This is a genomic window from Paenibacillus camerounensis (genome assembly GCF_000723885.1).
Taxonomy (GTDB): domain Bacteria; phylum Bacillota; class Bacilli; order Paenibacillales; family Paenibacillaceae; genus Paenibacillus_AQ; species Paenibacillus_AQ camerounensis.
In genome coordinates this window covers 57,672-113,868 of sequence record NZ_CCDG010000005.1, presented here as the reverse complement: position 1 = coordinate 113,868, position 56,197 = coordinate 57,672, and the positions used below count along the sequence as shown (strand labels likewise).

General features: G+C 54.0%; 48 protein-coding genes, 1 riboswitch and 1 other annotated feature (1 of these 50 running past the window's edge). Of the genes, 13 read left to right on the top strand and 35 right to left on the bottom strand.

The window, feature by feature from the left end; all coding sequences use genetic code 11:
- Positions 1-1,439: 1,439 nt before the first annotated feature.
- From BN3772_RS01750 to deoC, 4 genes are all read right to left on the bottom strand, one after another.
- Positions 1,440-2,525 (bottom strand): hypothetical protein, encoded by a 1,086-nt coding sequence (locus BN3772_RS01750; RefSeq protein ID WP_157643526.1) that lies wholly within the window; start codon positions 2,523-2,525, stop codon positions 1,440-1,442.
- A gap of 444 nt (positions 2,526-2,969) precedes the next feature.
- On the bottom strand, positions 2,970-4,262 hold the full coding sequence (locus tag BN3772_RS01745; protein ID WP_042196004.1) for a homocysteine synthase: 1,293 nt from the start codon (positions 4,260-4,262) through the stop codon (positions 2,970-2,972).
- 316 nt (positions 4,263-4,578) lie between these two features.
- The gene (locus BN3772_RS01740; protein ID WP_042196002.1) at positions 4,579-5,097 is read right to left on the bottom strand and encodes a GNAT family N-acetyltransferase; all 519 of its coding nucleotides are present in this window, start codon (positions 5,095-5,097) and stop codon (positions 4,579-4,581) included.
- Between the two features lie 108 nt (positions 5,098-5,205).
- Positions 5,206-5,883, bottom strand: coding sequence for a deoxyribose-phosphate aldolase (deoC, locus tag BN3772_RS01735; RefSeq protein WP_042196001.1), 678 nt, complete (start codon positions 5,881-5,883; stop codon positions 5,206-5,208).
- Between the two features lie 293 nt (positions 5,884-6,176).
- Here deoC and BN3772_RS01730 point away from each other — a divergent pair, with 293 nt between their 5' ends.
- Positions 6,177-6,518 (top strand): hypothetical protein, encoded by a 342-nt coding sequence (locus BN3772_RS01730; protein WP_042195998.1) that lies wholly within the window; start codon positions 6,177-6,179, stop codon positions 6,516-6,518.
- 9 nt (positions 6,519-6,527) lie between these two features.
- On the top strand, positions 6,528-7,544 hold the full coding sequence (locus BN3772_RS01725) for a ketoacyl-ACP synthase III (protein ID WP_042195996.1): 1,017 nt from the start codon (positions 6,528-6,530) through the stop codon (positions 7,542-7,544).
- Between the two features lie 92 nt (positions 7,545-7,636).
- Here the strand turns inward: BN3772_RS01725 and BN3772_RS01720 are convergent, their stop codons facing one another.
- The 6 genes from BN3772_RS01720 to BN3772_RS01690 form a co-directional block, all read right to left on the bottom strand.
- Positions 7,637-8,515, bottom strand: a complete 879-nt coding sequence (locus BN3772_RS01720; RefSeq protein ID WP_157643525.1) for a hypothetical protein — start codon at positions 8,513-8,515, stop codon at positions 7,637-7,639.
- A gap of 188 nt (positions 8,516-8,703) precedes the next feature.
- Positions 8,704-10,161: a SulP family inorganic anion transporter gene (locus tag BN3772_RS01710; protein WP_042196033.1), complete on the bottom strand. Its 1,458-nt coding sequence runs from the start codon at positions 10,159-10,161 to the stop codon at positions 8,704-8,706.
- A gap of 190 nt (positions 10,162-10,351) precedes the next feature.
- The gene (locus BN3772_RS01705) at positions 10,352-11,428 is read right to left on the bottom strand and encodes a bifunctional 3-deoxy-7-phosphoheptulonate synthase/chorismate mutase (protein WP_042195989.1); all 1,077 of its coding nucleotides are present in this window, start codon (positions 11,426-11,428) and stop codon (positions 10,352-10,354) included.
- 485 nt (positions 11,429-11,913) lie between these two features.
- The gene (locus BN3772_RS01700; protein ID WP_052380330.1) at positions 11,914-14,214 is read right to left on the bottom strand and encodes a PAS domain-containing hybrid sensor histidine kinase/response regulator; all 2,301 of its coding nucleotides are present in this window, start codon (positions 14,212-14,214) and stop codon (positions 11,914-11,916) included.
- A gap of 232 nt (positions 14,215-14,446) precedes the next feature.
- Complete coding sequence (locus BN3772_RS01695) at positions 14,447-14,845, bottom strand: response regulator (RefSeq protein ID WP_042195986.1); 399 nt, start codon at positions 14,843-14,845, stop codon at positions 14,447-14,449.
- A 137-nt stretch (positions 14,846-14,982) separates the two neighbouring features.
- Entirely contained in the window at positions 14,983-15,657 is a 675-nt protein-coding gene (locus BN3772_RS01690; protein ID WP_042180913.1) for a Na-translocating system protein MpsC family protein, read from the bottom strand.
- A gap of 204 nt (positions 15,658-15,861) precedes the next feature.
- Between BN3772_RS01690 and BN3772_RS01685 the strand changes: the two genes are divergently transcribed.
- Positions 15,862-16,410, top strand: a complete 549-nt coding sequence (locus BN3772_RS01685) for a glutathione peroxidase (RefSeq protein WP_042195983.1) — start codon at positions 15,862-15,864, stop codon at positions 16,408-16,410.
- Positions 16,411-16,644: 234 nt separating this feature from the next.
- Here the strand turns inward: BN3772_RS01685 and BN3772_RS01680 are convergent, their stop codons facing one another.
- The 10 genes from BN3772_RS01680 to BN3772_RS01640 form a co-directional block, all read right to left on the bottom strand.
- A complete protein-coding gene (locus BN3772_RS01680) occupies positions 16,645-16,989 on the bottom strand; it encodes a 4Fe-4S dicluster domain-containing protein (protein WP_042195981.1) in 345 nt (114 codons plus the stop codon).
- Positions 16,986-18,590 (bottom strand): FAD-binding protein, encoded by a 1,605-nt coding sequence (locus BN3772_RS01675; protein ID WP_042195979.1) that lies wholly within the window; start codon positions 18,588-18,590, stop codon positions 16,986-16,988. Before BN3772_RS01675 ends, BN3772_RS01680 begins: the two co-directional genes overlap by 4 nt.
- A gap of 557 nt (positions 18,591-19,147) precedes the next feature.
- Positions 19,148-19,315, bottom strand: coding sequence for a hypothetical protein (locus BN3772_RS30485; RefSeq protein WP_157643524.1), 168 nt, complete (start codon positions 19,313-19,315; stop codon positions 19,148-19,150).
- 53 nt (positions 19,316-19,368) lie between these two features.
- A complete protein-coding gene (locus BN3772_RS01670) occupies positions 19,369-20,433 on the bottom strand; it encodes an ABC transporter substrate-binding protein (RefSeq protein ID WP_042195977.1) in 1,065 nt (354 codons plus the stop codon).
- Between the two features lie 53 nt (positions 20,434-20,486).
- Entirely contained in the window at positions 20,487-20,819 is a 333-nt protein-coding gene (locus BN3772_RS01665; RefSeq protein WP_042195974.1) for a 4Fe-4S binding protein, read from the bottom strand.
- Entirely contained in the window at positions 20,816-22,426 is a 1,611-nt protein-coding gene (locus BN3772_RS01660; RefSeq protein WP_042195972.1) for an FAD-dependent oxidoreductase, read from the bottom strand. Before BN3772_RS01660 ends, BN3772_RS01665 begins: the two co-directional genes overlap by 4 nt.
- Before the next feature lie 24 nt (positions 22,427-22,450).
- Positions 22,451-23,338 (bottom strand): ABC transporter permease, encoded by an 888-nt coding sequence (locus tag BN3772_RS01655; protein WP_052380329.1) that lies wholly within the window; start codon positions 23,336-23,338, stop codon positions 22,451-22,453.
- Between the two features lie 14 nt (positions 23,339-23,352).
- Positions 23,353-24,165, bottom strand: a complete 813-nt coding sequence (locus BN3772_RS01650) for an ABC transporter permease (RefSeq protein WP_042195970.1) — start codon at positions 24,163-24,165, stop codon at positions 23,353-23,355.
- 115 nt (positions 24,166-24,280) lie between these two features.
- On the bottom strand, positions 24,281-25,057 hold the full coding sequence (locus BN3772_RS01645) for an ABC transporter ATP-binding protein (protein WP_042195968.1): 777 nt from the start codon (positions 25,055-25,057) through the stop codon (positions 24,281-24,283).
- Positions 25,058-25,264: 207 nt separating this feature from the next.
- Complete coding sequence (locus tag BN3772_RS01640; protein ID WP_042195966.1) at positions 25,265-26,584, bottom strand: PQQ-binding-like beta-propeller repeat protein; 1,320 nt, start codon at positions 26,582-26,584, stop codon at positions 25,265-25,267.
- Positions 26,585-26,854: 270 nt separating this feature from the next.
- On the opposite strand from BN3772_RS01640, the gene BN3772_RS01635 reads away from it, so the two are divergent.
- Positions 26,855-27,967 carry an LLM class flavin-dependent oxidoreductase gene (locus BN3772_RS01635; RefSeq protein ID WP_042195963.1) on the top strand — a complete coding sequence of 371 codons (1,113 nt, stop codon included), beginning with the start codon at positions 26,855-26,857 and terminating at the stop codon, positions 27,965-27,967.
- A gap of 103 nt (positions 27,968-28,070) precedes the next feature.
- Here BN3772_RS01635 and BN3772_RS01630 read toward each other — a convergent pair whose 3' ends face one another.
- Complete coding sequence (locus tag BN3772_RS01630; protein ID WP_052380328.1) at positions 28,071-28,937, bottom strand: helix-turn-helix domain-containing protein; 867 nt, start codon at positions 28,935-28,937, stop codon at positions 28,071-28,073.
- Positions 28,938-29,049: 112 nt separating this feature from the next.
- Between BN3772_RS01630 and BN3772_RS01625 the strand changes: the two genes are divergently transcribed.
- Complete coding sequence (locus tag BN3772_RS01625; RefSeq protein ID WP_042195961.1) at positions 29,050-30,306, top strand: MFS transporter; 1,257 nt, start codon at positions 29,050-29,052, stop codon at positions 30,304-30,306.
- A complete protein-coding gene (locus BN3772_RS01620; RefSeq protein ID WP_042195959.1) occupies positions 30,275-30,952 on the top strand; it encodes a hypothetical protein in 678 nt (225 codons plus the stop codon). Before BN3772_RS01625 ends, BN3772_RS01620 begins: the two co-directional genes overlap by 32 nt.
- A 28-nt stretch (positions 30,953-30,980) precedes the next feature.
- Here the strand turns inward: BN3772_RS01620 and BN3772_RS01615 are convergent, their stop codons facing one another.
- Positions 30,981-31,208: a hypothetical protein gene (locus tag BN3772_RS01615; RefSeq protein ID WP_042195957.1), complete on the bottom strand. Its 228-nt coding sequence runs from the start codon at positions 31,206-31,208 to the stop codon at positions 30,981-30,983.
- A gap of 3 nt (positions 31,209-31,211) precedes the next feature.
- The gene (locus BN3772_RS01610) at positions 31,212-32,216 is read right to left on the bottom strand and encodes a TIR domain-containing protein (RefSeq protein ID WP_042195955.1); all 1,005 of its coding nucleotides are present in this window, start codon (positions 32,214-32,216) and stop codon (positions 31,212-31,214) included.
- Between the two features lie 159 nt (positions 32,217-32,375).
- On the opposite strand from BN3772_RS01610, the gene BN3772_RS01605 reads away from it, so the two are divergent.
- A complete protein-coding gene (locus tag BN3772_RS01605) occupies positions 32,376-33,503 on the top strand; it encodes an N-acetylmuramoyl-L-alanine amidase family protein (RefSeq protein ID WP_042195952.1) in 1,128 nt (375 codons plus the stop codon).
- A gap of 29 nt (positions 33,504-33,532) precedes the next feature.
- Here BN3772_RS01605 and BN3772_RS01600 read toward each other — a convergent pair whose 3' ends face one another.
- Entirely contained in the window at positions 33,533-35,101 is a 1,569-nt protein-coding gene (locus BN3772_RS01600) for a response regulator (RefSeq protein ID WP_042195950.1), read from the bottom strand.
- On the bottom strand, positions 35,079-36,941 hold the full coding sequence (locus BN3772_RS01595) for a sensor histidine kinase (RefSeq protein WP_244444652.1): 1,863 nt from the start codon (positions 36,939-36,941) through the stop codon (positions 35,079-35,081). Before BN3772_RS01595 ends, BN3772_RS01600 begins: the two co-directional genes overlap by 23 nt.
- Positions 36,942-37,291: 350 nt before the next feature.
- Here BN3772_RS01595 and BN3772_RS01590 point away from each other — a divergent pair, with 350 nt between their 5' ends.
- The 3 genes from BN3772_RS01590 (at position 37,292) to BN3772_RS01580 (ending at position 40,444) form a co-directional block, all read left to right on the top strand.
- Positions 37,292-38,182 carry a carbohydrate ABC transporter permease gene (locus tag BN3772_RS01590; protein ID WP_042195947.1) on the top strand — a complete coding sequence of 297 codons (891 nt, stop codon included), beginning with the start codon at positions 37,292-37,294 and terminating at the stop codon, positions 38,180-38,182.
- On the top strand, positions 38,182-39,018 hold the full coding sequence (locus tag BN3772_RS01585) for a carbohydrate ABC transporter permease (RefSeq protein ID WP_042195945.1): 837 nt from the start codon (positions 38,182-38,184) through the stop codon (positions 39,016-39,018). Before BN3772_RS01590 ends, BN3772_RS01585 begins: the two co-directional genes overlap by 1 nt.
- Positions 39,019-39,139: 121 nt before the next feature.
- A complete protein-coding gene (locus tag BN3772_RS01580) occupies positions 39,140-40,444 on the top strand; it encodes an ABC transporter substrate-binding protein (RefSeq protein WP_042195944.1) in 1,305 nt (434 codons plus the stop codon).
- A gap of 75 nt (positions 40,445-40,519) precedes the next feature.
- Here the strand turns inward: BN3772_RS01580 and BN3772_RS01575 are convergent, their stop codons facing one another.
- From BN3772_RS01575 to BN3772_RS01560, 4 genes are all read right to left on the bottom strand, one after another.
- Complete coding sequence (locus BN3772_RS01575) at positions 40,520-41,815, bottom strand: Nramp family divalent metal transporter (RefSeq protein WP_042195942.1); 1,296 nt, start codon at positions 41,813-41,815, stop codon at positions 40,520-40,522.
- A 357-nt stretch (positions 41,816-42,172) separates the two neighbouring features.
- Positions 42,173-42,397, bottom strand: coding sequence for a DUF2933 domain-containing protein (locus BN3772_RS01570; protein ID WP_244444651.1), 225 nt, complete (start codon positions 42,395-42,397; stop codon positions 42,173-42,175).
- A gap of 94 nt (positions 42,398-42,491) precedes the next feature.
- Positions 42,492-44,204 (bottom strand): glutamine--tRNA ligase/YqeY domain fusion protein, encoded by a 1,713-nt coding sequence (locus BN3772_RS01565; RefSeq protein WP_042195938.1) that lies wholly within the window; start codon positions 44,202-44,204, stop codon positions 42,492-42,494.
- 87 nt (positions 44,205-44,291) lie between these two features.
- Positions 44,292-44,562 (bottom strand) — a binding site (T-box leader).
- A gap of 47 nt (positions 44,563-44,609) precedes the next feature.
- Entirely contained in the window at positions 44,610-46,166 is a 1,557-nt protein-coding gene (locus tag BN3772_RS01560; protein ID WP_042195936.1) for a tetratricopeptide repeat protein, read from the bottom strand.
- 200 nt (positions 46,167-46,366) lie between these two features.
- Between BN3772_RS01560 and BN3772_RS01555 the strand changes: the two genes are divergently transcribed.
- Complete coding sequence (locus BN3772_RS01555) at positions 46,367-47,572, top strand: oxalate decarboxylase family bicupin (RefSeq protein ID WP_042195934.1); 1,206 nt, start codon at positions 46,367-46,369, stop codon at positions 47,570-47,572.
- Positions 47,573-47,655: 83 nt separating this feature from the next.
- Here BN3772_RS01555 and BN3772_RS01550 read toward each other — a convergent pair whose 3' ends face one another.
- From BN3772_RS01550 to BN3772_RS01545, 3 genes are all read right to left on the bottom strand, one after another.
- Positions 47,656-48,948, bottom strand: coding sequence for an arsenic transporter (locus BN3772_RS01550; protein ID WP_425280405.1), 1,293 nt, complete (start codon positions 48,946-48,948; stop codon positions 47,656-47,658).
- A 214-nt stretch (positions 48,949-49,162) separates the two neighbouring features.
- The gene (locus BN3772_RS30480; protein ID WP_157643523.1) at positions 49,163-49,510 is read right to left on the bottom strand and encodes a hypothetical protein; all 348 of its coding nucleotides are present in this window, start codon (positions 49,508-49,510) and stop codon (positions 49,163-49,165) included.
- A 299-nt stretch (positions 49,511-49,809) separates the two neighbouring features.
- The gene (locus BN3772_RS01545) at positions 49,810-51,426 is read right to left on the bottom strand and encodes a peptidase G2 autoproteolytic cleavage domain-containing protein (protein WP_042195930.1); all 1,617 of its coding nucleotides are present in this window, start codon (positions 51,424-51,426) and stop codon (positions 49,810-49,812) included.
- A 205-nt stretch (positions 51,427-51,631) separates the two neighbouring features.
- On the opposite strand from BN3772_RS01545, the gene BN3772_RS01540 reads away from it, so the two are divergent.
- Complete coding sequence (locus BN3772_RS01540; protein ID WP_042195928.1) at positions 51,632-52,672, top strand: LLM class flavin-dependent oxidoreductase; 1,041 nt, start codon at positions 51,632-51,634, stop codon at positions 52,670-52,672.
- Between the two features lie 89 nt (positions 52,673-52,761).
- Here the strand turns inward: BN3772_RS01540 and BN3772_RS01535 are convergent, their stop codons facing one another.
- The 3 genes from BN3772_RS01535 to BN3772_RS01525 form a co-directional block, all read right to left on the bottom strand.
- Positions 52,762-53,202, bottom strand: coding sequence for a hypothetical protein (locus BN3772_RS01535; protein WP_042195926.1), 441 nt, complete (start codon positions 53,200-53,202; stop codon positions 52,762-52,764).
- A 27-nt stretch (positions 53,203-53,229) separates the two neighbouring features.
- The gene (locus tag BN3772_RS01530; protein WP_042195923.1) at positions 53,230-54,366 is read right to left on the bottom strand and encodes a copper amine oxidase N-terminal domain-containing protein; all 1,137 of its coding nucleotides are present in this window, start codon (positions 54,364-54,366) and stop codon (positions 53,230-53,232) included.
- 157 nt (positions 54,367-54,523) lie between these two features.
- Positions 54,524-55,015 (bottom strand): cysteine hydrolase family protein, encoded by a 492-nt coding sequence (locus BN3772_RS01525; RefSeq protein WP_042195922.1) that lies wholly within the window; start codon positions 55,013-55,015, stop codon positions 54,524-54,526.
- A gap of 146 nt (positions 55,016-55,161) precedes the next feature.
- A riboswitch (cyclic di-AMP (ydaO/yuaA leader) is annotated at positions 55,162-55,305 on the top strand.
- Between the two features lie 142 nt (positions 55,306-55,447).
- Between BN3772_RS01525 and BN3772_RS01520 the strand changes: the two genes are divergently transcribed.
- On the top strand, positions 55,448-56,197 hold the 5' portion of the coding sequence (locus BN3772_RS01520) for a KamA family radical SAM protein (protein WP_042195919.1). It continues 414 nt past the right edge of the window; only the first 750 of its 1,164 coding nucleotides appear in the window; it begins with the start codon at positions 55,448-55,450; its stop codon lies beyond the right edge, outside the window.

Here is a 56,197-nt window from a genome sequence, read left to right as displayed (position 1 = left end):
TTAGTGTGGTAATTGAAGAGGTGCTGGAGAAGTGATTGGAGCGCTGTTTGGCGAGCTGCCGGGGAGCGGAGGATTGGATTGCGACTCGGCAGCGGAATAGTGAGAGGATTGGATTGCGGCTTGCGAGCGGATTCGAGGGAGTATTAGAGCGGTAATTGAAGAGATGCTGGAGAAGTGATTGGAGCGCTGTTTGGCGAGCTGCCGGGGAGCGGAGGATTGGATTGCGACTCGGCAGCGGAATAGTGAGAGGATTGGATTGCGGCTTGCGAGCGGATTCGAGGAAGTATTAGAGCGGTAATTGAAGAGATGCTGGAGAAGTGATTGGAGCGCTGTTTGGCGTGCTGCCGGGGAGCAGATTAGTGTATTAATTGAAGAGCTACAAATGAGGTGATTGGCGCACCGTTTGGCGAGCTGCCGGGGAGCGGATGATTGGATAGCGGCTCGGGATCAGATTCGCAGGAAGATCGGATAGAGACTTGCGAGCGGATTCGTGAGAAAGTTGGGCGTTGCAGTACTGAGGATGTTTTCTTAGCGAATGGAGCGGGCATTTATTTGGATTTTCGCCACCTAATTCCACCATTTCTCAGCTTCTGTGATCATTAATTGGATAAACTCCGCCTAATCATACTTAATTACTTACTAGTAGGTGATAATTAGTAAATCAAGTGGAGTTTTTCCCACTAATAGCCTTTTCTCAGGAAAAAGACAAGAAATAGGTGGCGTTTTTCAACTTAATAAGCTCAGTCCCCCTGCAGAAACGTTGCTGCCACATAAATAATCAGGGATGTTCTACTCCATGCATTTAATTCCTGCTGCTTCCCCTGTTCTCCTGCTCTCCTGTTCTTCTGCTCTCCTGCTCTCCTGCTTCCCTGCTTCCCTGCTTCGACACAATAGCTGCATTCTCTGCAACTACAAAAGGCGATATCCGCTCTTAAGCAGGATAACGCCTGAATCACTATACTGAAAGTACAGCAGGTAACAGCTGCTCCCCGAGTTAGCTGGAGACAATCCCTTGTTCCCCAGCAACGCCAAAGGACTCATAAAGAAGTGCAGAGCCGCCTGCCGGAGCCAGCCCTGCACTTCCTGGTACCTGTATCTCGTAACTCGCAACTCGTATCTCTGCGTGTATACAGGCTGTTCAAAGTAGATGTTAGGCGGGGCACGCAGGATACGATAGACGGCATAATAGACGGCATAATAAACGGCGTAGCAGTTTAGATCCAATAATGATGTTACCGTAACAGCTTGACGAACACAGAAGTAACCTTAAGTTGTGTACGTTAGCAAACGGACTATATATAACATTACTTGGACGACGATTCAAGAAAAAGCGGATAATACACCGGTGCTGCAATTGATGCCTAATCAATGCGCAGTGTTACCTATGGCGGTTCAGGTTAGTGCACGACGGTACTCAGGTGCGCTACAAGGGTTCAAGCCTACAGCCATCCTTCGGCGGCTGTATCAGTGCTGCTGTCCTGCCGGGCTATCCAGGTCAGGCAGGCCGCCCGCAGCAGCGCTTCGGTCCGCTGGCCGGCGCTGCAAAAGATCCCGCTCATGCCGATCCGGTACAGATCGGCAAGCGCTCCCGCCGCCGCAGGACCGGCGGCGAGCACAACCGCCGCCGGCTTCACGCGCCGCACGGCGGCAAGCGCGGCTTCCGCCGCCAGGACGAAGTCCGCGGCGGCGGACTCCTCCGGCGCGGCCAGGTCCGCCGCGCTGTCAAGCACCAGGAAATCGGCGATGCGCGCGATTTCCCCCGCGGCGGCGGGCGGCACACCGGGGGCGATTAGCGCCCCGATGCTGCACGCCGCCGCGTAAGCGTGGCCGAGGGTCTGCTCGGCCACGTCCTCGATGAATTCGCGCTGCGCCGCGAATTCAGCCACGCTGGCGGGGTACGCCGCCAGCAGATCAATGCGGCTGTCGCTGCCCAGCCGCTGGTTCGCCGCCACGGCGGCGAACAGGGCTTCGAGCTGCACATCCTGCAGCTCCGCCAGCTTGGCAGGCCGGGCCGCCAGCTCCGGCGTGTGCAGCAGTGTGACAGCGGCCCAAATGCGGTCCGCTGATTCCAGCAGGGCGGCGGAGGCGGCCCGCAGCCGGTAATAGATGCGCTGCAGGGAACGCTCAGCCTGGAGCGCATCTTCGCTGTTCAGCCAGCATTCATATAAGCCGCCCAGCTCCGGGGTCTGCAGCCATTCCTCACTCCGGATCAGACAGGGCCCGGCCGGGAATGAGCCGGATTCATCCCGCTGCAAAGACCGGTCTGCGTTTCCCTCACGCAGCACCAGGAAGGCAGAACGGTCTGCGGTCCGCTTCAGATAAGAGCGGCCGGGAGGCTCCGCGCCTCTGCCCCGCCTGTCTCCGGTGATAAACTCCGCTGCAGCGGAAGCCACAGATGCAGCCTGGCTCATCTCCACTCCCAGCGCCCGGTCAGCAGCACTATACTTGAACGGGCGCTCCCCAATATCACGATTGTAATCCTGCTGTTGTTCACCCTTCATCCCCGCACCCACCTTTATTGGCATTGGATTGCTGCCGGCCTTGATGTACATACAGGCGGTTACCGGCATGTTGCGCTTCTACCTCTTATAGATACGGGAGTATTTCCTGAAATATGCAAGCGGTATCAGAACGATAACAGATCTTCGTTACACATCCAGTAAAACGCTTTAAGCAGGGAGAATCCCGATGCTAAGAGCGCTCTGTAGGTACCAGCTGTCACACAGACGCGTACAGCCCAAAAAAGCCCCTGCCCGCATCCTCCTCCTGTCCGGCCTATTAGGCTGAACGGAGTCAAATGCGGTAGAGGCTTATTCCCCGAAAAACGGAAAATCTCCTTATAACGACAGCAGCCGTTAGAACCAGCAGAGATGCAGATGCTTCTAACGCGTTACACGCCTTACACGCTTTCAGACGCCGCCCATGTAGAACAGGAGCAGGGTCATGTCATCGCATAGTGGCTGTTGTGTTTATTGCTGGCTTGCGGCAATCGCCTGCTGCAGATCAAACAGGATATCATCGATTGATTCGGTACCGATGGACAGGCGCAAAAGCTCAGGCTTAACGCCTGCAGCCGCCTGCTCTTCAGCCGATAACTGCTGGTGTGTAGTACTCGCCGGATGAATAATCAGCGACTTCGAATCGCCGACATTGGCCAGATGGGAGAACAGCTTCACATTCTCGATCAGCTTAACCCCGGCTTCAGCCCCGCCCTTAATGCCGAAGGTTAGGATGGCTCCCTGGCCTTTTGACAGATATTTCTGCGCAAGCTTATAAGAAGGGTGACTCGGCAGGCCGGCATAGCTGACCCACTCTACATCTTCATGGCTCTCCAGGAACTGCGCCACCTTGAGCGCATTCTGGCTATGGCGTTCCAGCCGCAGATGCAGCGTTTCCAGTCCCTGCAGCAGCAGCCAGGAGTTGAACGGCGAAATCGCTGCCCCCAGGTCGCGCAGCAGCTGAACGCGGGCTTTGATAATATAAGCAATCGGTCCAAGCGCTTCCGAGTAGACCAGACCGTGATAGCTCGGGTCCGGCTCGGTCAGGCCAGGGAACTTACCGCTTGCCTTCCAGTCAAACTTACCCCCGTCAACGATAATTCCCCCGATAGACGTGCCGTGTCCGCCGATAAATTTGGTAGCCGAATGGACTACGATATCCGCTCCGTGCTCAATTGGACGCAGCAGGTACGGGCTAGGGAAGGTATTGTCGACAATCAGCGGAATACCATGCTCATGGGCAATCGCTGCCACAGCCTCAATATCCAGTACATTTCCCTGCGGATTGCCGATAGTTTCAGCATAAAGAGCCTTCGTCTTATCCGTAATAGCGGCGCGGAAATTCTCCGGGTTATCCGAATCTACAAAATTCACTTTAATTCCCAGCTTAGGCAGAGTGGTTGAGAACAGATTATACGTCCCGCCGTACAGGCTTGCCGAGGATACAACCTCATCGCCTGCACCCGCAATATTCAATATAGAGAAGGAAATAGCCGCCTGGCCGGAAGCTGTCGCCAATGCCCCTGCCCCGCCTTCAAGTGCCGCAATCCGCTGCTCGAATACATCGGTAGTCGGATTCATCAGACGCGTATAAATATTGCCGAATTCCTTCAGCGCAAACAGGTTCGCAGCATGCTCGGCATCCCGGAAGCCATAAGAGGTAGTCTGATACAGCGGTACAGCACGTGATAATGTGGTAGGGTCAATCTCCTGGCCGGCATGAACAGCCAAAGTTTCGAATGACAGCTTGCGGTCTTCTGACATTGGTATTTCCTCCCCTGTGATCATCAATGGAAAACATTCTCATTTAAGAATTGTAACTATTCTCTCACAAATGATGTCATTTGGGAAGCAAAAAATCGCATTAATCCGGTGTGTTTTATTATATTTATAAAAGATGACCTTCTAGCGGTTCTCTTCACTCCAGATTAGCCTAAACCCGCACAAAAGTACACGCTTACATTCCATTTCAAATCCACTCCTTCTGCCAGCCTCCCCGCTCACTCCACTGCCTGCCTCCAGCTTACCTCCCTGCTATACAGCCCCATACCGTCCAGGCAATCCGCCAGTAACAATCCTGCTACTCTCCAGCCCGCGGCTTCGGCAAAAAATAATATACCAGGCCGTCCACCAGCTCCTCCTTATGCTGAAACCCGAGCCGCTCCAGCAGCCTGGCAGAGCGTTCATTAGCCGGATCAGCGGTTGCTTCTATCAGCTCCAGCCCCATATCACCGAAGCCAAACCGGATAACCGGAGAGATAGCCTCAGTCATAAGCCCACGGCCCCACCAGCTGCTGGACAGATCATAGCCGATTTCCGCCCTGGACTGTTCTCCGGTTACCCAGCAGTGGTACCCCAGGGTTCCCGCCAGCTGTCCGGTAGCTTTGTCAAAAATCCCCCAGCGGCAGCCGGAATCCTCTGTGTGGAACCGGATAATCTCTGACGCCTCTGCGAGTTCTTTACAAGGGGGAATGTCCATGTACCGCGTAACCTCTTCATCCGCAAAATGCCGGAATACCGCTGTGCTGTCGCTTTCTTGTAACACCCGTATGTACAAACGCTCTGTCTCCATATCCGGAAAAGCAAACTTCTCCTCCATCCTTCTTCCTCCTGCCCTACCCTAATTTACCGTCCACAATATACAAAAAAGCAGAAGAACACAATCATTCAATGTTCTCCTGCTTGTCCTGCCGCTAAAAACGGCCTGTTAGTAGCTGCTCTGGCTCTGCTCGCCTTTGGCAATGGCTACGCCGCCGCTGGTACCGATCCGGGTTGCTCCTGCACCGATCATGATCAGCGCGTCTTCGCTGCTGCGTACGCCGCCGGAAGCTTTAACGCCGATGTCAGGGCCGACGGTAGCACGCATCAATGCGATATCTTCCTTCGTTGCTCCGCCTGTGGAGAAGCCGGTCGAAGTCTTCACAAAGTCTGCACCGGCTTCTACAGCAAGCTTGCAGGCGCGTACCTTTTCTTCTTCGCTCAAAAGACAGGTCTCGATAATAACCTTGGTCAGCGCTTTACCGCGTGCCGCCTCAACCACAGCTGCGATATCACGGCGCACCAGCTCGTTGTCCCCGTCTTTTAACGCACCAATGTTAATAACCATGTCCACTTCTCCGGCACCATTAGAAATAGCATTGGTTGTTTCAAAGGCTTTGGCCTCCGGAGTTGAAGCGCCCAGCGGGAAGCCGATAACGGTACATACCTTGACCTCCGGGGTGTCCTTCAGCACTTCATGGGCCGCTGCCACCCATGCCGGGTTAACGCAGACAGATGCAAATTTGTAGGTTTTGGCTTCTTCCGCCAGCTTAATAATATCATCCTTACGGGCATCCGCTTTAAGAAGCGTATGATCTATGATCCGGGATATTGTGTTGTCACTCATTATTAATTCCTCCATGGCTGCAGATATTTATAGACGTTCTCATCCCTTGTAATCATACCAATAGTCGCCTGCTTTGGAAAGCTTAACGGCTGCGGCTCCTTATAAATACGCTTACCTGCTTACCTTGGCCGGGATAACAATCCCTATTTATAAATATAAAAAAGTGAATAGGTTAAATATGAAAAATATCCCTTTTAAAAACATCAACAATCGTTATAATGGATTCGTATCCTTATTAAGACAAAGATTTGCTTTTATTAACATTTTTCGAGGAGAAGGAGAGGTTCAGAAAGATGGGAAGCTTTAATTTTGCCAACAATGCCGCAGAATCCATTCTAAACGTTCAGGTCGAAGGAACCATGTCAGAGGAGGATGCCGGAAGGTTTATCCAGGAATACAATGAGATTGTGAGCAGGTTCGATCCAGCCAAATACGATATTGTACTGGATTGCACTGGCCTGAATGTCTCCACTTCCGATGTGCTGCCTATGCTGGAGCAGTGCTATCTTTTGTATCAGCAGTCCGGCTTTAAGAAAGTGGTCTTTACCATCACCAAGAGCCCTATTCTCAAAATGCAGCTCAGCCGGGTAGCCCGCAGTACCAAACTCGAAAATTACGAAATTATCGAAGTATAGGTGACGCTCATGGAACATACCGGAGACAATATCAGAATTCGCACTGCCGCTTATTATCATCCGCAGCATGTGGTAGACAATGATTATTACTTGGAGCACTTTGCCGCCCTCGGCAAGGATATCAAGAGGTTTCTACAAGTCATGGGCCGTGAGCAACGATACATTATTAATAACAGCCATGAGAATGCGCTGACCATGGGGTATGAGGCTGCGGCCAAGGCGCTTGCGGATGCCGGACTGCAGGGTGAGGATCTCGATATGATCGTATTCGCCTCACAGACACCGGAATATACCTATCCGACGAATGCCCTGCTGCTGCATCACCGGCTCGGCGGCAAGCACCGCACGGTTACGCTGGATTCCAATGCCAACTGCGCCGGAATGGTAACCGCCGTGGAGCAGGCCAGCCGGTACATGCAGGCTAACCGCAGCGTCCGCTATGCGCTGATTGTCGGCAGTGACTACAGCTCCATTAACTGCAGGACAGACGATGAGATTACATACGCCAACTTCGGGGATGCCGCAGCTGCCGTTATTCTGGAGCGGACCCCTGAGGCTCCCGGCTTCAGGGATTCGCTGTATTATACAGATTCTGCGATTTGGGAGGGTATTACGTTCCCGGCATGCGGGCTGTCGGGCATCTATCGTGACGGCCTGACGCCCGAGGATTTCAAGCTGCGCTGGATTCCTTTTGACGGCTCGGTATGTGTAGATGCAGCCATTCATGATATCAAGGAGCTGCTGGACCGCAACGGCCTGACAGCTGAAGATATTTCCGCATTCTGCCTGTCCCAGTTTTCATTGAAGAATATAGAGCTGATCCGTGAAGGACTTGACCTGGAAGCAGAGGAAAACGACGGAAGGTTCGTTTACGTGGGCGGTGAGTTCGGCTATACGGCAACGAGCAGCCCGTTTATCGCCTTTTGGCGCGGAGTGGAAGAAGGCAGGATTCAGCGCGGAGATTATATTATCTTCTGGTCTGTTGGAGCAGGCTGGCAGATTCCTACCATGCTCTATCAATACTAGTACAGCCTCGCTAACGAGCCTGTGCAGTGAAGTCCGGCATCATCGAGAGCCTTCCCCCGGTTAAGGACCGGCGGGTAAGGCTCTCTTGTTATCTAAGGGTGCTGCCGTATTAAGCCTTCCGGGGTAAACCGGTATTCCGTCACCTCTGATTCACCGAGATCAGAGGCTTCAAAGATCAGATCCTCTCTCAGTACCACGGAATCCGCCTGCAGAGCATCATTTAGATACGCCTCCTCTGCGTACCCGTCATGCCAGCGGTACACATAGGCAGTCATCGGCGTACCGTGGGCTGATATCACTTCAGCGGTTCCGTCACGGTCAATATCTGCTTCACGGGTATGTCCGGTGTCCACCAGCAATATCCCCGCCGGTACTCCCGCTTCATCTATCATGTAGTAACTGCTAAGCGCTAAATTGGCACCCAGTCCTCCGGTAATTTTTAGTATCCGGCTGTTAAAAACAGATACTCCAGCTGCCTTCAGATCCTCCGGCTTGCGGTAATTGTAGGTGCCGACTGAGCCAAGGCTGTAATGGGCTGTGGCTGTTCCTAGGTCAGCATACACGTAATCCTCATCTCCCGGAAGCGTATAAAAGGTAATGGCAATGCCGGCTGTGAAATCCTCCAGCCGCTGCACTGAAACTGTCTCTGCATCTGCAGGAATGCCTGACCATCCCTCAGCCTGCGGCAGCCGCTTCACTACCTGCCAGTCCGGCATGATTACGCCCGCCTGACCGGAAGCTGCTATGCTTCCTGCTGAAGATGGCGGTGCGGGTGCATCAGACGGTGCAGCAGCAGGAACGGACGGTGTGCCGGGAGCAGCCGGAGCGGTTAATGCAGCAGCGGCTGCGGATGAAGCAATAGAAGCGTCTTCCGTGTTAGTACCGCTGCCGGAGAAGCCGCAGCCTGCCGTGAGCAGAAGCAGTGAAGCGGCAAACAGTACCGACGGTTTGGTAGTCAGCATAACTTTCATCGGTTAGCACCTCAGCTTTTCTGGAAACTCATACCTGAAAGTATAGTCAGTTCCTGGCGTTTAGAGGTAACTTTATAGACGCCAGCCGATTAAAATGTTGTTGCATTTCCGGCTGTCACAATCACCGCGCATAAAAAAACAGCCTTCTCCGCAGAGAAAGCTGTCATTTCTTCTTGAGATTAACTCCGTTAAGCATGTCCGCCGGATAAGCCAAGCCCGATCCGGTCAATGAGCTGTGTGCTTTGCTCATTTAATCCGGTGACGGTTACTTTTTTACCGAGCGCCTTGTATTTACTGATTACCTTAGCAATGGCACCGGCGCCGGACTGATCCCATACATGGGAATGGGCGAAGTCGATGATAATCTGCTGAGGGTCATCCTCATAGTTGAATTCCTGGACAAAATGGCTTGTGGTTCCAAAGAACAGCTGCCCCGCCACTGTATACGTAACGGCCTCCCCGGAGGTATGGGTATTCAGGCTGATCGAAGCCATTTTCCAGGCAAAGGATACTGCGCTGAGCAGCACGCCGAACAGAACGCCGATTGACAAATTATCTGTAGCTACCACCGTTACTACCGTCACAATCATAACCAGGGCATCCGCACGCGGAACCCGGATCAGCGCTGTTAAGGAGCTCCATTCAAAGGTGCTGATACAGACCATGATCATGACACCTACCAGCGCCCCCATCGGAATCTGCTTCACCACATCCCCGAGCACAAGAATCAGGATCAGCAGGAACACGCCGGATACAAAGGTGGACAGGCGGGTCCGCCCGCCGGATTTCATGTTGACCATAGACTGGCCGATCATTGCACAGCCTGCCATCCCGCCGAAGAAGCCGGTGACGATATTGGCCAGGCCCTGGCCTTTAGCTTCACGGTTCTTGTCACTCGGAGTGCCCGTAATATCGTCGATCAGTGTTGCTGTCATGAGCGACTCCAGCAGCCCGACTACGGCAAGCGATAAGGAATACGGCAGAATAGTCAGCAGCATGTCCAGCGTAAACGGCAGCTGCGGGAGATGGAACAACGGCAGAGCCGATGTAATCTCACCCATATCCCCGACCCGGTTCACATCAAGGTCAAGCACGATGCTCAGCACAGATACGATAATAATGGCGACAAGTGCCGAAGGTACAGCCTTCGTGAAGCGCGGAATCGTGTATATAATGACCAGGGTAAGGGCCACCAGGGCATACATGATCCAGCCCTGTCCCTTGAAGTGCACCAGCTGCGCCATAAAGATCAGAATAGCCAGCGCATTGACGAAGCCGGTCATGACCGGCTGCGGCAGGAAGGTGATAAATCTGCCGAGCTTCAGCAGGCCCATCAGAATCTGAAAGATTCCGCAGAGGATCGTTGCTGCGAACAGATACTCGATGCCGTGATTCAGCACCAGGCTGCCGACCAGCAGCGCCATCGCCCCGGTCGCCGCTGAGATCATTCCCGGACGGCCTCCGGCAATGGCGGTAATTACCGCAATGCAAAAGGAGGCGTATAAGCCGACCATCGGGCTGACTCCGGCCAGAATGGAAAAAGCGATCGCTTCCGGAATCAGCGCAATCGCCACCGTCATACCGGACAGAATATCACTGCGGGTGTTGGAGAACCAACCGTTATTCAATTGTATGTGCTTCAAAATGCAGCTTCCTCCTGTGTCTGATAAGGTATAGGAGCATCCCGAAGATGCTCCTGTCCGGTGCAACGCCAATGCTATTCATTGTACCCGACAGCCTTAACAGCCACAAAAGCCACGCCTGCACTTGTAAGCGCTTATTTCAATTTATTTCTCTACATTTCTTCTGTTTACTCAAAAATCCGGTTTATTTAAATTAACGGAACAGGCCGGAAGCCTTAACCTCACTGAAGAAGGTATTGAACTCCTCAATATTCAGCTGCTGTGCTGCATCGGAGAGCGCAGTAGCCGGGTCGGGATGCACTTCAACCATGATACCGTCGGCCCCGGCAGCAAGCGCAGCCTTCGCACAGGGGATCAGGATATCCTTGCGTCCGGTGGAGTGGGTAACATCCACCAGTACCGGCAGGTGGCTCTCCTGCTTGAGAATCGGCACTGCCGAGATATCAAGCGTATTACGCGTCCATTTCTCGTACGTGCGTATTCCGCGCTCGATCAGCATTACCTGCATGTTGCCGCGTGACATGATGTATTCTGCTGCATGGAGGAATTCCTCCATTGTTGCTGCCAGACCGCGCTTCAGCAGCACCGGCTTGTTCAGCTCACCGGCGGCTTTGAGCAGCTCGAAGTTCTGCATGTTCCGCGCGCCGATCTGGATAATATCCACATAATCCAGCGCCGGCTCCAGATGGGCCGGATCAACAATTTCACTGATTGTCAGCAGGCCGTATTCGTCGGCAGCTTCACGGAGGATACGCAGTCCGTCCATGCCCAGCCCCTGGAAATCATACGGTGAGGTCCGGGGCTTGAAGGCGCCGCCGCGCATAACCTTGATTCCGGCCTTCTGCAGGGCTGCGGCTACAGTGCGGGTCTGCTGTTCACTTTCAACAGAGCAGGGACCGGCAACCATTACAGAGGACAGGCCGCCAATCGCGACATCTCCCGGCAGGACGATAACCGTGTCCGCTTTGTGGGTTTTCCGGCTGACGAGCAGGCTTTTCTTATGCTCGGCGGATTGCAGATCCAGAGAAGCAGCGAAAATCTGTTTGAAGAGGCTGCGGATTGTTCCCGCGGTGAAAGGTCCTTTGTTGCTCGCTACAAGCTTCTCCAGCATCGCTTTTTCACGTTCCGGATCAAATTTCGGTACGCCCTGCTTTTCTTTAACCGCTCCAATTTCCTGTACAACCTGTGCACGCTCCGAGATCAGCTCCAGCAGCTGTCCGTTGATCTCGTCCAGGCGCGCTCTCAGTTCATCCAATTCGACATTCGTCATTTACCTTCCACTCCCTCTTAGATAATATTTAATATTTATGAACGCAAAAAGGCCCCCCGTCGCAAGGGACGAGGAGCCGTGGTACCACCCTTATTTAGAGACTAGCCCAAATACATGGCAGAGGAAACGGAATTGCCTTTCCCCAGACCTGAACTAACTCTGTCTTACACCCGGTAACGCGGGGCGCGGACCCTCCTACGCATAAATGCTGCAGCAGATACTTCAGGGGCCGGCTCGGAAGTGAACTTCAGCGCTAAACGTCTCATGAGGGTGCTCTCAGTCTCCGGCACGCCTTCCCTGTTAAGATCCGCTTGCAGCGCTTACTCTCTTCGTCATTGCCTGTATAGCTATATCGGCGCGTCTTATGCGCCGGTTTCTGCTATCTTAATCAAAATGCTTATGGGATGCAAGGGTTTATTGCACCGCTCTGCAGCTTTATCGCAATAAATTATCATTCAACCCATTGTAAGAAGCTTATTGCCGGCTTATTCCCGTTCAACCAGATATTGTGACCCCTCTGCATTACTGAAAAATCTGGCGATCAGGTTCGTGACAGCCTCACTGCGCAGCGGCTTGCTGATATATTCATCCATTCCCGCCTCTAGGCAGTGCTCCCGGTCTCCCTTAAGCGCATTTGCTGTAACCGCAATAATGACCGGCTGACGCTCAGGAGAAAGCGTCTGTCTGATTATTCTGGTAGCTTCCAGCCCGTTCATTCCGGGCATCTGCACATCCATAAATATAAGATCATAAGCTGCTGCTTCTGCCAGCTCCACTACCTGCAGGCCATCAGCTACAACCTCAACGGAAAAGCCCCGCTTCTCCAGAATTTTACGCAGGACGATCTGATTAATCTCGTTATCCTCCGCAACCAGAATCCGCAGAACCCGGCTCACCTGGCCTGAACCAGCAGATACTGCGCCGCCCTGCGAAGCTGGCAGTCCGCTTGGCAGACGCAGCTTAACTGTGAATTCAAACGCAGTTCCCTGCTGCACGGCGGTATTCAGACTGATGGTTCCCCCCATCAGCTCAACCAGCTGTCTGGAAATCGCCAGTCCCAGTCCGGTCCCCTCATGCCTGTGGCCCATAGAATGATCCAGCTGGACAAACGGCTCAAACAGCCTGCCCCGGGAATGCTCAGGGATGCCTATCCCGGTATCCGCTACGGTAAAGTGCAGTTTGACCTCTCCTGCCTGCTGTTCCAGGAGGGAGACCCTGACTGTAACCCCGCCGCTGTAAGTAAACTTCACTGCGTTGCCCACCAGGTTAAACAGCACCTGCTTCAGCCGCTCACTGTCTCCGATAACAGTCCCCGGCACATCCGGGCGGATATGGACCGCCATGGACAATCCCTTCATTTCTGCTTTGCGCAGCAGCAGCTCAAGCACGGAGTCTAAGCAGTCTTTAAGCACAAAAGACTGCTCGTGGAGCTCTGTTTTGCCTGCTTCGTTCTTGGAGAAATCCAGAATATCGTTAATGATACTCAGAAGCGTGTCGCCGCTCTGCCGGATAATTTCCAGATACTCGCGCTGCATCGAGCCCTGCTCACTCATATCAAGCAGCAGGTCCGTCATTCCGAGCACGCCGTTCATCGGAGTACGGATTTCGTGGCTCATCATCGCCAGGAACTCACTTTTGGCCCGGTTTGTACTCTCCGCCGTCTCCTTGGCGATCAGCAGCTTCTTCTGTTCGGTAATATCCTTAACAATAATATAGAATCCTACCTTGGCTTTATTAATGATAATCGGTGCAACCGAAGTCAGCACTTCGACAGTGTGGCCGTCTTTATGCCGGATAAAGTCGTTATTCCGCTGCCCGCCGTGATCGGCTCCGTTATATCTGAGCACAGCCTGCAGATGCTGCTCCCCGATAATCCTGCCAGCATTCATTCCTGCCAGTTCAGGAATGGTATAGCCTGTCAGCTGGCAGGCCTGCTCATTGCCGTTGATGATAGTCCCTGAAAGATCCAGAGAGATAATCGCATCGTGGTTGTATTTTTTCAGCGAGGTATAGCGCTCTATCGATTCCTGCAGCTTCTGTTCAACATTTTTGCGTTCGGTGATGTCACGTCCTACAGCGAGTACGCCCGGGTTCTTCTGCCCCTCTAATGAGCGCAGCGTAAATTCAAGCCACACGTAATGCCCGCCAGCATGAAGAATCCGCAGCTGAATGCTCTGGACGTCCTCTGTTTGCGGCCCGCTAAGCACTATAAGATCCTCTGGATGAATAAGACTGCCTATATCACTGCCTATCAGCTCTGAAGGCTCATAACCCAGCACCTCCCGGACAGACGGTGAGCAGTACCTGCACACCTGATCCGGTGTCGCGTAATACAGGATGTCCCTGATATTGACAGCAATCAGACGGTAGAGCTCGTCCTCCGGAACATAGCCGGCAGGCACAGCCGGTACCTCTTGCTGCTCCGTTAGTTGAATGACATAGAACAGCGCAGCCCCAGTGGATGGATCTCGTATAAGCGAGCTGTGCAGACGCAGCGGGACAAGCTCTCCCAGCGCATGAAGCATCCGGATTCCGCTTTCAAAAAAGGGAACCCCGCTTGTGTTGAGAGCTCCCGTATGCCCGCTATATAACTCCACAGAATCATTCGATAAAAGCTTCCTGAAATCTTGCCCCAGCAGCTGCTCTTCCGTGTACCCCAGCAGTGAGGTTACTTCCGGACTGATGCTTGTCCAGTTATGCTCAAGAGAGAGAAAGGCTGCTCCGACAGTACCCGCCTGATACGCTTGCCCAAAGGAGGAAAGCGCTTCTGGATGATGTCTGACCATCTGATCCACCGCCCGTTTGTGGAGTATTAAAAGCAAAGAAATTAATTAAAATCTGTAATATTAATATCTTGCATCTACGGGCGAAAGTCAAATGCTGCCAGCAGGAAAAAAACACCACTTTTAAATGCAAAAAGTCGCTGCACAGCGAATACCATTCTTTTTCTGACAAACCGGCCGTTAGACGGAGCTCTCCCCAGTTCTCCACCTCTAATAATCTCGCGTAAACCTTGGCCTAGTCTGTAGAAGGATCACCTGCTAACATTTTTTTAACGGTATCCGTAAAGACTTTGACCTGAAAAGGTTTGGTAATATAAGCGGCAAAGCCGATGTTCATGGCCTGTTCAATATCTGAACGCAGCGCAAACGCACTGATCGCCATAACCGGTATATGCCGGGTAGCCTCACTGCCTTTCAGCCGTTCTATGGCCTCGTAGCCGTTCATACCGGGCAAGCCGATGTCCAGAATAATCAGATCGGGCAGCTGGCGGGCTGCAATCTCCAGTCCCAGTTCCGCTGTTTCGGCTTTCAGCAGCAATACGGAGGGCAGATTTTTTTTGAAGACATGATGCATCAGAGCCATATTCAGCTCATTATCTTCTACATACAGCACGCTCTGCCGATACTCCTCCATTTGCCTGATCCCCCCAATGTTCACGGTCGCCGAATTTCCTGAAAAAAGAAAAAGCCGAAGAGAGGGTCCTATCACCCCTTCTTCGGCTCATGTTCGGCTCATTCGCATGTCCGACTCATTTCCGCCCCATATGTTATTTAGTGAAACGTATATGCGATCACACTTGTATCTTTATCAAAATCCCAATCCACATAAATGTCAGACAGCTCTTTGCCCAGCATTGGCGCAATGGTCGTGGTGTCTTCCAGATAACGTTTTTCCATTTTGCGTTTCGTTGTCTTGAGTGTATTCTCATAGCCGAGGCCAATCAGTTCCTTCTCCAAAGGAATCAGAATGCCTTCACGCTTAATGATCAGAATACGCGGTCCGAGCCACCAGGAGTCGGTGAACACGGGTTCCTTCTGCACCTTCCGGCTAACTTCGTTGATCTGGGCATGTACGTGCTCACGTCCGGCATAATCATCGACAGCTACTCCAGCGTTTTTGATAAGTGCAACAATCATCCCGGAAGCATTATGTATACCCCAGTCATAAAATATTTCACTGACCTCAATAGCCATCGTATCCTTCAGGTAAGCCGAAAGCTCAGGAAGCAGGGATTTCATCAAGAGCTCGCGCGTATAGCGGAATGCCTGCTCTTCTTCTTTGTTCAGCAGAAATCTCTCAACAGGCCCGATGAAATTCCGGATATGCAGTGCGATGCACTGTTCTCCGATGGAAGCATGGATAGACTCGGGACCTTTTCCGAAACGTTCTCTAAGCAGTCTACCTGTAAAACTGGAAAGTTGGCTAGTAAGTTCTGTAGTGCTCATAAATTTCCTCCAGCAATATATTCTTTGTTATACCCGGGGAGATGCTCTGCCTGCTGAAGAAACGGTTCGTTCATCTTAGTATAATCTCAACAGCCTGCTTCGTACATAAAAAAAATAATCAGATCGTTTGACAGCAAATTTTGAATTTCATACAATTAAATTGTTGTAAATAAATTATGCGTCACCGGGAGGCTGAAGCTGCCAATGAGTATCCATAAATATACTGCCCGTAATATCCGCGGAAAAGAAACAAGCCTCGAACAATATAAAGGAAACGTACTGCTGATCGTGAATACCGCCAGCAAATGCGGGTTCACTCCACAATATTCTGACCTGCAAAAGCTGTATGAGAAGTTCCAGGACCGCAGCTTCCAGATTCTCGGCTTTCCCAGCAACCAGTTCGGGGAGGAACCCGGCACAAACGAAGAGGTTGACGTGTTCTGCCAGATTAACTATGGTGTCAGCTTTCCCCTGTTTGAAAAGATTGATGTCAAAGGCCCAGGTAAACATCCTTTGTTCAGCTACCTGACCTCTGAGGCGGGCTTTGCCGGCTTCGACCAGGATCACTCCGGCAGCCGGCTGCTGCAGAAGATGCTTGAGGAACGTGATCCCGCTTCCCTGGCCGACGATGAAGTAAAGTGGAATTTCACCAAGTTCCTGATTGACCGTGACGGCAATGTGGTGGAGCGCTTTGAATCTCCTGTTGATCCGCTGGATATTGAGCCGGCTGTCCTGAAGCTGCTGCAGGAATAGCTTTACCGGAATTGCCTCAAAAAAACAGTAAAGTGCAGAATAGTAATATTGAGAACAGTAAAGTTGAGAAGAGTAATGTTGGAAACAGCACTGAAAAAGACAGACTTCAAAAAAGGGTGTCCCGAAGCCGCAGAATAAACTGGCTTACGGAACACCCTATTTTAATGGCCGGACTGCTGCGGCCGATGGGCAAAGCTGGCGCTGGCCGGACAAGCCTCCAGCCCTGCACTCCTCTTATTTACTGCGGAAGGTCTCGGTGAACTCCTCAAAGAAGGGCGTCGTATCCCGCTCCGCCATCGTGTCCTCCGCCCCCGGATTCCAGCCGATCTCAGCCCTCCAGCTGCCGAGCAGCCCTGAGGCGATCAGCTCCTGTTCCTCTACATGAACAGACTCGTCTGCCTGCGGCGCTACGTAAAGCGCGTCCACAGGACAATAAGCCTCGCACATGAAGCAGGTCTGGCAATCCTCCTGGCGGGCGATGACAGCCAGCTTGCCCTGCATGTCAAATACATTGACCGGACATACTTTCACGCACAGTCTGCAGCCGATGCAGCGGTCTGTGCTGACCAGTTCAATCATATGGCCCGCCCCTCTCTGGGTACCGGCAGCTCACTGGCGTGCGGCACACTTTCCGTGCTGATGCTGATCCGGTCGATGCCCGACAGAATCAGCCGGTGGGTCTGGCGCGGGTCCAGCGCCGGATATTCTGCCAGCCGCTGCAGTCCCCGGCTCTCTTTGCGGGCCAGCGCAGCGGTGTAGATCCAGCGGCCGGCCTGCAGCATGGCCGCCGCTTCACGGGACTGCACGATGCCCTGTACCGTGGCCGGCGGGCGGCCGGTGATATAGGGCATCAGGCTATCCAGCCGCTGCAGCGCTGCGGCTACCACGGGCTCGCTGCGGAAGTAATTGATCCGCAGCGGCAGGATTTCCTGCTGGACCGCCGCAATCAGCGGCTTCGGGTCCAGCGTTCTGCTTGCCGGGGCGCCGCCGGCAAGCCCCATCCGGCCGGCGGCGCGGAGCTGCCGGCTGCCGGCCAGGCACCGCTGCGACAGCGCGTGCCTGGCTGCTCCAAGGCCAGCCCAGCTGCCGCTGCAGATGGCCCAGGAGGCGTTGTAGGCGCCGCCGCCGGAGATGGCGCCGGTGACCTTCTCGCGGGAGGCGGCATCTCCCGCGGCATACAGGCCCGGCACCGTGGTGCTGCAGTCGGCGCCGGTCAGGCGCAGGCCGCCCGTGCCGCGCATCGTGCCTTCATAGCGGAGCGTGAGCGGGAATTTATCCTTGAACGGATTAATTCCCGCCCGCTCCAGCGGCATGAAAAAGATCGGATGGGCGCTGCGCAGGAACTGCTGCTTCGCCTCTGTATCCGCCAGATCCAGCGAGGCATAGACCGGCCCCTTCAGCATCAGCTCCGGGATGCTGCCGAAGGTGCGGTCGCCGCGGTGCAGCGGATTCCCGGCCTGATCATACAGCGTCGCCCAGGCCAGCATCCGTCCGCGCGTCACCGTTCCGTCCGCGAAGCTCGGGGCATATTGCCGGGTGAACTCCATTCCCGACAGGTCTGCCCCTATTTCAGCAGACATCAGCAGGCCTTCTCCGGTCAGCACATTGCAGCCCAGACCTTTGCTGAGAAAGGCGCAGCCGCCCGTAGCGATAACCACCGCGTTCGCCCGTACTTCCCAGGCCTCCCCGGTCAGCCGGTTAATGCCGCGGGCTCCCCCGGCACCGTGCTCATCATACAGCAGCTCCAGCGCCGGAGACTGGTCCCAGATCTTCACCCCCGCCTTGCGCACAACACGCCGCATAATCTTCATATACTCCGGCCCGTGCAGATGGGTACGCAGCGGGTTGCCATCCTCATCCTTCGGAAAAGGGTAGCCCCACTCCTCAATCTGCTCCAGATTCTGCTCCACCTGATCCAGCACCCGGTGAATCCAGCTGTTCTCCGACAGGTAGCCGCCTGCCTGCAGTCTGGACCGGACTGCCGCATCACGCAGCTCGGCTACCGGCGGAATCACCAGCAGCGTAGTCCCGCCCGGCGCTGTAGCACCGCTTGTCCCCAGGTAACCTTTATCGGCAAGTATAACCTCAGCGCCTTGCGAGGCCGCATTCCATGCCGCCCATGCCCCGGCCGGGCCGCCTCCCAGCACAAGCACATCTGTTGTTATCTGCTGCTGCGGCATTGTATTCCTCCTTAAATGTGTGCTAGCTCTCGCTGTATGGTGTTCGCAGCCTTGATTGTAAATACTCCCATGCACAGTTGGGATTAATGTGGTTAAGTATCGATAAAAATGAGGGTATTACCCAAAGAAAGAGATAGCGACAGAAGGTTGCTTAAGTTGCTTAAGCGTGAACGGGCGAGCGCGTGTACAAGTTGATGTACCAGTAAACGAGTGCGCGTATATTAAAGGTAAAGTAACAATACGGAGTTTCCGGGTATACTGCTATGCTACAAAGGTTGATATTTAAGTAATATTTAGCATCTTCTTCACAGCAGATCGACTTGCAGGCGTAACTCATCCATTTAAGTGGAAATTCGCCACCTATTCTCCCTTCACACTCCGATATGTGAGCATTAGTGGGAAAAACGCCACCTAATTGCGCCTAATATACTCAAAAAGGGGATATAGACCGAATTAGGCAGACTTTTTCTAACTAATTATTATATTTTCCTGAAAATAATGAAATTAGGAGGAGAAAATCCAATTAAGTTAGCGGGAACACCTGCCGGATCATCTATTTATACGCTTGGCGTGCCGGCATTCCAGCGTTCATACGCCCCGGCTCTCTCCCTCCCGCCTTCACTTTTGCTGCTCACAGTATTACTGTCGCGGACGCTGCCGGAAGGGATTCTTACCGTCCCCTCCGGATACTGTCCGTTCCTCAGCCGCAGTCTAATGCTTGACACCGCTGCAGGCCTGTTTGCGCTTAAGCCACTAAGCTCCTCCCACCGCTTGAACGTTACTGAAGCTGCCAGTCGGTGATGTTGAAGTCTTTTTTGGCCAGCTTTTCTTCGACCAGGAAGTTTTTGGTGCCCTCCAGCAGCTTGGTACCTTCCTCCGTAAAGGCGGTATCCTTGATGTCGCTGATCGGATTGACCTGTTTGGCCAGCTCCGGTGTGGTATTACCGATTTCAGCGAGGAATTCATAATACTCATCTTCATGCTGCTTGAGATCCGCCAGCGCTTTTTCACGCGCCTCATTCCATACCTTCGGGAAGTCCGGGAATTTCTCCAGATATTCCTCCGAGACAACAGTAGCGCTGGAGCCCAGCAGGTCCGGATGCTTCGAGGCATCGTCAAGGTGGGTATAGCCTTCATCAATCAGCTTCAAAGCCGGAACGCCGAGGTTGGTCGTCGCATCGACATCCCCTCTGGCGAGCGCTGCGGTCGCATCAGGAATCAGCATGTGCACCAGCTTGTAGTCGGTTACCCCCTCCTGCTGCAGCAATCCTGCCACATAACGGTGCATGAAGGAGCCTTTCTGGATAGCAATGGTCTTACCCTGCAGATCCTTAACGGTCTTCGGGCCGTCCTTTTTACCGATCAGATAGCCTACAGTGTGGGCCGAGGATTGCGAGATCAGGCGGGTTTTGGCGCCGGAAGCGTAAGCGATGATGGCCGGGGTATCCCCAAGGCTGCCGAAATCAAGCCGGCCGCTGATCAGCGACTCCGTCTGGTCCGGTCCGTTCGGGAAGCCGGTCAGCTTCACTTCGGTAATTCCATATTTCTTAAGCTCCTCCTGAATGATTCCCTTATAAAAGCCCCAGCCCTCCGCGCCGCCCGGCACATTCAGCTTATTGGAGCCGATAAAGCCGAAATTCAGTACAGCCAGCGCAGTGGCCGCTGCTGTCCCGCTGCCAGCCGCTTCAGCAGTATTATTGCCGCCCGCTGCCGGGGCTCCGTTGCCGGAGCCTGTATTATTGCCGCAGGCCTGCAATACCAGCATAATCATGACCAGGCTTGCGAGCAGCACCCCGCGAGCCCCCTTTTTCCGTCCGCCTTGAATCTCTCTGTACGTTTTCATTAATGTTGTTCTCCCCTCGGTCTGTTATCTGATGATTGCGGCTGCCGGACTTTCTAGAACCCGGCCCTAGCCGCCAGCTTATACATAAAGTCATGGCTTGCCACCGGCTGTCTGCCTCTGCCCCAGCCTACCTTTTCCCTGTACCCGCCGAGCAGCCCCTGCTCTTCCAGCTCCGCCTCGGTCACACCGATAACCGTTTCGGAATCAGGTGCGACATATAGCGCATCGGCAGGGCAATACAGCTCACACATGAAGCAGGTCTGGCAATCGCTCTGCCGGGCGATGACGGGAATTCCGTCTTCTACCCGGTCGAATACATTCGTCGGGCAGACGGATACACACTGGTTACACTCTACACACCTGGAAGCGCTGATGACTTCAATCACAGTAGTACACTCTCCTTCGCAACTTCTTCTGTCTTGACCCATACCTGATCCAGCCCGCCGCTGATCAGCCGGTGATGCTGGCTGTTGTCCGTCTCCCTGTAATCCTCGCGTTTATGCATGCCTCTCGTCTCTGTCCGGGCCAGTGCGGAGCTGTACATCCAGCGGGCGGTCGCTGTCATGGCTTCCGCCTCGCGGGCCTTCACCCCTTCTGGCGTACGCTGGATTTCCCGGCTGCGCTGCTCCTTCCACAATTCGTCCAGCCGGCCAAGCGAGGCGTTCAGTCCCTGCTCCGTACGGAACAGATTAATGTCGTACGGCTTAACTTCGTCCTGCACAGCCGAGACGAACTCCGCTGTACGTGCCGCCGTTCCCGGCTTCACCTGCTGGTCAACCAGCGGCGAAGAGGATAGCCCGCGAGGCTTGCGGTCGGCTGCGTGCCGCCCCAGTCCGGCGGCATAAGCAGCTGCGCCTTCTCCGGCAAAGGAGCCGGAGGACATGGCCCAGGCGGCATTATGGCTGCCGCCGCCGGTGAAGCCGCCGCAGATCAGCTCGCGGGTTGCCGCGTCTCCTGCTGCATACAGGCCCGGAACGCCGGTGCCGCAGTCCTCATCCGTTATGCGGATGCCGCCGGTGCCGCGTACCGTGCCTTCCAGCCGGAGCGTGACCGGGAAAGCATCCTTGAACGGATTGATGCCCCGGCGGTCAAACGGCAGGAAGAAATTCGTCTGGGCAACCCGCAGCAGCGGCTGCAGATCCTCAGAAGCACCGTCAAGCTTCGCATAGACCTGGCGTCCGGCCAGCAGATTACGGGCGATGACTGAACGGCCTTTTTTGGACCCTGCCCCCTCTACCACGCTGCCGTCTTCATAATAGAAGCTGGCATAGCTGTAATAGGCGGTCTTGGTCACGGAGGAGAAGGTCGGGCAGATCGCATAGGCATTGGAGAATTCCATGCCCGACAGGCTGGCCCCGGCCTCAGCGGCGAACAGATAGCCGTCTCCGGTCAGCACATTGCAGCCCAGCGCCCTGCTAAGGAAAGCACAGCCGCCGGTCGCGATGACCACCGCTCCCGCCTGGACACTCCAGCCCTCCCCGCTCTGGGTCTGCACGCCGGTAGCCCCGGCAACACCATGCTCATCGGCCAGCAGCTCAAGCGCCGGGCTGTGATCAAGAATCTTCACTCCTGCCTTCTTGACCAGCCTGCGCATCAGCCGCATGTATTCCGGCCCCTGCAGGCTCCGGCGGTACTGGTTGCCGTGCTCATCCAGCGGGAACGGGTATCCGGAAACACCCAGCCGGTTCATATTCTCATAAGTGCGGTCCAGCACCCGGTCCATCCAGCGGTGCTCCGCCAGCTTGCCGCCCATAGAGTAGCGGCTGGCCTTGGCTTCCTCTCGCAGCCTGTCATCCGGCTGCACATACCACACACCCGTGCCTGACGGCGCAGTTGCTCCGCTGGAGCCGCAGTAGCCTTTATCGGCCAGAATAACCTTGGCGCCCTTTGCCGCTGCCGTAAGTGCAGCCCAAGTGCCTGCCGGCCCTCCTCCGATTACCAGCACATCCGCCTGCAGATTCAATGTCCCTATATGTCCTATAGAATGATTCATTTACCTTCAGCCCCCTTGATATAATTAGCCCTGATAGCTGTCCCGCCAGTGCAGCAGCCTGCGTTCGATGACACGGAATAAGGAATCAATCAGCTTACCGACAATGGCGAAAATAATGATGCCTACAAAGATGACCTCTGTATTGGAGTTCTGCTTGGCCTCGTTAATCAGGAAGCCTACCCCGGAAGAAGAACCGATCAGCTCGGCAACGACCAGGCCGATCCAGGCCACGGCCATTGAGAGGCGCAGCCCCAGCAGAATACCGGGCAGCGCGGCCGGCAGAATCAGCCGGCGCAGCTTCTGCAGCGGCCCGAAGCCAAGCACTCTGGCTACCTCGAACAGCTTGTTATCCACACTGCGGATACCCATAAAAGTGTTAATATACAGCGGGAAGAAGGCGCCGCTCAGAATAATAGCTACCTTCGACACCTCGCCGAAGCCGAACCAGAGAATAATCAGCGGGGCAATGGCGAGATGCGGAACCAGCCGCAGTACCTGAACGCTGGGGTCAAGCAGATACTCCGCTTTGCGGAACAACCCGGTCAGTACGCCAAGCAGCAGGCCAAGGACTCCGCCGATTACATATCCAAGCCCTGCCCGGCCGATGCTGACACCGAGGTGATGGAGCAGCTCTCCGCTGGCCGCGAGTCCGGCAAAGGCGGAAAGAATAGACCAGGGCGTAGGCAAAAACTCCGGCGGGATCCAGCCTGCACTGCCGCCGAGCTGCCATAGCGCAATGACTGCCACCGGTATGGCAGCTCCGGCTGCCCAATCGGACAGAAGATTTTTTGTCCGGTCAGAATACACTCTTTTCTGCTTGTTAGAAGCAGAGATAGGTGCTGTTCCGGTGTAATCATGTGCCTCCCTTACCGTTTTTGCTGATTTCACAATCATTTCTGCCCCGTTGCTCATGCTGTACATTCCTCCTATCCTTGATAGCTGTCCTTCCATCTCAGCAGCCGCCGTTCGATCAGACGGACAACTGTATCGCTAAGCAGCCCGGCAGCGGCAAACACAATAATTCCGACAAATACAACCGGCGTATCGGCAAACTGGCGGGCATCCGACATCATGTAGCCGATACCCGAGGTCGATGCAATCAGTTCAGCCACGACCAGTCCCAGCCAGGACAGTCCCAGCGACAGGCGTACACCCAGCATAATATTCGGCACTGCCGCCGGCAGCACCAGCCGGAGAACCTGCTGTATCTTGCTGAACCCGAGCACCCTGGATACTTCAAACAGCTTGTTGTCCGTGCCGCGGATGCCCATGAAGGTGTTAATATACACCGGGAAGAACGCGCCTTTTGCGATCAGCAGCACTTTCGATTCCTCGCCGATCCCGAACCAGAGGATGAAGAGCGGCACCACCGCCAGACTCGGAATCATCCGGATCATCTGTAAGGACGGGTCCAGCAGCCGCTCCGATCTGCGGAACAGTCCGACCAGAATGCCCAGCAGCAGCCCCAGTCCCCCGCCGAGCAGAAATCCGGAGAAGGCCCGCACGGCGCTGACCCGGAAATGGCTCCACAAATCGCCGCTTGCTGCCAGTGCAATAAAAGATTTGGCTATCGTGTAAGGAGTCGGAAACAGCATCTCCGACAACATTCCGTAATGACCAAGCAGCTGCCACGAGACCAGCAGGCTTCCCGGCAGCAGCAGGCCGAGTCCGGCAATAACCGCTTTTCCGGGTCTGCCGGGTCTGCCGGCTCTCCCTGCAGTCACAGCCTGGTTGCTCATCTAAACGCCTCCTTCATGCTTATAGTTAATAATTCTCATAGTTTAAGTCGGATATATAACAGCAACCATTCCTTACTCCGCTCTTTTCAAAGCCTGCCGAAAACCAGGAGAATCTCTAGATCCCCGCCCCGTCCGTCAATTCCAGCTCCTCCACCTTCTCAAAATAATTAAGCACCCTGAGCCGCAGCTCCTGAAAGGAGGTGGTTGTCTTTTTGCGCGGATATGGCAGGTCCACCGGCACAATTTTGCGGATTTTGCCAGGCCGCGGCTCCAGAATAACTACCCTGCCCCCCAGAAACACTGCTTCATCAATATCATGCGTTACAAAAATCATCGTTGTCCGGTTCTTCCGCCAGATATCCAGCAGCACCGTCTGCATGTGGGCCCGGGTAAAGGCGTCCAGCGCCCCAAACGGCTCATCCAGCAGCAGAATCTTCGGATTCCGCAGCAGCGCCCGGGCAATCGCTACCCGCTGGGCCATCCCTCCCGAGAGCTCACGGGGATAGGCTTTTTCAAAGCCGGTCAGCTTCACCAGCTCAATCAGCTCATCCACCTTCTGGCGGATATCAGGCCGGCTGAGCGGCAGATCCGAGGCGATGTTCTTCTCAACGGTAAGCCATGGAAACAGCCGGTGCTCCTGAAAAATAAACCCTTTGTCGATTCCCGGACCGCCGATTGCCTTCCCTTCCAGCGTAACACTTCCGGTATAGCCGTTGTCCAGGCCGGCGACGATGCGCAGCAGCGTGCTTTTGCCGCATCCGCTCGGGCCGATTACGGTGATAAATTCGCCCTGCTGCACATCGAGATTCACCTCATGCAGCGCCTTAACCTGGCCTCCGGCGGTGTCAAAGCTTTTATTCAGCTGCGCAATGGACAGCATAACCTCTCCCATCTCTGCTCCTCCTTCTGGTTCTGCTGGTATACAAACTGGTATACAAAAAAACAGAGGGACCTCGCGCTGGATAGCACGGGCACCTCTGTCTGTACAGTCGGCCAATGTAATTCAAAGTAAAACAATTTGAATTTGTGCATTTAAAATATCACCTATCTGCGGGTCTGTCAACAAAAAGACACAATATATTTTGATAAAAAAGTCAGCCTATTTAGCCATCCTGAGTGCAGCCGGCTCTTTAATCGCTGTGATCTTGCCCTTGCTCTGGACCAGGATCATCCCGTTTTCCAGCAAGGTAGGGCCAAAGGCTTTGCCTGTGGTTTTAAGCTGCAGCACCTGGGCTCCAGTAAGCAGATTGACTGCTACCAGCTGACCGTCTGCCTTGGCAATATACATGCCGTGTCCAAGCAGGTCGAAGCGGGCAATCGATGCACCGCCGTAATAGGAGACGCCTTGACGGTTGGCTGTTTTGACCCCGTACACAGTCTCTCCGTCGCTGAAAAGTATTCTTCCGTCATACGGGCCTGCAGCATACATCAGGTCTTTTCCGCCGCCCGCAGCCGAATAGGTTGTTTTGGCTGCCTTGGCCGGATCTGCGTCTGCCGGATAAGAGTACACGGTATTGCCCCGGTTAATATACAGCTGATTACCGCTGATCCAGGCTTGTCCGCTGCTGCTGAGCGCTTCGTCCGGATTGATATTTTCAGGATTATACTCCGCTGTGCCAAGCACCTTCCCTGTCCTTGCGTCCAAAGTATCGAATGTAGGCAGCGCGACCATTTGCAGCAGATTGGATGTCCGCTGTGAGATCAGTGTCCCTTGATCGGCAGCAACAGGCATGGAGTAATTGTCTGCTTCCCACAGCTGTTTGCCGGTCTTCCGGTCAAAGGCACGCAGCACATCATACGAATATGCCCCGGATACCGTATCTTCGGCGAGCACAAGCTCACCCTGGACCTGAACAGCCTGCCACAGCGGTTCTGTGTAATTATCCTTCCACTGCAGCTTGCCTGTCTGCAGATTATAAGCCTGAACATCACTATTGACGGCAAACAGCTGACCCTGGTCAACCAGCAGCTGCCGCGGATTTTTGCTCGGGGCCGAGGAGCTCCACTGGTTCTTACCGGTGGCGGCAGTTACAGCATAGATTGTGCCTGTCTGCGAGCTTGCGTAGATCACACCATTCTCATACAGCAGCGGGGCACTCAGCTTCGCTCCGTATTTCCAGATCCTTTTGCCGGTCTGCGCATTCAGTGCAAGCAGCTGTCCCTGCTGGATAAAATAAACCTTACCTCCCCCGGTTACAGCAGATCCGCGGCCGATTGCCGTTTCATCAGCCTGTACATCCATTGCGCTGGACCAGACCGTTACTGCAGCAGGCGGCTCAGCCTGACTCCCCGTAAAATTATTGTAGATGTAGGAATGGTGCGGATCAGATACTGCCGACTCTGCATTACCTCCGGCAGCCAGCAGACTGATTCCAATCAGTGCGGCTAACGCCCCGGTTCTGAACTTCATTGTCCCCATAATATAAATGCCTCCTGTAAAAAGAATGCAAACTATTTCTATTATATTCCATCTACACTCTTTTTACTGTATGAATCTTTTTAAATATCAACACACTAAATTCAAGTGCTCATACATCTGACTTGGCAGCATACAGCCGCTAATGCGCTTACACAAAGAAACATTTACTCATAAACTTACATTTTGTAAGTTGTTGTGCTATAATAATCCCTATCCTATGTACAACGGACAAGCAGAACAACTATTTTGAGATATAAGGAGTCTCTATCTATGACTAATACCAATAATGTGAAGCCGGACAACATGCCGGCATTTGAGTTCGGCATCTATACATTAGGCGATCTGGTCACCGATTGTCACACCGGACAGCGGATCAGCCCGCAGCAGCGGCTGCAGGAGGTAATTGAGGCAGCCAAGCTTGCCGATGAAGCGGGGCTTGATGTCTTCGGCGTGGGTGAGCATCACCGGCTGGACTTTGTCATCTCCTCCATGCCGGTTGTGCTTGCTGCGATTGCCCAGGTGACCAAGCGGATTAAGCTGACCAGTGCAACCACGGTGCTGAGTACGGCTGATCCGGTACGGATCTTCGAGGACTTCGCCACGCTGGACCTGCTGTCCGGCGGCCGGGCGGAGATTATTAACGGGCGCGGCGCTTTTCTGGAGTCCTTCCCGCTGTTCGGATACGATCTGGAGGATTATAAGAAACTGTTCGCCGAGAATTTGGAGCTGCTGCTGGAGCTGAACAAGCATGAGGTCGTAAGCTGGAACGGCTCCTTCCGCTCACCGCTGAAGAATGCGGAGATTGCCCCGCGTCCCCTGCAGCCGAAGCTCCCGCTCTGGGTCGGCATCGGCGGCTCGCCTGAAAGCGCTGAGCAAGCCGGACGGCTGGGCATCGGCATGGCCATTGCCATCCTCAGCGGCAGCCCGGAGCCGTTTCAGAACCTCGCTGCGACCTACCGCCGCAGCGGGGCAGAAGCCGGACATGCAGCTGAAGACCTGAAGATTGCCATCACCAGCCACGGCTACATCGCCAAAACCTCACAGCAGGCGGTAGATGAATACTACCCTTACTATTACAGCTACCGTAACGCCATCAGCCCGCATCCTGGGCAGGAGTACCGGGTATCCCGCGGCGATTTCGGCCGTTTCGTCTCCCCAGTTAATACACTGGCTGTCGGCAGCCCGCAGCAGATTATCGAGAAGATCCTCTACCAGCATGAGCTGTTCGGCCATAACCGCTTCATGACCCAGCTCGATATCGGCGGTCTTCCATACCGCAAAGTGGCTACGGCCATCGAGCTGCTCGCTACAGAGGTCGCTCCGGTGGTCCGCCGGGAGATTGCCAGGAAAACAAGCGTTGCGCCATCGTCCGCTGAGCTTTAATTTCGGGCCAGGCCAATTGTACAATAAACCTGCAGACAAGCTGCGCTGTCCTATTACATGGACGCGCAGCTTGTCTGCGTTAACGGGACTGTTCAGCAGCGGCTTACAGCCGTTCCCCCAGATGCCCGCGGCATGCCTTGAGCAGAGCCTGGTAGCTGTCCTCGAAATCAAGCTGCCTGAGGATGTTCAGGTAGCCCCTCAGCTCCGCCGGACTCTCCTTCTGCTTCAGGCAGAGCAGCGTGAGCTCATAGTAGATCAGCGTGACAATTTTGTCGTAGAGCAGATGGGTTTTATCGGCTAACGGCAGCGCTTTTTGCAGAAACAGCAGGCTCTGCTCATAATTGTGCTCCTTCAGGCACCGGATCGAGAGATTCTGCAGCAGATGCTGCTGGACCGTTCTGCTCTCGGGAAAGGAGTTGTATCTGTCGAATTCCTTTGTCCCCCTGAGGCCGAAAAAAACCGCATCGCTGCTGCTAAGCGTGAACAAAAAGTTATTCAGCAGCTTGAATTCGTACAGGTACCATTTATCCACGCCGAGCAAGTACGGCTTGATGTAATCCGCGATCTCCTGCAGTGTTGTCACTTCATCCGCATGCCCGTACTGGACCAGAACCCCTTGCCCGAGCAGATACAGGTGGTAGTACGCTTCAGTCTGCGTGGATTCATACATCAACCGGCACTCCCGGCTGACCTCCCTGACCAGGGCGAAGTCGTAGCGGTTCCCTGCTTCCGTTAGCTTCAGATGCAGGGTCCGCTTCACCTGCGGAGCATTGTCCTGATGCAGAAACAGCAGCTCCTCCAGCGACATTTCCAGCTTATCCAGCAGCAGAATCAGCTTGTCGTAGCCCGGATAATAATGCCCGCCTTCAAAGCGCGAGAGGTTGGAGCGGCTCATGATACCCCTTGCCAGCACCGCCTGGCTCACTCCCTTGGACCTGCGGATCTGTCCGATCGTCCGGCCAAGAATCATTGCTCCTCTCCTCCGTTTCCCTGTGTGAGTATCCGGCACATTTTGCTAAGCTATTTTTTATTGTATGCTACACTCGGCACAATGAAAATACAGATTTTGGAGGATAACGACAATGAATCTGCGTGCTGCATATCAGCTCAACAGCAAAGTATGGAATATTCTCGCCGGCACTCTTTTTACAAGAACCGCCCTGTTCATGAGCGTCCCTTATCTGGCCATTTTTCTGACCGGTCAAAAGCACATCCCGCTCCTGCTCACCAGTCTGATCCTCGCGGTTAATCCGCTGGCAGGGGTAGCCTTCAGCTGGCTTGGGGGCACACTTGCCGACAAACTTCCGCTCCGCAACATCATCCTGTATACCCCCCTTGTCTGGGGAACCGTGTTTATCCTGTTTTATTACGCCGAGAGCTTCTGGAGCTTTCTGGTTCTGAATGCCCTGAACGGCCTTTGTTATTCGCTATTTGAGCCTGCCAGCAAAAAAGTGCTGTCCGAAGAATCGCTCCCGGAGCACCGTCTGCTCGTCTTCAACCTGAGGTACACGGCGATTAACGCCGGCTGCTTTGCCGGCCCCTTGCTCAGCCTGCTGTTCAATATGAAAATGTCCCTGTTCCCTTACGTCATCCTCGGGTTTATGTACATTCTGTACGGCGCCTCCACGATGTTCTTTTTCCGTAACACCTCCGCTGCCCGGACCTCCGTTTCTGCTCAAGCAAACAACGTCCGCAGCCTGCAGGCTCTCTCCGTAATCCGCAAAGATCAGGTCTACCTGCTGCTGATTGCAGGCATGAGCTTCTCCTACTTCGGCTATTCGCAGCTTAACGGAACCGTCTCCCAGTATCTGTCGGGCACTGCCCTGCTCACAGACGGTACCCGGCTGTATTCCATCCTGCTGTCGGTCAACGCCGTTGTCATCCTGGCTGCCCAGTTCGCCGTACTGCGCCTGATTTCCGGCTGGAATCCGTTCAATGTGGTGCTGCTCAGCAACCTGCTGATCGGACTCAGCTTCCTGTTCTTCCTCTTTCCTCCCGCCTATCTTCCGCTGCTGCTATTCATTGCCGTATTCAGTCTGGGAGAGCTGCTGATCGGTGCGCGGTTTGATGCCCTGGTGGATGAGCTGTCTTCTGCGGATAATAAAGGGCTGTACTTTGGCTGCGCTGAAATGGTGAAGCTTGGCACGATAAGCGGTCCGGTCGCCGGAGGGGGGCTGCTGGGGATCTTCGGATTTCAGGCGGCCTGGCCCGTGTTCGGGCTGCTGGCTATCATTACGCTGGCCGGTACGGGACTGATCCGGGCGGCGGGGTGGAAGCACATGCGTACACGGAATACGAAAAACACCGTTGCAGCACCGGATACTGCAGCTTTGCGTTAGATACAGCAAAAGTGCTGCCTTTGATTCCGGCTACTCCGGCCTGACGGGCCCATTCAAAGGCAAAAATGCCTTTGATTCCGGCTACTTCAGCCTGACGCGCCGATTCAAAGGCAAAAGTGCCTTTGATTCCGGCTACTTCGGCCTGACGGGCCCATTCAAAGGCAAAAATGCCTTTGATTCCGGCTATTTCGGCCTGACGGGCCGATTCAAAGGCAAAAGTGCCTTTGATTCCGGCTATTTCGGCCTGACGCGCCGATTCAAAGGCAAAAATGCCTTTGATTCAGGCTATTTCGGCTTGACGCGCCGATTCAAAGGCAAAAATGCCTTTGATTCAGGCTATTTCGGCCTGACGCGCCGATTCAAAGGCAAAAATGCCTTTGATTCCGGCTACTTCGGCTTGACGGGCCGATTCAAAGGCAAAAATGCCTTTGATTCAGGCTACTTCGGCCTGACGGGCCCATTCAAAGGCAAAAATGCCTTTGATTCAGGCTATTTCGGCCTGACACGCCGATTCAAAGGCCGAAATGCCTTTGATTCCAGCTACTTCGGCCTGACGGGCCGACTTAGCTTCTCCGGCTACTCCGTCCGGCCAAGGAGAGCTACTCCCCCGCACATGAAAAAAGCCCCCGGATCTCCGGGAGCCTGAACTTACCTGCTGGGTTACAAATATGAAGTTAAGCGAATGATGGCTTCTTGTTATCGACCTTGCCGCTGACCAGCTTCTTGTACTCCTCATCCCCGCCGTTAACAGACGGCGCGAGATAGACGTAATCGGATGCGGCAGACGGCTTGGCGGTACGGCCGGCATTCTTCCTGCCTTTGCTGCGGCTTGTGCCTGGGCCCCCGCCTGCGGACCGGCGGACAGCGCCTGAAAGACTGACTACACCCTTCATATTCTTCATGCTCTAGTCCCCTCCCACTAAATGATTGACGGTACGGAACAAATCCCGGTTATACGTGACGGTTGCCTTCAGATCCTCAGCCGACAGCCCGTCATTGCCGGAAAAATGTACAGAAAGGACATGCTTTTCACCTAAAGGATAGCATAGGATATAGACCTCCGCAACTTCCGTCCGTTGTAAAAACGTCCATTCCCGGCGTATAAAAGCATCCATTACCCCCGGACGTTTATCCTGTTCCTCCCCCTCCGGCGCAAACGGATAGATATGCCCGCGGCCCACATTGCCGCCGACCTGCTTCAGGCCCTCCGCCCCGCCGGCCCGCCACAATGCGGCGCCAATCACCCGGCATTGCTCCGGCGGTACGAAGGAGTTACGGATCGCCTCGCTGAGCGCCTGATATTTCTCTGCTGCCTCAGGTAAGGCCACATTACTATTATATTGCCAAAAGAAATGAAGGATACTTTCTTTGCGCCTGAGTTCAAGCTTCAGCTGTGCCAATTCCTTGTGCGGGTCGCTATAAGCACCCTGCTCATGAATACTGTCCATGATCTTCCCGCAGCTGACATCCACCGCTGCAACCGGATTGTCATGCTGATATTCATAATCCAGCAGCGTAAGCCCCGCCAGGTCCGACATAAGATGATATTCCTCCACATCGGTGCCGGGAATAAGATCACTGCGCGGCGATATCTGGTCTGGCAGCAGACAGAATACCCTGCTGCGGCGCAGCCGCGCCCAGAACAGCCCCATCTCAAACTGCGTATTATCCCGGGTTACATAATAGTATTTGCCGCGGATCCGGGCCACATCATCAGGCGAGAAGATAAATACGGCAAAATCACTTTCATCCAGATGCCGCTCCAGCGCCTCCATCGTATATTCGCCTGAACGGAAGGCGCTGGCGTACCAGGGGTACACCTGGGCCTCCCGCTTCAGCTGCTCATGTACCGCTCTTGCATAACGGATAGATTCTCTGGAAGATCCAATGAAACATTTTGGTCTGGTCACGGATGATCTCCTTTGTCAGTTTGGCGATATGTAATAATTATACAGTCGTTTAGCGTCTAGGAACAGAGCCTCATTTTCTTAAGATTTTAGATAAAAGCCTGTTCCTCTGCCGGCAGAGCGGGTAATATCAGTTTATTACCCCGGGAAACGAGGCTTCATATGATTAAAAGCATACATAAAGCACTACTGCTGGCCGGTCTCTTAACCGGCGCTCTGCTTACGTTCTGCCAGGCGGAAGCTGCGGCCGCTTACACAGCAAAGGTATACGCCAGTTCCCTTACTGTCCGCAGCGAGCCGGCTGCAGGAGCCTCCGCCGTCGGATTCTTAAAAAACGGCACTACCGTAACTGTAACCGACGAGCAGCATGGCTGGATGAAGGTCCGCTCCGGCTCAGTAACCGGCTGGGTAGCGGGATACTATCTTAAGAAAGTGGAAGGCGGCTCGGCTTCAACCGCAGCCGGCTCCTCAGTATCAACAGTCAAGGCCTCCTCCGGCAGCAGTTCCGCAACTGTAACCGCGGACTCCTTGCGGATCAGAGGCGGTCCGGGAACCGGCTATGCCGTGGTCGGCTCGCTGAAGGCCAAGGATAAAGTAACGGTGCTGGCGCGCCAGGACGGCTGGGCGCGGATCAGGACAACCGCAGGCGAAATCGGCTGGGTATCGGCGCAGTATCTTTCCGGCGGAGGCTCATCAGGCGGTGTAACCACTGCATCCGCGGCAAGTACAAGCTCCAAGGGTGTGAGCAAGATCGGCAGCAAGCTGATCGTTATTGATGCCGGGCACGGGGGCAGCGATCCCGGCATGCTTGGTACCACTTACAATACCATGGAGAAGGACCTGACCCTGCAGACAGCCTTCTACTTAAGGGATTACTTAACCGCTAAGGGTGCAACAGTTCAGATGACAAGGACTACAGCAAGCCAGAAGCCGACGCTTGCCCGCAGGGTGCAGATTGGCCATTCGGCGGATGCGGATGCTTTTGTCAGTGTTCATTATAATTCTTCGCCAAAAAATGTATCGGGAACGCTGACCTTCTTCTATTCAGAATCGGACGATTTGCGGCTGGCCCGGGCGATTGAGAACCGGCTGGGACAGGGAATCGGCCTCAAGAGCAACGGGCTGTCCTACGGCAATTATCATATTCTGCGCGAGAACAGGATTCCTGCTGCCCTGGTGGAGCTGGGGTTCCTGAGCAATCCTTACGACGAGGCGATTGTGCGCACCTCCAGCTATCAGAAAAAAGCCGCCAAGGCTATTGCCGAAGGGCTGGCTGATTATTTTAAATAAGTCCCAGAATAATACCGCAAGCAGTGCAGCTACTGCTTGCGGTATTCGCGCGGGGTCAGGCCGGTGGCTTTTTTGAATACCCGGCTGAAATATTTCTCATCCTCATAGCCGACCAGCCCGGAAATCTGTGACAGCCGCAGACTCGTATTGCGAAGCAGTGTCTTAGCCTTGCCGATCCGTAAGGCAGTTAAATAATCCGACAGGTTCCCGCCGCTAATCTGCTTGAACTTACGCGATACATTCTCGCGGCTGATGAAGAAGCGCTCGGCAATATGCTGCAGCGTCATGTCACTGGCGTAGTTCACCTCCAGATATTCACGGATCTCCTGCACTAGCCGGCTGTCGGGGGTTGACGAGCCTCCCCTGGACAGACGCTGCAGCAGGGCTTTCAGCTGATTCTGCCAGCTGCGAATCGAGAATAGCCCTTCTGCGTCATAGCAGGATTCGATCACAATTTCCGCTTCAGGGCACCAGCGCTGCAGGACGGCACAAATCTGCTCCTGCTGATGCATGAGGCTGCTCTCTGTCAGCACAGGCAGCCCGCCGAGCCGTTCACCCCATTCACCGATAACCTGCTGCATCCGCTCCGGATCTCCCGATAACACAGCCAATCCGAGCTTTTCCGGCAATCCTTCCAGGACGTAGTCTTTAGCAGATCCACTACCCTCCCGCTGCTCCCTATACAGGTGAATCCGCCCTTCCCGTTGCAGCAGATTGCGTTCGCTCAATCCTTCCCGTGCCTGACGGAACGCAGACTGCAGGCCCTCCGGGAAGGAGCACACCCCGCTAAGCCCGATATCCATTTGCACTCCGTAGACCGCTCTGACCGACTCGTTGATGCGCTGCAGCTGTGCCTCCGCCTCCGGTACATCCGCCCAGAACAGCATCACAATATCTGCACCTGCCTGCCAGCTGCGGAAGGCGTACCCGCTCTGCTCCGCAGCAATGACTTCATTGCAGACATTGGCCAGCACAAAGGAGGTCAACCCGACATCGCCATGGAACCGCTGAAGCAGCCGGCCGTCACTGTGCTGCAGCGAGATGACGGCAGCCCGGCAGACGGCAGCCTGCTCCGGCATGCCGAGTTCCTCGTGCAGCGCAGGCTTCAGCTCCTTAAAGGAGGCATGGCCCGCCACCAGATCCGAGAGCATTTTGTCCCAGTAGAGCGGCCGCAGCACATTCAGCTGTATATTCCGGCTGCAGGTCTGCTGCCGCTCCGCCTCCTCCTCCCGCCACAGCTTGAAGGCATGCTCCGCAGCAGCGATCAGCTGCCTGCTGTTAAGCGGCTTGAGCAGATAGTCCGTCCCGCCGTAGACGATTGCGGGCTTCACATAGTTAAAGTCCTGATAGCCGCTGATTACAATCGTCTTCGTCCCGGGATAATTTCCGTGCAGCCATTCCAGCAGCTCAGCACCATCCATCAGCGGCATCCGCATATCGGTGAACACCACCGCAGGCTGCTCCTCCTGCATAATCAGCATTGCTTCCTGCCCGTTCGTCGCCTCAAAGATGCCGGCAATCTGATGCTTCTCCCACGGTACAAAATAGCGGATTGCTTCCCGCACATGCTTCTCATCATCTACGATCAGTACCTTCATCGTCTGCTGCTCCTTTGTCTATGTGATAGGTCTGGTTCTCCAGAGGAATTATCAGTGTAACCGTAACCCCTTGTCCCTCTTCGCTGCGCACATGCAGCTCTGTCCCGCTGCTCATCTGCAGCCGCAGCCGGGCCAGCACGTTGGACAGGCCGATCTCTTCGTGCCCGTTCTTGTCGGTATGCGCAAGTCCGGCAGCAATTGCCGCCAGCCTTGCCTGCGGAATCCCCTTGCCGTTATCCTTGACGGTAAGAATTAGCCTGTCCTGCTTATCAAGCGTGCAGGAAACCGTAATTACCGCTTCGCGGATGCCGTCCGCGAACCCGTGCTTGAAGATATTTTCGACGAGGGGCTGCAGAATCATCTTGGGTACTGTAATGTCGAGAGCCGCCTCGCCGGCAGCAATATCCAGCCGCAGATTCTCTTCTCCGAAGCGTTCAGTCTGCAGAATAACGTAGTTCTGCACATGCTCCAGCTCATCCCGCAGCGGCACCTGTGTCCGCTCCGTATTCATGGAATAGCGCATCATGCTGCCGAGCGAGTAGATAAGATCATACACCTTCGGCGCATTGTAGCGCAGGGACAGGCTGGCAATCGACTGCAGGGCGTTGTACAGGAAATGGGGATTGACCTGGGCCTGCAGCGCCTTCAGCTGATTGGTTTTATTAGCAAGCTCCAGCTTATATTCCTTGAGAATCAGATCGTTGATTGTACGGGTCATGCCGGTGATTTTGCGGGTCAGGAGACCGAATTCATCCTCACTTTCGGCTTCGACATGAGCATCCAGCTGGCCAATCTGCACCTTCTGGGTGAAGGCAATCAGCTTCTTGATCGGTCTTGTGAAGCCGATGGAGATAGCGACTGCAACAATCCCGCCCAGAATCAGAAACAACACGCCTATACCGGTAGTGAATCTGGTAATGACCCGTGCATCGGCGTACAAGTCCCCGTATGGCACCAGCTTGATAATACTCCCTTTGAATAAGGGGGCATCGATATGCCGGTACATCACAATCCCTGCGAACCCGTCCTTCTTCCAGCTGAAATGGCCGCTTTCACTGCCCTGCGGAAGCCGGCTCCAGCCCGCTGTCACCTGCTCCCCGATCCAATCCGGATCAGACGAATACAGTGCCTGTCGCTGTTCATTCAGCACATACAAGCGTTCTGTACCGGAGTTATACATCGACCTCGCGATCCCCTCTAATTCGTCCAGCCGGAAGTCGACCGACAGATCAGCCAGTACATCGGCACTTGGCGCACGGTAGAGCGGGAAATGTGCCGTAAAAACCGGCACCGTTCCTGATCTGAAATTAGGAAAGCCGGACTTCATCCCGTACTGGTGATCCAGATGGGTCACCTCGATAAACGGCCGGTAGGTTCCGCCCGGAACGGCCGACGGGACATAGGTATCCGCTTCACGGCGGAACAGCCCGCCGAGCAGCAGATTGGACTGCTTCGGCGCTCTTACGTAAAGATGGATCTGGAACGTATCCCGGTCCGAGAGGAACAGGTTATACAGCTGCGTCGAAATCACCGCCCGGGTATCCGGCGCAGCCGAGCCTTCAGGCAGATCATCGGGGTCCTTAGCTGTAAGCAGGGTCGTATAAAAGGAGCTCGGCACATTGATTCCGCTGTAGAGTGACATCGCCCGCTGGTTCATCCCGCTGAAATAGCTGCTGAGATTGCTTTCACCAAGGGTGAGCAGCTTTGTATTTTGTTTGACGGACTGCTCTGTCACCGACTGCTTGGTGTAGAGATAGGAGAACGTGACCGAGATTCCCGACGGAATCACGGAGGCCAGCAGCACTAGCGCCATCAGCCGGGTGCGGATACTGTTCTTCAAGTAAAAACGGCTACGCCGACCTAAACAGGACGGTATCCGTTTCTGCGATAAGGATAAAGGATTGCGTGAAATATATACTTTCTTATCTTTGAACATAAGAGGCCTCCAGCCAAGTGAACGGACATTCTTTTTATTTTGTGAACGCTATCATTTCGACGCATCCGATCTTTGCAACGACAGCATACACCGAGTTTCGTGCATAGCGCTACTATGAATTTTTTCTGTCCGCGAATGAGGGGGCTGCAATATAATCCACTTTTCTAAGCATCAAATTGAGTGTTGAAGCCGCGGGAGGCTTTCTATAATGAAGTCGTGAACCCTTAGATTAACTATACAAAAGGAGACTCCATATGAGAAAAGCTCTGCGGCTTCAAAGAGGCTGGGGACAGCAATTTATATTCCTCGGACCCTGTCTGCTCTTCTTCCTGACCATTGTGGTCACGCCCTTTTTTCTCGGCTTTTACTACTCCTCCACGGACTGGAACGGGCTCGATCTGGACAAAGCGGTCTGGACCGGCGCGGCCAACTGGAAACGGATTTTTCTGAATGACGATAAGTTCTGGGAATCCCTGCTCTTCACCCTGCGCTTCACGGTTGTATCCGTAGTGGCGGCCAATGTGCTTGCGCTGCTGCTGGCCTTTATCCTGATGACCACACTGAAGACTAAAAAGGTGCTGCGGACGATCTTTTTCATGCCTAACGTAATCGGCGGTATTCTGCTCGGGTACATCTGGCAGTTTATTTTTACCAAAGGCTTCGCCACCATCGGAGAAATTACCGGCATTTCGTTCTTCCAGCTCCCTTGGCTGGGTACACCAGGCACCGGCTTCTGGGGACTTGTCATCGTGTTCGTCTGGCAGACCGCCGGCTATATGATGGTTATCTATATCGCGGCCCTGGCCGGAATCCCGAAGGATCTGATCGAAGCAGCCAAGATTGACGGCGCCCGCGCCCCGCAGCTGTTCAGAAGTGTCTATGTGCCCTTGATCATGCCTGCTATCACGATCTGTCTGTTCCTGACCACCTCCAATGCCTTCAAAATGTTCGACCTCAATCTGTCACTGACCAAAGGCGGGCCGGGAACCTCTACCCAGTCACTGGCCTATAACATTTACGCCGAGGCACTGATTAACAACCGTTACGGGCTGGGTACCGCCAAAGCACTGCTCTTTTTCGCTGCGGTGTCCCTGATTACGGTTACCCAGGTATGGATCACTAAACGGAAAGAGGTGTCGGCCTAATGGATACCAGCAGCTACCGTCCGAAACATTTCATTCTGGAGATATTCGCCATTCTCCTCGCTATCGTCTTCCTGTCGCCGTTCTATCTGGTGCTGAGCAACTCCGTCAAAAGCCTCAAGGAAATCCTGCTCGATGCCGCTTCCTTCCCTGCCGTTTACCACTGGGATAATTATGCCAAGGTGTGGGATGCGATTGATTTTCCGCAGGCGTTCTGGAATTCCTTATCCATTACGGTGCTGAGCGTAATCTTTATCGTTCTGTTCAGCTCCATGGCGGCGTACCAGATTGTCAGAAAACCGTCGCGGTTCAACAGCTTTGTGTTCCTGCTGCTGGTGTCGGCGATGATCATTCCTTTTCAGTCGCTGATGCTGCAGCTGGTCCGGGTGACCAGTATGCTGGAGCTGCGCGGTGAGCTGTACGGCATCGTGGCCTGTTATCTCGGCTTCGGGATGCCGCTGTCGGTCTTCCTGTTCCACGGTTTTATCAAAAGCGTGCCTTTTGAGCTTGAGGAGGCTGCCCGGGTTGACGGATCGAACCCTTACGGGGTATTTTTCCGGATTGTGTTCCCGCTCCTGCTGCCGATCATTGTTACCGTCATTATTCTCAATACGTTATGGATCTGGAACGACTATCTGCTGCCGGTGCTGGTGATCGGGGGCAATAAGGACCTGACTACCCTGCCGGTTGCCGTGACGAAATTCTTCGGGCAATACACGAAAAAGTGGGACCTTGCGCTTGCTGGACTGGTCATGGCGATTACGCCGATTCTGCTGTTCTTCCTGGCGCTGCAGCGTTATATTGTGGAAGGTGTGACCGCCGGCTCTGTTAAGGGATAAGCGGATGCATAATCATAGGCTGCAACAATATCCACTTTTTCGAGCAAAATATTAAGTGTAAGTGAACTTCGTGATGCTATACGATCTAATTGCAGGAACCACAGACCAGGGAGGTTATTCTATGAAAAGAAAGCTTGCGTTGATTATGGCAACCGTTTGCACTCTGATTGTAGCAGGCTGCGGCAATGGCAGCGGCAATAATGCGGGCAATGGCGGAGCTGCAACCAACGCGCCAAAAGAGAATGCTGCTGAAGCAACGGCGGCTCCCGCCAAAGATGTGACGATCAAAATGTTCCAGTTCAAGGTTGAAATCGCCGAGCAGCTGAATGCACTGGCCGAAGAATATGAGAAGGAAACCGGAGTGAAGGTTGAAGTGGAAACGCATGGCGGCGGTGAAGACTATGGCGCGCTGCTGAAAGCTGAAATCGCTTCCGGCTCTGAACCGGAAATCTTTAACAACGGCGGCTATACCGCCCTGGTCCCATACATGGACCGCGCCACCGACTTGTCCGACCAGCCTTGGGCGGCCAAGCTGATTCCAACCGCCAAAGCTCCGGCCACTGTCGACGGTAAGCTGTACGGAATGCCGATGAATGTTGAAGGCTACGGACTAATTTATAACAAGGATTTGTTTGCACAGGCCGGCATTACCGATGAGCCAAAAACGCTGACCCAGCTTAAGGATGCTGCCGCCAAGCTCAAAGCCGCCGGCATTACGCCTTTTGAGGCAACCAATGAATGGTGGTCAATGGGGATTCACCTCGTTAACGTAGGCCTGGCTCACCAGCCTGATCCGAAGCAGTTCATCGAGGATGTTAAAGCAGGCACGCAAACGATTAAGGGCAATGCCGTGTTTGAGCAGTGGCTGGATCTCGTGGATGTGATCTTCGACAACGCCCAGGACAACAAAATGACCACCGATTATGCTACACAGGTTGCCGAATTCGCTTCCGGCAAAGCGGCGATGATGCTGCAGGGCAACTGGACACAGGGCGATATCGACAAAATCGATCCGGCGCTGAACCTGGGCCTCCTTCCGCTGCCGATCAATGATGAGGAAGGCACCATCCTCGTCGGTGTACCGAACAACTATATCGTGAACAGCAAATCCGCGCATCCGGAGGAAGCAAAAGCGTTCCTGAACTGGCTTGTCACCTCGGAGACCGGCCAGAACTATCTGACCAAGGAATTCAAATTCATTCCGGCAGAAACAGACATTGCAGCTGACGCGGCTGACATTGGCCAGGTTGCCGTTGCCGTGCAGGAGAAATCGGCTGCCGCGCTCGGCTGGAACTGGGATATGTTCCCTGACGGCGTGACTCAGGGCTTTGGCGCAGCCATGCAGGAATACCTCGGTGAGCAGATTGACCGCGGCCAGCTGCTGGAGAAGCTGGATAAAGCAGTGCAGGATATTGTGAAGCAATAGATTATCGGGTTATGTAAAAGCACCTTCAAAACCGCCTTAGCGGGATTGAAGGTGCTTTTTGGGGACAAGCCGTCATTAGACAAACAGCTCCACAATCAGGAACAGATTCAATGCGACTACCAGCGCGGAGATCATCCAGCCGAGTATAGTAGTAACTCGATGGTTAACCAGCCCGTGCATAATCTTGCGGTTGCTGGTGAAGATGACCAGCGGAATCAGTGCAAAGGCAATCCCGAATGACAGCACGACCTGGCTCATGACCAGCGCACTGGTAGCGTTGATTCCGAAGGCGATGATCGCCAGCGGCGGAATAATGGTAATTGCCCGCCGCAGATACAGGTTGATTCGCTTGTTGATGAAGCCCTGCATGACCACATCTCCGGCCATTGTGCCGACAGAGGAGCTGGATAAACCGGCAATCAGCAGGCCCAGGCCAAAGGCAACCGCCGTAAGAGGTCCGGCCAGATGGCTGAATTGCTCGAACGCGACATCCAGATCTTCGACCACCAGCCCGTTTTTGAAGAACAAGGCTGCAGCTACAATGACCATGGCCATATTCACCGCACCGGCAATCACCATCGCAATGACAATATCAATCATTTCCCATTTGAAAATCTGCTTCTTCTGTTTCTCATCTACCCCTACTACCCGGCTCTGGGTCAGCGACGAATGCAGATAAATGGCATGCGGCATAACGGTTGCTCCGAGAATCCCTGCGGCCAGCAGCACGCTGTCCACTCCCTGAAACGCAGGAGTAAAGATCCCTGCGACGACTGCCCCGGCATCCGGCTTCGCCATGATAACCTGAAAGGCAAAGGCTAAGACAACAACCATTACCATCGAGGCAATCCCTGCCTCCAGACTGCGGTAACCGCGCCGCTGCAGCTCAAGTATAGCGAAGGAGCCTGCAGCCGTAATCAGTGCAGCCGGCAGCATCGGGATGCCGAACAGCAGATATAATCCGAGTGCCGCCCCGATAAATTCTGCCAAATCCGTAGCAATAATGACAAGCTCACTTTGAATCCATAAAAAGATAGCTGCCCCCTTCGGAAACTGCTCCCGCGCCACTTCAGGCAGGTTCTTACCCGTTGCAATACCGAGCTTAGCCGATAACGCCTGGATCAGCACAGCCATCAGGTTCGAAGCGGCAATGACCCAGAGGAGCAGATATCCGTATTTCGAGCCGGCGGTAATATTCGTGGCGAAATTCCCCGGGTCCAGGTACGCTACTGAAGCAATAAAAGCAGGGCCCAGGAACGGAAGCAGCCGCTTCAGCCCTTTTACATCCCCGTTTAATACGGCTTGTGCTGTAATTTTGTTCTGTTTGGCCTTTATAATTTCGCGTGTCTCCACAGCTGTCTGTTCAATCATATTGAACCCTCCTTACGCCTGAAAAGTAATCTATACACATGAAATGTTGTCTCAACACCGAAAATTTGTGTTCATGCACCAAAGTTTCCCTAAGGCAACTTTAACTTTACAATCATTATATTCCTCATAGTGAAAAATGTAAATGTAATTTTCATGGTTGGCCTTCCGTTTGCATACATAAGTACAATTACCGCAATCCGGGGGTTGGCAATCAGTAGCCGGCTGTTGTAAAGGGTGATCAGATTCTGCGGGGAGCACTGCCGTGAATTCCGGACATGCAAAAAAGATGGAAACCGGGATATCCCGTTCTCCATCTCTTTTTATGTGCTTGCTCCGCTGCCCTGCATATTGTTCCATTTACACTGTCGTATTGTGACGGTCTGCACGCAGCTGTTCCATTTGGGCCTTTAGCCCGCTGAGCTCCTGTTCCAGCTCTTCTACATGCTTGCGCTGCGGGCGTCCGCCGTGACCGCGGTGACCATGGCCGCCAGGCATACCAAACATCATCAGAATCATCATCAGCGGACAAATCAGCGTTACCAGCCAGGACCAATTCATCATTTTGCCTCCTTCGGGATTCATGTTGCTGCTTCCCAGTATAGAGACCTTTTGTGGAGAAAATATGTTGTACATCGGCCCTTATCCACTTTTTATCCGGAATAATACTGATCCTGCCCTACTTCTTCTCCTTCCACCCGTCCTTCAGCGGTACGATCCGGTTGAAGACCAGGCGCTCACGGCTGCACAGCTTGTTGTCGGCGGTAAAATAGCCGTGGCGGATGAACTGGAATCGCTCCAGCGCAAGTGCCTCCAGCACATACGGCTCAACCAGGCAGTGCGCCAAAGTCCGGATGGAATCCCGATTGATTACCTCCTCCCAGGCTTCGCTTTCATCCTTTGGCCCTTCGTTATCCTTCAGCAGCTTCTCATACAAGTTCACTTCAGCCGGCACCGCATGGCTCGCGGATACCCAGTGGATCGTCCCTTTGACCTTCCGGCCGCTCATCGCGCTGCCGCTCCTCGTCTCCGGATCATAGGTGCAGCGCAGCTCGCTGATCTCCCCGGTTACCGGGTCCTTGATTAATTCATTGCATTTGATGATGTACGCACCCTTCAGGCGTACTTCACCGCCAGGAACCAGCCGCCGGAAGCCCGGCACCGGCTGCTCCATAAAGTCAGTGTGTTCAATGTAGAGAACGCTGCTGAAGGGAACCTCTCTTGTTCCCAGCTCTGTATTCTCACTGTTGTTATCCAGACTCAGCAGCTCAGTCTCAGGTCCGGTATAGTTGGTGATCACTACCTTGAGCGGTTCTAGCACTGCCATCACGGCTGGCACACCGGCCTTCAGATCCTGTCTCAGCACATGCTCCAGCAGCGAAAAGTCCACCATTGACTGGCTTCTCACCATCCCGATCTCTGTAACAAACCGCTTGATGCTCTCCGGGGTAAAACCCCTTCTGCGCAGCCCGCGCAGGGTGGGCAGACGGGGATCATCCCAGCCGTCCACATGGCCGCCGGCCACCAGCTGCCGGAGGTATCTTTTGCTGGTAACAACTCCGGTCAGGTTAACTCTGCCGAACTCCCTTTGCCGCGGCGGCTCGGGAATGTCCAGTTCCTTCAGCACCCATTCGTACAGCGGCCGGTGGTCCTTGAACTCCAGCGAGCACAGCGAATGGGTTACTCCTTCGATTGCATCCTGGATTGGATGGGCAAAATCATACATCGGGTAGACACACCATTCTTCTCCCGTCCGGTAATGCGGCGCATGAATGATTCTATAGACGACCGGGTCGCGGAGATTGATGTTGGGTGAGCCCATATCGATTTTGGCCCGGAGCACCATTGCTCCATTAGGGTAATTGCCCCGCCGCATTCCGGCAAACAAAGCCAGATTCTCCTCTACGGGACGCTCACGGTACGGGCTGTTCTTGCCCGGCTGCGTTAATGTACCCCTGTAAGCGGTAACTTCCTCCGGTGCCAGCTCACAGACGTACGCTTTTCCCTTGCGGATCAGAGTCACTGCACTTTCATAGATCTGCTCCGAATAATCGGAGCCATAATACATATGCGCCCCCGGACTACAACCCAGCCACTCCAGATCCTCGGTAATTGCGTTTACGTACTCCATGTCCTCTTTTAACGGATTGGTATCGTCAAAACGCAGATTAAACGTACCGCCGAATTTACGCGCCAGATCATAATTGGTATGGATGGCAAACGCACTGCCGATATGAAGATAGCCGTTGGGCTCCGGCGGAAACCGGGTGCAGATTCCCCTGCTGAACACTCCGCTCTCCACGTCCTCCCTGATCAGCTTTTCCATAAAATTCTCGCCGGCAGCTGCCGTATCGTCCAAAGTTGTGCCGGTTGCTGCAGATAGCTCTTTCATTCAGATAACCTCCTGTGGATTGGTACAACTCCGCTTATTGAATTGCTCTGGTCAACAAAAAAGAACCCCACCCCCAAGACGATTAGTCTTGGGGACGAGATTCTCGCGGTACCACCCCAGGTTCATTAATATGTCGCCATATTAATCTCATCAAGTACGGCAATGTCCGCAGCAGCTGCGGCAGCAAGGCTTATACTCTAGCTCTGTAACAGGAGCTCCTGTCGTACCATCCCGCCTGCTTAAGTTCCGGTACGCCGCTCAGAGGCTTGTTTCAATACAGCGTTCCCTGCCCCTTTTCACCGCCCGGGGCTCTCTGTGAAGGACTGCTCGTATCTACTCTTCTCGTCATCGCGTTTCATTATTGGCTCTAGGATAACAAATCATTCTGCCGCTGTAAAGCGGCTGTCAGCCCTGACTGAGCGCATTCAGCAGATCCAGCGCTTCCTCATGCTCCGGCTCAATAACCAGCGCCTGCCGGGTATATTCCAGCGCCCCTGCATCATCCTCCAGCTCATAGCAGCAGATCGCCAGACAGTACAGCACAGTTACAACCGGCTCCTCATCGCCCTCGGCCAGTGAAAGCTCCAGGTACCGGCGCGATTCCCCGTACTGGTCCATTTCGAACAGCAGCAGGCCGGTGTCCAGCGCCAGATCGTATTTTTGCGGCATCGGATAATATCCGTCCCACATCTTCTGTATCCCCAGCTGAAGGTCGAGCAGTTCTTCTTCATTGGCATCCGGCAGCAGGGCGGAGACCCGTTCCGCACTCTGGATGAACAGCTCGGCATCATAGCCGCCCAGCCGCCAGAAAGCCAGCATCTGCTGCATACCCATGGAATCATAGTTGTTATCAATCCATACCTTCATACTGAAAAAATCATCCGGCCCAAACCGCTCCACACTCCGCCGGTAAGCCAGCCGGGTCTGCACATGGGCATCCGGGTCCTTCAGCATCAGCATGCAGACTACGTTCAGATTCTTATAATGATGCGGCGTAGTCAGCGTCTGTGCACCCTTTTGCTCAAAGTAATATTGCATGGCATGATAATTCGCTGTCAGTGAGATGCTCCCGTGATGCATCAGCTTCGGCGGCTCAAGGAATTCCCAGTTCACCAGCCGGTGGTCCCCTTTATCTGCAGTCAGCAGTATAAAGCCTTCTCTGGACAGCTTGTTCAGCCGCTCCATACAGGACAGTGCCGCCGCAGGGAACAGAATATGCGAATCCTCCAGATGATGCTGATAGAACGAGACAACCTCCTGAAACGGATAGTCTGATTCTTCATAGGCAGCAGCGCGGACATAATGATATTCCGGCACGATATCCCTAAGTACTTCAGAAGTAGTCATGGTGTCAGCCTGCTCCGGATACTTCAGGGACACCTCACAGTCAAAAATCTTGGCTTCATCCACATACAGCAGCTCCTGCTGAATGCTGTCAAAGAAATAATTCGCAATAACAAGCAGCGGCTGTGCAAGGTCGCCCGGCCGGATGACCGTTCCGCTGTGCACCAGCTTCAATTCTGTGTCCTCCACGGCATCGAAACGGGCAAAATCAAGAATCCCCTGCTCTACAAAAGGAATCAGGCGCGGATGCTGCTGCCAGCCGGTAATATTCAGGAGCGGGAGATCGCTCATCACATACTTGAACGGCGGAAGCGGTATTCCCGCGTACTCAATCAGCTCACTAAGCTTGTGGAGCGTCTGGAAGGCCAGCCGGCCGGCTCCCGCCCCCAGCTCCAGGATTATAACCGGTTCACTGGTTTCCCCGCGGGCCGCCCGGTCCTGAAGGAAGCCGAGAATCATCTCCGCATATGCCGTTCCGATCATCGGATTGCTGGTAATATATTGCGGAACCTGGTCATTGTGCCACGCCTGCATGCCAAGCTGTTCATAATAAGAACGCTGCAGCTCCCAGATCGGGGCCTCGCTGAAGCGGTATCGTTGTTGTTCACCTGTTGTCATCTGGTTTCTCGAACCTGCTCTCTGATATTATTGCAGCCTGCCTGCTGCTGCACTATGTTGGCATGCGGACGGAATATCGCATCCTCCGCAGCCTGCTCCTCCCATCATACATCTCCCCGGCTGCCGATCACAATCATATTTGGTATTTACCGATCATATACAGTAAACATCCATGCCTCGTGATCCGGAAAGGAGCCGTTATGAATTCTGAACAATCTTCCCTGAGTAATACCGGTCCTGTCCCCCAGCCCATCAGAAACGACGGTGCCGGTAATATAGACCTCGGCCCGCGCGATGTGCTGCGTGACCGGGAGAATCCTGATATGTTCGTCCCGCCGGTCACCGATAACGGGCTTATTCCGAACCTGAAATTCTCTTTCTCGGATGCCCACATGCAGCTTAACTACGGCGGCTGGTCCAGAGAGGTTACCATCCGCGAGCTTCCCGCTGCTACAACACTCGCCGGAGTCAATATGAGCCTGACGCCGGGCGGCGTCCGGGAGCTGCACTGGCATCAGCAGGCGGAATGGTCCTACATGCTGCTGGGAAGCGCCCGGATTACCGCCGTCGATCAGAACGGCCGCAATTTCATCGCTGATGTAGGTCCCGGAGACCTGTGGTATTTCCCCCCGGGCATCCCCCATTCTATCCAGGGCCTTGATAAGGGCTGCGAATTCCTGCTGGTCTTTGACGATGGCAGCTTCTCCGACCTGAACACCCTGTCCATCTCCGACTGGTTCGCCCATACGCCAAAGGAAGTGCTGTCGGCTAACTTTGGCGTTCCTGAGTCTGCCTTTGAATGTATACCGAAGGAACAGGTCTACATCTATCAGGATCAGGTACCCGGGACGCTTGAGCAGCAGCAGGTACAGTCTCCTTATGGTGAAATTCCGCTGAGCTTCAAGCACCGGCTGCTGGCCCAGCCCCCGCTGAAGACACCGGGCGGCAGCGTGCGGATTGCCGACTCGTCCAATTTCCCCGTCTCGCGGAACATTGCTGCGGCACTGGTTGAGATTGAGCCCGGCGCAATGCGTGAGCTGCACTGGCATCCGAACAACGACGAATGGCAATATTACCTGAGCGGCCAGGGCCGGATGACCGTGTTCGGCGGCAACGGCGCAGCCCGCACCTTCAATTACAGGGCCGGGGATGTAGGCTATGTGCCGTTCGCCATGGGGCATTACATCCAGAATACCGGCACAGAGACGCTATGGTTTCTGGAAATGTTCAAGAGTGACCGGTTCGCCGATGTCTCGCTGAACCAGTGGATGGCGTTAACCCCGCATGAGCTGGTCAGCAGCAATCTGCATGCCGGAGCCGGGCTGATGGATGCCTTGCGCAAGGTCAAATGGCCTGTTGTGCAGTATCCCGGCTACGGCTACGGCCATGGAACAGGCAAAGACTGAAGCCCATATCAACAAGAGCGGTCCGGACATAGCTTGTCCGGACCGCTTACTTTCATATGCACTTATCTTATAGACACCGGAAGCTAGAATAGCTTCAAGGTCAGATACAGCCCCAATAAAGTAAGGAATAAGGTCGGTATGGTCAGGATAATCCCGGTTCGGAAATAGGTTCCCCAGGAAATCTTCACGCCCTTGGAGGATAGAACATGCAGCCACAGCAGCGTCGCGAGTGAACCGATCGGTGTAATCTTCGGTCCCAGATCGGAGCCGATGACATTGGCATACACGAGCGCTTCCTTGATCAGTCCCGCAGTATTCGCCGTATCCACTGCCAAAGCGCCAATCAGCACAGTCGGCAGGTTATTCATAATAGAAGAAATGACGGCAGCCAGGAAACCCATGCCCATCGTCGCCGTGAACAGCCCGTGCCCGGCCAGCCTGCTGATGATCTCGGCGAGAACGTCGGTCAGCCCGGCATTGCGCAGGCCGTAGACGACCACGTACATTCCGATGGAGAAAAAGACAATTGCCCACGGTGCGCCTTTGATTACTTCCATGGTCTTAATCGCCGGACTTCTGCTGGACATCCACAGGAAGAGAAGTGCGATAACACCGGCAACCAGCGAAACCGGAATGCCCAGGAACTCGCTGACGAAATACCCGGCCAGCAGCATAGCCAGCACCGCCCAGGACAGCCGGAACATCCGATGATCCTTAATGGCTTCCCGGGGCTCCCTGACCTGTGCGGCGTCGTAGCGCTTTGGAATGCTTTTGCGGAAATATAGATACAGCACCCCGATGCTGGCTACCAGCGAGAACAGGGTCGGCAGCAGCATCCGTCCGGCGTACTGCATAAAGGTAATGCCGAAGAAATCGGCAGACACGATGTTGACCAGATTGCTGACAATCAGCGGCAGCGAGGTCGTATCGGCGATAAATCCGCTGGCGATGATGAACGGAAATACTTTTTTCTCATCAAAATCCAGCGCCCTTACCATCGCCAGCACAATCGGTGTCAGAATCAGCGCAGCCCCGTCATTGGCAAAAAAGGCCGAAACCACCGCCCCGAGCACAATGACGTAAATAAACATTAATGTACCGTTGCCGCGGGCCGCCGCTGCCATATGCAGTGCCGCCCACTCAAAAAATCCGATCCTGTCCAGAATCAGTGAGATCAGAATAATGGCTACAAACGCCAGCGTCGCATTCCACACAATCAGCGTCACATCACGCACATCCGTAAAGCTGACTACCCCGGCGACAAGCGCCAGCAGTGCGCCCCCGCAGGCTGACCAGCCAATGGACAAGCCGCGCGGCTGCCATATGACAAAAAATAATGTAACCACAAAAATAAGGCTGGCTAGAACAACCACAATCCAGCCTCCCGCCCGCTTCGGACAACCATGCTCCTCAACACTCCCTAAGTGAATTAATCCCATGAATCATTGACATTTCCTTATATGCTATCCTGCGCGCAGGGATTAATCAAGAGGGGGAGGGGGAGGATTTCTGCGATTAGATGTGCCCGGTCAACGGGTTTACGTTTAGCTTGCCGTATTAATTATTTATGGAATGAAGTACTATCCGCATTCAGCAGCCCATATGATGTATCAGGGAAACAAAAGCAGCTTCCTGGGAGGGGAGATGCCGGTCCGAGAGCCATTCTGCTGTTACAGATTGGAGGATCGGACCATGAGTACAGATCAACTGATCGCCCTGCTTGCCCTCGTCATTATGATTGTACAGCTTGCCGTAAAGAAGGATAAATCCTGACCGCATGCCAACAGGCCGGACCGCTCCCGGTGTTAGATCCGGGAGCGGTCCGGCTTTGGTGTTGGGGCTGCCGGTGAAAGGTACACTGTGTATCTCATTGCAGTGTGCACCACTGGAGCCGGGCCGGGCCAGCTCATCGCAGTCTAGATTTAGTTGGATTTTCACAGCTTAATTCCATCAGCACACAGAGTTTAGGGGCATTAGGTGGAAAATAGTCATTTAACTCGGGCTGCAGAGCTGCTTGAGGTTATAAAATGTATAAATAGATGGCGTTTTTCCCGCTAATCCGGCCAGAACGGCTGTCACTAGTGAAACAGGTTGCATTTTTCCACTTAAGTACTCAAACGACTCGGTGGTAGGACAACGACTTCACCGACAAGCGGACCATCCCCTCATAGCGCTAAATAGCAATTATATGAATGCAGGAATAGCCCTTCCCCAACCGACTTCTCCCAAGCTCCTGCCTATCGCACAAAAATTCGCACCTGGTCATCCCTTGTACGGTTCATGACCCGGTATCCGGCAGAAGCGTCTGTCGCAATGCCATCGGCATTCGGCATACAATAGCCTCCCGGCCGGCAGGTACCGTCATCACGGACAAGCAGCTTGCCGACTACCCCGACCGCTACCCACTCGTCTCTTTGCATTCGCGGTATATACTCTTCTGCGGCGTTCCAGTCGGGATTCAGGACCGGCTCTATTACGGAAGAGGCTGCACGGACTACATTGCCCTCTGTATCCTTGACCTCCGGTACCTCAACCTCCCGGTACTGAATCCGGTCCCATTCATCTGTCACGAGCAGCTTATGCCAGCGCAAATCACTGGAATCCGCCAGAATAGCCGGTCTTCCGCTGACTACCCCAAGAATGTACGAATCCCCGGCATGGGCTCTGCGGATCTTCTCGCTGCCCCCGTCAAAGGTGACAAAATATCCGGGCTCCAGCGCCTGGCCGTCGGACGTCTCGAACATCTCCGCATAATCGGCTGCAGCCGGGGAGATAACAGTACCATCCAGATAAAGATTTCCTGTAGCCCCTTCAATTACCGCTGAATTAAGACTTGGCCCTACCGCCAGCCCGTTAGCCAGATGCCAGGAATAGGCGAACCGTGTTGAACCGTTCCGGCCCATAATATGCGAGCCGGTATGCCCGGGCATCACAGTCGTATTCTCGCCTTCAGCATGTGAATTCGCCCCGAAGGCCTGCGTCATGAAGCCCCCGGCATGCGATGCCTGTCCGTCGGCTGTTGTATTGGCGCCTTCGGCATGGGCATAGGCGCCGCTGGCCAGTGTACTTACGCCTTCGGCATGGCTGAAGGGTCCGCTGGCTGCTGAGTTAGCCCCCTCCGCATGGGCTGACGGGCCGCTGGCTGTCGTCTGGAAGCCTTCGGCATGGGCAGCCGTCCCGCTGGCCGTTGTACTCTGGCCCTCGGCATGGGCGAAGTCAGCCTGCGCCACCGGCCCTGCCGCAGCCGTTATGTCCGGGGTTCCGCCTTCCGCGTGGGAGGCAAAGCCCAGTGAGGTTGTACCCACTCCCTCCGCATGAGAGCCTGCGCCACCCGCAAAGTTAGGTGCCGGATTGCCCTGCTGGTCGGCACCGCCGCCTTCAGCATGGGATGCCCTTCCGGCCGCCGAGTTCCCTTCTCCTTCGGCGTGGGCACTTGCTGCACCGGCTTGAGTCGATGTGCTAAGGCCTTCCGTATGCGAATAGTCTCCCCAGGCCTGTGTTGCATTGCCTTCGGCGTGGGCTTCCGCTCCTGCTGCCAGTGTCATGGAACCTTCCGTATGCGTGCGCTCTCCCAGTGCATGAGTCATATATCCCTCAGCATGCGAAGCTACTCCGCTGGCCGTTGTTGAGGTGCCTTCAGCATGGGCCGTATCATTCGTTGCCTGTGTAAGATAACCTTCAGCATGGGATGCACTGGCACTTGCGACTGTGGTGCTGCCCTCGGCGTGTGAGCTGTTTCCGCCGGCAACCGTGATAAAGCCTTCTGAGTGAGCAGCTGCGCCGCTCGCAGTCGTGTTCAATCCTTCAGCATGGGCAGCGAAGCCGCTCGCCGTATTTCCTATCCCTTCCCCCACTCCGATCACCGCTTTCGTCCGTTATTACAATAAGCTATGTCCCGCAATTGGGGGCAGTAACGGCAGAACGGTCCAGGTTATCATAATTGGGTATAACGCGGCAGGTCAGAGCAGTATAAAATAAATTCAGGAATTCCACTTACTAAAGTTGAGAAACATTATAAAGTATAGTAATATAAACATATGAAAAGGGAGGCGGATTAAGATGGAAATAGGGATTAGTACTTTTTTGGAAACGACACCCGATCCGGTTACCGGCAAGGTAATCAGCCATGCTGAAAGACTGCGCGAGGCAGTAGAGGAAATCGTCCTTGCCGACCAGGTCGGACTGGATGTATATGGAATTGGAGAGCATCACCGTGCCGACTATGCCGGAAGTGCACCTGCGGTTGTGCTGGCTGCTGCTGCAGCAATGACCAAGAGCATCCGGCTTACCAGCGCCGTATCTGTACTTTCGTCGGATGATCCGGTCAGGGTCTATCAGCAATTCGCCACACTTGACGGCATTTCGAACGGACGTGCGGAGATTATGGCAGGACGGGGATCTTTTATCGAGTCCTTCCCGCTGTTCGGCTACAGTCTGGATGATTATAACGAATTATTCGAAGAGAATCTTGAGCTGCTGCTCAAAATCCGGGCCTCTGAGAAGGTAACCTGGCGCGGCGGCCACCGCCCGGCAATCGACAATCTGCCGGTTTATCCGCGTGCGGTTCAGGACCCGCTGCCGGTGTGGATTGCAACAGGCGGCAACCCGGAATCCGCCATCCGGGCCGGTACACTCGGCCTCCCGGTAGCGTTCGCCATCATCGGCGGCATGCCGGAGCGATTTGCACCGCTGGTGAAGCTCTATAAGGAAGCGGCTGCACGGGCCGGACATAACCCCGATAAGCTGCAGATCGCTACTCATTCCCACGGCTTCGTCGGAGAAACTACAGAGCAGGCAGCCGCCTTGTTCTACCCGTCCACCCAGGCACAGATGAATGTTATCGGGCGTGAACGCGGCTGGGGCCAGACCTACAACCGGGCCACCTATGATGACGCCCGCAGCCTGCGCGGAGCACTGTATGTAGGTGACTCCGAGTACGTCGCCGAGAAGATTATTCTGCTGCACAAAAATCTGGGTGTAACCCGGTTCTTCCTCCATGTCAACGTCGGTACGATGCCGCACCGTGAGGTTATGCGCGCGATTGAGCTGCTTGGCACTAAGGTTGCACCGATTGTACGGCAGGAACTGGCCGTGAAATAATTGCTATTCAATATAAAAGAGATGCCTTGCAGACCGTCCCCCCGGTTGTAGCGCATCTCTTTTTTGATAATATTGTACCTGAGTTATATCTAACCGCCGATAGAATCGAATTTGCTCACGACTCCGTTTTTATACACTTGAATGGCATTGTAGTCCCGGCTGCTGTCGCCCAGCTCAAAGAACCTTATTTTCCCCAGCCGCTTATCGGTATACTCCATTGTTCCCAGCTCATTCACGTCTAATCTTAATAAATGGTCCTTTAATTCGCTCTTCAACGACTCCAGATACCGGGCCTCCTCATCTTGGCCGGTTACCAAATGATTAACAATAAGATAGGCCTGCTCTCCGGCAGGAGAATAAAGATACAGTCCGCTCTCATCCTTGATCTGGTCTACAAAGCTCTTAGCTCCGCTGCTAAGCTGCTGCAAGTCCACCTCTTTGGGCTCTCCGGAGGCAAAATTACTGCAGCCTGCTACAAGGACAGCCATACCGATTGATAGACAGCGTGCTACAACCGTTATTTTTCCCATTACACTCCTCCTTGGCCGGCGCCACCCTTACTTCGAATCCACTGTATACGTCACCGTTTTCACTTTCCCGTCTGGAATAGTTGCATAGGTGAAGGTCATCACGTTGCCCTCCCGCTTCTTCAGCACCAGCATTTTAGTCAGATAGAAATCATCCGATCCGTCCGCCCGGTCCCACTCCTTACGGTCCCCCGCACTGATTAATTGTTCACTAAGATTGGTCACTGCTCCGCTTGCCGTATTAATTGCATACAGCTGTGTATTCGTGATTAACCTTGCAAGAATGATATCCTGTGCCGCATATTCAATGGTGTATTGTCCCTCTGTGCCTGTGATGGCTTCAAGATTAAACTGCTTGCCCGGACTGCCGTCTGCATTAATGTACTGAACGCTTCCGCCATCTGTCATGTAGAGCTGAGAGGTTGTTAGCAGCGGAGCCTTTATGTATGACCTGATAATATAGTGATATTCCATCTGCTTCAAGATTTTTCCGTTCTGAATCAGAACCTGGTAGCTATTGCTGAAATCATTGAACATGGCATAGTGGTTATCCGTGAGCAGCAAAAGCTCCGTACCCTTACCTACATTCTTAACCTCAAGGCTATGGGTATAAATCAGGTCAGCAGACGGAAGCTCACCGATCAGCACCGGCTTGCCGGAAGCAGAGGTGCTATAAAAGACATCGCCGTTGTTTTGTGAAACCCAGTAGGTTCTGCCTTGGGACGAAGCAACAGAGTAGCGAAGCTCATCTACAATGTTCAAGCTGTTGCTGCTTTTATCATACACGGTTTTGCCGCCCAGCAGACTGACTGCCGACACCAGCGGCACATAGATTTTACCTTTGAGAATACGCGGCGCCTTAGTCAGGCTTGATGCAGTACCATCTACAGTTGCGCTGACAGTACCGGCAGTCAGCGCAACTTCGCGGCCGGGGCGAACCAGCTTTGCCGACTTTGCAGTCTGGTCCCAGCTGAGAGAGTAGCCCATATTCAATGCCAGCTGCTGCAGCGGAACAAGCGTAGTTCCTGCCGTAACCACTTGGCTGCTCCCCATTGATGTTTCTTTGTAATTCAACATAATAGCACTGTCTGCGGCCGCTGCGGCCGATCCCGGACTTAAAGCGATGACTGCGGCCAGAATACCCGCTGCGAGCTTCCCATTGTTCATTATGTAACTCTCCCCTAGAATAGAATGGCTTCTGTATTATTGGACGAGAGTATTTGGAAAAAGTTTCAATATTCAGACGGCTCCCGCTAAATAAAAACACCCCTCTGTTCCGCAGGGCAATACTGCAGACAAAAAGGGGTGTCCTTAATTTTCACTGCTATTGGCTAATCAAATAATGAATCACCGGATACGAGATGAGGTTACGGTCTCTATAGGCAGCAGTGATCACGTCGCTGTGAGCGCTTAAGATACCATTTTGCAGAAGAACCGGCCGGAAGCCCCGCTCGCTCGCCCCATTGTAGGTAAACTGTACGCAGTGCTCTGCCGAGAAGCCCGCGATGATCAGCAGCTCTACACCATGATCCTTGAGAAGCTGCTCCAGCCCTGTTTGCCAGAATGCGTTCGAATATTCCTTAGTTACCTTCAGATCATTGTCCGCCACCTGGATCTCCGGCATAATATTATAGCGCTCCTTAGCAGCTTCCTTCATGCCTTCAATATCCTGAATATGAATAACCAGCTGATCCTTCTCCCGCAGCATGTCAGCAACATAGTTGATATATTCACAGGCGCGGTCCAGCGTCTGCTTGTCCACATGATCCCGCACATGAATTTCCTGCATATCGATGATTAAATAACCCAGCTTCATTAAGCTCCTCCTCGTTGACCGTTATGTCGCTATCGTACAGCATCAGGCGGCGCAAACCAAATAAAGTTTAATTATAATTTGCCGTCACAAATAGTACACCCCGCAGACCGGCATTAGCTTTGACTTAGGCAAACCTTACAGGTTATACTTAAACCACGCTTAATTTCCAGATTTTCCTTCTGGAAAGCGGGGGAACCAGTCAATTGGGGCGAATCATTGAGTTATGCAATGTAGGGTACCATCTTACCCGAGTCCGTCAGCTAACCTCGTCAGTAGTGGATGGGTCTGCTTTTTTATGTTTCTAATAACATGAGACCCTTGTGCTAAGGGTCTCTTTTTGTGTTTTTTAGAGGCCCTGCTGGCTGCCAGTTTGGCTTTTGACATCAAGGCTCCCTCTTGCCCTCGCCATATGAGAACAAAGGAGAGATTCATGTGCAAAAGGTACGATACATAACCGACATCAGCAAAATGGAAATGCTGCCCGAAGCAGAGAGATCCCGGCTGAAGGAGATCACCGACAAATTTGTGTTCAGGGCCAACGATTATTATCTATCCCTGATTAACTGGGAGGATCCGAACGATCCTATCCGCAGGCTGGTCATCCCAGGGGAGGGAGAGCTTATGGAGTATGGGGAGTGGGACGCCTCCGATGAGGGGGCTAACTATGTGGTTCCCGGCTGCCAGCACAAATACCGGACGACGGCGCTCCTGATCGTCTCCGAGGTCTGCGGAGCTTATTGCCGTTATTGCTTCCGGAAACGGCTGTTCCGCAACGATGTCAAGGAAGCCCCTTCCGATGTTACCGCCGGTATCGAGTATATCGCCGCCCATCCGGAAATTAACAATGTTCTGCTGACCGGAGGCGACAGCCTGATTCTTTCAACGTCCAGGCTTAGGTTCATTATTGAGAGCCTGCGGGCCATTCCCCATGTCAAAATCATCCGGCTCGGCTCCAAACTGCCGGTATTTAATCCGATGCGCATCTATCAGGACCCCGAGCTGCTCGACCTGATCTGCACTCACTCCACTGTAGAGAAGCGGATCTACATCATGGCACATATCAATCATCCCCGGGAGCTTACACCGGAGGCAAAGCGGGCTGTCCGGGCACTGCATGACGCAGGCGCAATCATCGTTAACCAGACACCGGTGCTGAAGGGGATCAATGATGATCCTGCTGTT

Excerpts from the sequence above, each read along its gene's own strand:
- BN3772_RS01750 (WP_157643526.1), bottom strand. The coding sequence starts at position 2,525 with ATGCCAATAAAGGTGGGTGCGGGGATGAAGGGTGAACAACAGCAGGAT.
- BN3772_RS01745 (WP_042196004.1), bottom strand. The coding sequence starts at position 4,262 with ATGTCAGAAGACCGCAAGCTGTCATTCGAAACTTTGGCTGTTCATGCC.
- BN3772_RS01740 (WP_042196002.1), bottom strand. The coding sequence starts at position 5,097 with ATGGAGGAGAAGTTTGCTTTTCCGGATATGGAGACAGAGCGTTTGTAC.
- deoC (WP_042196001.1), bottom strand. The coding sequence starts at position 5,883 with ATGAGTGACAACACAATATCCCGGATCATAGATCATACGCTTCTTAAA.
- BN3772_RS01730 (WP_042195998.1), top strand. The coding sequence starts at position 6,177 with ATGGGAAGCTTTAATTTTGCCAACAATGCCGCAGAATCCATTCTAAAC.
- BN3772_RS01725 (WP_042195996.1), top strand. The coding sequence starts at position 6,528 with ATGGAACATACCGGAGACAATATCAGAATTCGCACTGCCGCTTATTAT.
- BN3772_RS01720 (WP_157643525.1), bottom strand. The coding sequence starts at position 8,515 with ATGAAAGTTATGCTGACTACCAAACCGTCGGTACTGTTTGCCGCTTCA.
- BN3772_RS01705 (WP_042195989.1), bottom strand. The coding sequence starts at position 11,428 with ATGACGAATGTCGAATTGGATGAACTGAGAGCGCGCCTGGACGAGATC.
- BN3772_RS01700 (WP_052380330.1), bottom strand. The coding sequence starts at position 14,214 with ATGGTCAGACATCATCCAGAAGCGCTTTCCTCCTTTGGGCAAGCGTAT.
- BN3772_RS01695 (WP_042195986.1), bottom strand. The coding sequence starts at position 14,845 with ATGGAGGAGTATCGGCAGAGCGTGCTGTATGTAGAAGATAATGAGCTG.
- BN3772_RS01690 (WP_042180913.1), bottom strand. The coding sequence starts at position 15,657 with ATGAGCACTACAGAACTTACTAGCCAACTTTCCAGTTTTACAGGTAGA.
- BN3772_RS01685 (WP_042195983.1), top strand. The coding sequence starts at position 15,862 with ATGAGTATCCATAAATATACTGCCCGTAATATCCGCGGAAAAGAAACA.
- BN3772_RS01680 (WP_042195981.1), bottom strand. The coding sequence starts at position 16,989 with ATGATTGAACTGGTCAGCACAGACCGCTGCATCGGCTGCAGACTGTGC.
- BN3772_RS01675 (WP_042195979.1), bottom strand. The coding sequence starts at position 18,590 with ATGCCGCAGCAGCAGATAACAACAGATGTGCTTGTGCTGGGAGGCGGC.
- BN3772_RS01670 (WP_042195977.1), bottom strand. The coding sequence starts at position 20,433 with ATGAAAACGTACAGAGAGATTCAAGGCGGACGGAAAAAGGGGGCTCGC.
- BN3772_RS01660 (WP_042195972.1), bottom strand. The coding sequence starts at position 22,426 with ATGAATCATTCTATAGGACATATAGGGACATTGAATCTGCAGGCGGAT.
- BN3772_RS01655 (WP_052380329.1), bottom strand. The coding sequence starts at position 23,338 with ATGAGCAACGGGGCAGAAATGATTGTGAAATCAGCAAAAACGGTAAGG.
- BN3772_RS01650 (WP_042195970.1), bottom strand. The coding sequence starts at position 24,165 with ATGAGCAACCAGGCTGTGACTGCAGGGAGAGCCGGCAGACCCGGCAGA.
- BN3772_RS01645 (WP_042195968.1), bottom strand. The coding sequence starts at position 25,057 with ATGGGAGAGGTTATGCTGTCCATTGCGCAGCTGAATAAAAGCTTTGAC.
- BN3772_RS01640 (WP_042195966.1), bottom strand. The coding sequence starts at position 26,584 with ATGGGGACAATGAAGTTCAGAACCGGGGCGTTAGCCGCACTGATTGGA.
- BN3772_RS01635 (WP_042195963.1), top strand. The coding sequence starts at position 26,855 with ATGACTAATACCAATAATGTGAAGCCGGACAACATGCCGGCATTTGAG.
- BN3772_RS01630 (WP_052380328.1), bottom strand. The coding sequence starts at position 28,937 with ATGATTCTTGGCCGGACGATCGGACAGATCCGCAGGTCCAAGGGAGTG.
- BN3772_RS01625 (WP_042195961.1), top strand. The coding sequence starts at position 29,050 with ATGAATCTGCGTGCTGCATATCAGCTCAACAGCAAAGTATGGAATATT.
- BN3772_RS01615 (WP_042195957.1), bottom strand. The coding sequence starts at position 31,208 with ATGAAGAATATGAAGGGTGTAGTCAGTCTTTCAGGCGCTGTCCGCCGG.
- BN3772_RS01605 (WP_042195952.1), top strand. The coding sequence starts at position 32,376 with ATGATTAAAAGCATACATAAAGCACTACTGCTGGCCGGTCTCTTAACC.
- BN3772_RS01600 (WP_042195950.1), bottom strand. The coding sequence starts at position 35,101 with ATGAAGGTACTGATCGTAGATGATGAGAAGCATGTGCGGGAAGCAATC.
- BN3772_RS01590 (WP_042195947.1), top strand. The coding sequence starts at position 37,292 with ATGAGAAAAGCTCTGCGGCTTCAAAGAGGCTGGGGACAGCAATTTATA.
- BN3772_RS01585 (WP_042195945.1), top strand. The coding sequence starts at position 38,182 with ATGGATACCAGCAGCTACCGTCCGAAACATTTCATTCTGGAGATATTC.
- BN3772_RS01580 (WP_042195944.1), top strand. The coding sequence starts at position 39,140 with ATGAAAAGAAAGCTTGCGTTGATTATGGCAACCGTTTGCACTCTGATT.
- BN3772_RS01575 (WP_042195942.1), bottom strand. The coding sequence starts at position 41,815 with ATGATTGAACAGACAGCTGTGGAGACACGCGAAATTATAAAGGCCAAA.
- BN3772_RS01570 (WP_244444651.1), bottom strand. The coding sequence starts at position 42,397 with ATGAATCCCGAAGGAGGCAAAATGATGAATTGGTCCTGGCTGGTAACG.
- BN3772_RS01565 (WP_042195938.1), bottom strand. The coding sequence starts at position 44,204 with ATGAAAGAGCTATCTGCAGCAACCGGCACAACTTTGGACGATACGGCA.
- BN3772_RS01560 (WP_042195936.1), bottom strand. The coding sequence starts at position 46,166 with ATGACAACAGGTGAACAACAACGATACCGCTTCAGCGAGGCCCCGATC.
- BN3772_RS01555 (WP_042195934.1), top strand. The coding sequence starts at position 46,367 with ATGAATTCTGAACAATCTTCCCTGAGTAATACCGGTCCTGTCCCCCAG.
- BN3772_RS01540 (WP_042195928.1), top strand. The coding sequence starts at position 51,632 with ATGGAAATAGGGATTAGTACTTTTTTGGAAACGACACCCGATCCGGTT.
- BN3772_RS01535 (WP_042195926.1), bottom strand. The coding sequence starts at position 53,202 with ATGGGAAAAATAACGGTTGTAGCACGCTGTCTATCAATCGGTATGGCT.
- BN3772_RS01530 (WP_042195923.1), bottom strand. The coding sequence starts at position 54,366 with ATGAACAATGGGAAGCTCGCAGCGGGTATTCTGGCCGCAGTCATCGCT.
- BN3772_RS01525 (WP_042195922.1), bottom strand. The coding sequence starts at position 55,015 with ATGAAGCTGGGTTATTTAATCATCGATATGCAGGAAATTCATGTGCGG.